Source organism: Escherichia sp. E4385 (assembly GCF_963883145.1).
Lineage (GTDB): Bacteria > Pseudomonadota > Gammaproteobacteria > Enterobacterales > Enterobacteriaceae > Escherichia.
The window spans coordinates 1-57671 of the sequence record NZ_CAWOOJ010000007.1 but is presented as its reverse complement, the minus strand read 5'-3'; the positions used below and the strand labels follow the sequence as shown (position 1 = coordinate 57671).

The 57671-nt window shown below is 49.9% G+C and carries 56 protein-coding genes, 1 rRNA gene and 2 pseudogenes (1 of these 59 running past the window's edge); 26 read left to right on the top strand and 33 right to left on the bottom strand.

The genetic code is table 11. The annotated features are described in order from the left end of the window. Positions 1–373, top strand: the end of a protein-coding gene (gene xylR, locus AACS80_RS07015) for a D-xylose utilization transcriptional activator XylR (RefSeq protein ID WP_130210034.1). 806 nt of this gene lie to the left of the window's left edge; the window shows 373 of its 1179 coding nt (coding positions 807–1179); its start codon lies off the left edge, out of view; it ends in the stop codon at positions 371–373. Positions 374–501: 128 nt separating this feature from the next. On the opposite strand, the gene AACS80_RS07010 is transcribed toward xylR, so the two are convergent. After that, the gene (locus tag AACS80_RS07010; RefSeq protein ID WP_032337158.1) at positions 502–1326 is read right to left on the bottom strand and encodes a protein bax; all 825 of its coding nucleotides are present in this window, start codon (positions 1324–1326) and stop codon (positions 502–504) included. A 320-nt stretch (positions 1327–1646) separates the two neighbouring features. On the opposite strand from AACS80_RS07010, the gene malS reads away from it, so the two are divergent. Together malS and avtA are read left to right on the top strand one after the other, a co-directional pair. Next, positions 1647–3677, top strand: coding sequence for an alpha-amylase (gene malS, locus AACS80_RS07005; RefSeq protein ID WP_138183726.1), 2031 nt, complete (start codon positions 1647–1649; stop codon positions 3675–3677). Between the two features lie 174 nt (positions 3678–3851). Further along, positions 3852–5105 (top strand): valine--pyruvate transaminase, encoded by a 1254-nt coding sequence (gene avtA, locus AACS80_RS07000; protein ID WP_130260106.1) that lies wholly within the window; start codon positions 3852–3854, stop codon positions 5103–5105. A 141-nt stretch (positions 5106–5246) separates the two neighbouring features. Here avtA and AACS80_RS06995 read toward each other — a convergent pair whose 3' ends face one another. Then, positions 5247–5720 (bottom strand): 4Fe-4S binding protein, encoded by a 474-nt coding sequence (locus AACS80_RS06995; RefSeq protein WP_130210026.1) that lies wholly within the window; start codon positions 5718–5720, stop codon positions 5247–5249. Positions 5721–5821: 101 nt separating this feature from the next. Next, entirely contained in the window at positions 5822–6655 is an 834-nt protein-coding gene (gene yiaJ / locus AACS80_RS06990; protein WP_130260105.1) for an IclR family transcriptional regulator YiaJ, read from the bottom strand. A gap of 214 nt (positions 6656–6869) precedes the next feature. Between yiaJ and yiaK the strand changes: the two genes are divergently transcribed. The 9 genes from yiaK (at position 6870) to araD (ending at position 14925) form a co-directional block, all read left to right on the top strand. Further along, positions 6870–7868, top strand: coding sequence for a 3-dehydro-L-gulonate 2-dehydrogenase (gene yiaK / locus AACS80_RS06985; protein WP_130260104.1), 999 nt, complete (start codon positions 6870–6872; stop codon positions 7866–7868). A gap of 11 nt (positions 7869–7879) precedes the next feature. Further along, positions 7880–8347 carry a YhcH/YjgK/YiaL family protein gene (locus AACS80_RS06980; RefSeq protein WP_135410553.1) on the top strand — a complete coding sequence of 156 codons (468 nt, stop codon included), beginning with the start codon at positions 7880–7882 and terminating at the stop codon, positions 8345–8347. 124 nt (positions 8348–8471) lie between these two features. Beyond that, positions 8472–8945: a 2,3-diketo-L-gulonate TRAP transporter small permease YiaM gene (yiaM, locus tag AACS80_RS06975; protein ID WP_135410554.1), complete on the top strand. Its 474-nt coding sequence runs from the start codon at positions 8472–8474 to the stop codon at positions 8943–8945. A gap of 2 nt (positions 8946–8947) precedes the next feature. Further along, on the top strand, positions 8948–10225 hold the full coding sequence (yiaN, locus tag AACS80_RS06970) for a 2,3-diketo-L-gulonate TRAP transporter large permease YiaN (RefSeq protein ID WP_135491264.1): 1278 nt from the start codon (positions 8948–8950) through the stop codon (positions 10223–10225). Positions 10226–10237: 12 nt separating this feature from the next. Next, the gene (yiaO, locus tag AACS80_RS06965; RefSeq protein WP_138183725.1) at positions 10238–11224 is read left to right on the top strand and encodes a 2,3-diketo-L-gulonate TRAP transporter substrate-binding protein YiaO; all 987 of its coding nucleotides are present in this window, start codon (positions 10238–10240) and stop codon (positions 11222–11224) included. A gap of 3 nt (positions 11225–11227) precedes the next feature. Then, on the top strand, positions 11228–12724 hold the full coding sequence (lyxK, locus tag AACS80_RS06960) for an L-xylulokinase (protein ID WP_135410557.1): 1497 nt from the start codon (positions 11228–11230) through the stop codon (positions 12722–12724). Then, positions 12721–13383, top strand: a complete 663-nt coding sequence (ulaD, locus tag AACS80_RS06955; protein ID WP_130260100.1) for a 3-keto-L-gulonate-6-phosphate decarboxylase UlaD — start codon at positions 12721–12723, stop codon at positions 13381–13383. Before lyxK ends, ulaD begins: the two co-directional genes overlap by 4 nt. Beyond that, complete coding sequence (locus tag AACS80_RS06950; RefSeq protein ID WP_130260099.1) at positions 13376–14236, top strand: L-ribulose-5-phosphate 3-epimerase; 861 nt, start codon at positions 13376–13378, stop codon at positions 14234–14236. Before ulaD ends, AACS80_RS06950 begins: the two co-directional genes overlap by 8 nt. Then, the gene (gene araD / locus AACS80_RS06945; protein ID WP_130260098.1) at positions 14230–14925 is read left to right on the top strand and encodes an L-ribulose-5-phosphate 4-epimerase; all 696 of its coding nucleotides are present in this window, start codon (positions 14230–14232) and stop codon (positions 14923–14925) included. The genes AACS80_RS06950 and araD overlap by 7 nt, the downstream gene beginning before the upstream one ends. Before the next feature lie 164 nt (positions 14926–15089). On the opposite strand, the gene AACS80_RS06940 is transcribed toward araD, so the two are convergent. The 4 genes from AACS80_RS06940 to fdhD all read right to left on the bottom strand — a co-directional run bounded on the left by AACS80_RS06940 (position 15090) and on the right by fdhD (position 21652). Beyond that, positions 15090–16145: a YiiG family protein gene (locus AACS80_RS06940; RefSeq protein ID WP_138183724.1), complete on the bottom strand. Its 1056-nt coding sequence runs from the start codon at positions 16143–16145 to the stop codon at positions 15090–15092. A 216-nt stretch (positions 16146–16361) separates the two neighbouring features. Next, complete coding sequence (locus AACS80_RS06935; protein ID WP_135410558.1) at positions 16362–18668, bottom strand: tetratricopeptide repeat protein; 2307 nt, start codon at positions 18666–18668, stop codon at positions 16362–16364. Position 18669: 1 nt separating this feature from the next. Continuing rightward, on the bottom strand, positions 18670–20505 hold the full coding sequence (locus AACS80_RS06930; protein ID WP_131161459.1) for an ATP-binding protein: 1836 nt from the start codon (positions 20503–20505) through the stop codon (positions 18670–18672). A gap of 310 nt (positions 20506–20815) precedes the next feature. Further along, positions 20816–21652 (bottom strand): formate dehydrogenase accessory sulfurtransferase FdhD, encoded by an 837-nt coding sequence (gene fdhD / locus AACS80_RS06925; protein ID WP_135408289.1) that lies wholly within the window; start codon positions 21650–21652, stop codon positions 20816–20818. A gap of 193 nt (positions 21653–21845) precedes the next feature. On the opposite strand from fdhD, the gene fdnG reads away from it, so the two are divergent. The 4 genes from fdnG to fdhE are packed head-to-tail and all read left to right on the top strand — an operon-like array spanning position 21846 to position 27369. Next, positions 21846–24896 (top strand): formate dehydrogenase-N subunit alpha, encoded by a 3051-nt coding sequence (gene fdnG / locus AACS80_RS06920; protein WP_138183723.1) that lies wholly within the window; start codon positions 21846–21848, stop codon positions 24894–24896. Positions 24897–24908: 12 nt separating this feature from the next. After that, on the top strand, positions 24909–25811 hold the full coding sequence (fdoH, locus tag AACS80_RS06915; protein WP_000331381.1) for a formate dehydrogenase O subunit beta: 903 nt from the start codon (positions 24909–24911) through the stop codon (positions 25809–25811). Then, positions 25808–26443, top strand: coding sequence for a formate dehydrogenase cytochrome b556 subunit (gene fdoI, locus AACS80_RS06910; protein WP_130209996.1), 636 nt, complete (start codon positions 25808–25810; stop codon positions 26441–26443). The genes fdoH and fdoI overlap by 4 nt, the downstream gene beginning before the upstream one ends. Beyond that, a complete protein-coding gene (gene fdhE / locus AACS80_RS06905) occupies positions 26440–27369 on the top strand; it encodes a formate dehydrogenase accessory protein FdhE (protein ID WP_000027708.1) in 930 nt (309 codons plus the stop codon). The genes fdoI and fdhE overlap by 4 nt, the downstream gene beginning before the upstream one ends. A 36-nt stretch (positions 27370–27405) precedes the next feature. Here the strand turns inward: fdhE and AACS80_RS06900 are convergent, their stop codons facing one another. From AACS80_RS06900 to AACS80_RS06870, 7 genes are all read right to left on the bottom strand, one after another. After that, on the bottom strand, positions 27406–27780 hold the full coding sequence (locus AACS80_RS06900; RefSeq protein WP_001129490.1) for a type II toxin-antitoxin system VapC family toxin: 375 nt from the start codon (positions 27778–27780) through the stop codon (positions 27406–27408). Beyond that, positions 27780–28022 carry a ribbon-helix-helix domain-containing protein gene (locus AACS80_RS06895; protein ID WP_130216196.1) on the bottom strand — a complete coding sequence of 81 codons (243 nt, stop codon included), beginning with the start codon at positions 28020–28022 and terminating at the stop codon, positions 27780–27782. Before AACS80_RS06895 ends, AACS80_RS06900 begins: the two co-directional genes overlap by 1 nt. A 227-nt stretch (positions 28023–28249) precedes the next feature. Beyond that, positions 28250–28468 carry a ribbon-helix-helix domain-containing protein gene (locus AACS80_RS06890; protein WP_135410560.1) on the bottom strand — a complete coding sequence of 73 codons (219 nt, stop codon included), beginning with the start codon at positions 28466–28468 and terminating at the stop codon, positions 28250–28252. A 419-nt stretch (positions 28469–28887) separates the two neighbouring features. Then, positions 28888–29166 carry a hypothetical protein gene (locus tag AACS80_RS06885; protein ID WP_135410561.1) on the bottom strand — a complete coding sequence of 93 codons (279 nt, stop codon included), beginning with the start codon at positions 29164–29166 and terminating at the stop codon, positions 28888–28890. A gap of 61 nt (positions 29167–29227) precedes the next feature. After that, positions 29228–29440 carry a hypothetical protein gene (locus tag AACS80_RS06880; RefSeq protein ID WP_138183722.1) on the bottom strand — a complete coding sequence of 71 codons (213 nt, stop codon included), beginning with the start codon at positions 29438–29440 and terminating at the stop codon, positions 29228–29230. A gap of 84 nt (positions 29441–29524) precedes the next feature. Further along, positions 29525–29815 carry a NadS family protein gene (nadS, locus tag AACS80_RS06875; protein WP_135408300.1) on the bottom strand — a complete coding sequence of 97 codons (291 nt, stop codon included), beginning with the start codon at positions 29813–29815 and terminating at the stop codon, positions 29525–29527. Further along, positions 29816–30127, bottom strand: coding sequence for a type II toxin-antitoxin system RelE/ParE family toxin (locus tag AACS80_RS06870; RefSeq protein WP_138183721.1), 312 nt, complete (start codon positions 30125–30127; stop codon positions 29816–29818). A 415-nt stretch (positions 30128–30542) separates the two neighbouring features. Between AACS80_RS06870 and AACS80_RS06865 the strand changes: the two genes are divergently transcribed. Then, a complete protein-coding gene (locus AACS80_RS06865; protein ID WP_130209990.1) occupies positions 30543–30893 on the top strand; it encodes a type II toxin-antitoxin system HigB family toxin in 351 nt (116 codons plus the stop codon). Continuing rightward, complete coding sequence (locus tag AACS80_RS06860) at positions 30850–31305, top strand: helix-turn-helix domain-containing protein (protein WP_135410570.1); 456 nt, start codon at positions 30850–30852, stop codon at positions 31303–31305. The genes AACS80_RS06865 and AACS80_RS06860 overlap by 44 nt, the downstream gene beginning before the upstream one ends. A gap of 6 nt (positions 31306–31311) precedes the next feature. Here AACS80_RS06860 and fabY read toward each other — a convergent pair whose 3' ends face one another. From fabY to typA, 9 genes and pseudogenes are all read right to left on the bottom strand, one after another. Beyond that, entirely contained in the window at positions 31312–32253 is a 942-nt protein-coding gene (gene fabY / locus AACS80_RS06855; protein WP_001517342.1) for a fatty acid biosynthesis protein FabY, read from the bottom strand. 44 nt (positions 32254–32297) lie between these two features. Then, positions 32298–32735, bottom strand: a complete 438-nt coding sequence (gene dtd, locus AACS80_RS06850; RefSeq protein WP_135410562.1) for a D-aminoacyl-tRNA deacylase — start codon at positions 32733–32735, stop codon at positions 32298–32300. Continuing rightward, a complete protein-coding gene (locus AACS80_RS06845; RefSeq protein WP_130209986.1) occupies positions 32732–33604 on the bottom strand; it encodes a virulence factor BrkB family protein in 873 nt (290 codons plus the stop codon). The genes dtd and AACS80_RS06845 overlap by 4 nt, the downstream gene beginning before the upstream one ends. Continuing rightward, positions 33598–34197, bottom strand: a complete 600-nt coding sequence (yihX, locus tag AACS80_RS06840; protein ID WP_135410563.1) for a glucose-1-phosphatase — start codon at positions 34195–34197, stop codon at positions 33598–33600. The genes AACS80_RS06845 and yihX overlap by 7 nt, the downstream gene beginning before the upstream one ends. 140 nt (positions 34198–34337) lie before the next feature. Further along, positions 34338–34572: pseudogene (locus tag AACS80_RS06835) on the bottom strand (aldose 1-epimerase); the annotation flags it as partial. A gap of 103 nt (positions 34573–34675) precedes the next feature. Further along, positions 34676–35941 (bottom strand): MFS transporter, encoded by a 1266-nt coding sequence (locus AACS80_RS06830; protein WP_135410564.1) that lies wholly within the window; start codon positions 35939–35941, stop codon positions 34676–34678. A gap of 101 nt (positions 35942–36042) precedes the next feature. Then, positions 36043–37023 (bottom strand): sugar phosphate isomerase/epimerase family protein, encoded by a 981-nt coding sequence (locus AACS80_RS06825; protein ID WP_135491279.1) that lies wholly within the window; start codon positions 37021–37023, stop codon positions 36043–36045. A gap of 7 nt (positions 37024–37030) precedes the next feature. Then, a complete protein-coding gene (locus AACS80_RS06820; protein WP_138183720.1) occupies positions 37031–37741 on the bottom strand; it encodes a GntR family transcriptional regulator in 711 nt (236 codons plus the stop codon). 217 nt (positions 37742–37958) lie between these two features. Next, the gene (gene typA / locus AACS80_RS06815; protein WP_001514692.1) at positions 37959–39782 is read right to left on the bottom strand and encodes a ribosome-dependent GTPase TypA; all 1824 of its coding nucleotides are present in this window, start codon (positions 39780–39782) and stop codon (positions 37959–37961) included. A 372-nt stretch (positions 39783–40154) separates the two neighbouring features. On the opposite strand from typA, the gene glnA reads away from it, so the two are divergent. The 4 genes from glnA to AACS80_RS06795 all read left to right on the top strand — a co-directional run bounded on the left by glnA (position 40155) and on the right by AACS80_RS06795 (position 44545). Further along, on the top strand, positions 40155–41564 hold the full coding sequence (gene glnA, locus AACS80_RS06810) for a glutamate--ammonia ligase (protein ID WP_001271717.1): 1410 nt from the start codon (positions 40155–40157) through the stop codon (positions 41562–41564). 286 nt (positions 41565–41850) lie between these two features. Further along, on the top strand, positions 41851–42900 hold the full coding sequence (gene glnL, locus AACS80_RS06805; RefSeq protein ID WP_000190577.1) for a nitrogen regulation protein NR(II): 1050 nt from the start codon (positions 41851–41853) through the stop codon (positions 42898–42900). A gap of 11 nt (positions 42901–42911) precedes the next feature. Beyond that, entirely contained in the window at positions 42912–44321 is a 1410-nt protein-coding gene (glnG, locus tag AACS80_RS06800; RefSeq protein WP_088563506.1) for a nitrogen regulation protein NR(I), read from the top strand. A gap of 113 nt (positions 44322–44434) precedes the next feature. Beyond that, positions 44435–44545, top strand: coding sequence for a YshB family small membrane protein (locus AACS80_RS06795; RefSeq protein ID WP_064527982.1), 111 nt, complete (start codon positions 44435–44437; stop codon positions 44543–44545). 189 nt (positions 44546–44734) lie between these two features. On the opposite strand, the gene hemN is transcribed toward AACS80_RS06795, so the two are convergent. From hemN to AACS80_RS06780, 3 genes and pseudogenes are all read right to left on the bottom strand, one after another. Continuing rightward, positions 44735–46108 carry an oxygen-independent coproporphyrinogen III oxidase gene (gene hemN / locus AACS80_RS06790; protein ID WP_135410565.1) on the bottom strand — a complete coding sequence of 458 codons (1374 nt, stop codon included), beginning with the start codon at positions 46106–46108 and terminating at the stop codon, positions 44735–44737. A gap of 188 nt (positions 46109–46296) precedes the next feature. Beyond that, entirely contained in the window at positions 46297–46806 is a 510-nt protein-coding gene (yihI, locus tag AACS80_RS06785; RefSeq protein WP_130209972.1) for a Der GTPase-activating protein YihI, read from the bottom strand. A 118-nt stretch (positions 46807–46924) separates the two neighbouring features. Then, positions 46925–47153: pseudogene (locus tag AACS80_RS06780) on the bottom strand (hypothetical protein). A 234-nt stretch (positions 47154–47387) separates the two neighbouring features. Here AACS80_RS06780 and yihA point away from each other — a divergent pair. Continuing rightward, positions 47388–48020: a ribosome biogenesis GTP-binding protein YihA/YsxC gene (gene yihA, locus AACS80_RS06775; protein WP_130209968.1), complete on the top strand. Its 633-nt coding sequence runs from the start codon at positions 47388–47390 to the stop codon at positions 48018–48020. Positions 48021–48197: 177 nt separating this feature from the next. Here the strand turns inward: yihA and AACS80_RS23930 are convergent, their stop codons facing one another. Both AACS80_RS23930 and polA read right to left on the bottom strand, forming a co-directional pair. After that, on the bottom strand, positions 48198–48245 hold the full coding sequence (locus AACS80_RS23930; RefSeq protein ID WP_071892919.1) for a spot 42 RNA, inhibition of DNA synthesis: 48 nt from the start codon (positions 48243–48245) through the stop codon (positions 48198–48200). A gap of 165 nt (positions 48246–48410) precedes the next feature. Further along, the gene (gene polA / locus AACS80_RS06770; RefSeq protein WP_135410566.1) at positions 48411–51197 is read right to left on the bottom strand and encodes a DNA polymerase I; all 2787 of its coding nucleotides are present in this window, start codon (positions 51195–51197) and stop codon (positions 48411–48413) included. A 363-nt stretch (positions 51198–51560) separates the two neighbouring features. Between polA and AACS80_RS06765 the strand changes: the two genes are divergently transcribed. Beyond that, positions 51561–52493 (top strand): acyltransferase, encoded by a 933-nt coding sequence (locus AACS80_RS06765; RefSeq protein WP_135408313.1) that lies wholly within the window; start codon positions 51561–51563, stop codon positions 52491–52493. Positions 52494–52533: 40 nt separating this feature from the next. On the opposite strand, the gene AACS80_RS06760 is transcribed toward AACS80_RS06765, so the two are convergent. The 4 genes from AACS80_RS06760 to AACS80_RS06745 form a co-directional block, all read right to left on the bottom strand. Beyond that, positions 52534–53964: a DUF945 family protein gene (locus tag AACS80_RS06760; protein ID WP_138183718.1), complete on the bottom strand. Its 1431-nt coding sequence runs from the start codon at positions 53962–53964 to the stop codon at positions 52534–52536. A 154-nt stretch (positions 53965–54118) separates the two neighbouring features. Further along, positions 54119–54745 (bottom strand): thiol:disulfide interchange protein DsbA, encoded by a 627-nt coding sequence (dsbA, locus tag AACS80_RS06755; RefSeq protein WP_138183717.1) that lies wholly within the window; start codon positions 54743–54745, stop codon positions 54119–54121. Positions 54746–54761: 16 nt separating this feature from the next. Beyond that, positions 54762–55748 carry a stress response kinase SrkA gene (srkA, locus tag AACS80_RS06750; protein WP_135491291.1) on the bottom strand — a complete coding sequence of 329 codons (987 nt, stop codon included), beginning with the start codon at positions 55746–55748 and terminating at the stop codon, positions 54762–54764. A 76-nt stretch (positions 55749–55824) separates the two neighbouring features. Then, entirely contained in the window at positions 55825–56094 is a 270-nt protein-coding gene (locus AACS80_RS06745) for a YihD family protein (protein ID WP_001295263.1), read from the bottom strand. 69 nt (positions 56095–56163) lie between these two features. Between AACS80_RS06745 and mobA the strand changes: the two genes are divergently transcribed. Together mobA and mobB are read left to right on the top strand one after the other, a co-directional pair. Then, the gene (mobA, locus tag AACS80_RS06740; protein ID WP_130209952.1) at positions 56164–56748 is read left to right on the top strand and encodes a molybdenum cofactor guanylyltransferase MobA; all 585 of its coding nucleotides are present in this window, start codon (positions 56164–56166) and stop codon (positions 56746–56748) included. Continuing rightward, entirely contained in the window at positions 56730–57257 is a 528-nt protein-coding gene (gene mobB, locus AACS80_RS06735) for a molybdopterin-guanine dinucleotide biosynthesis protein MobB (protein ID WP_135410567.1), read from the top strand. The genes mobA and mobB overlap by 19 nt, the downstream gene beginning before the upstream one ends. 270 nt (positions 57258–57527) lie before the next feature. Here mobB and rrf read toward each other — a convergent pair. Further along, positions 57528–57643, bottom strand: a 5S ribosomal RNA gene (rrf, locus tag AACS80_RS06730). Positions 57644–57671: the final 28 nt, after the last annotated feature.

The window sequence follows — 57671 nt, the reverse complement described above, 5'->3', positions numbered from 1 at the left end:
ACGCGTCATTGAACGACGTTCTACGGATTACCGTTCGTTGACCGACCCGGCTGTTATTCAGGCCATGCATTACATCCGCAATCACGCCTGCAAAGGGATTAAAGTGGATCAGGTACTGGACGCTGTCGGCATATCACGCTCCAATCTTGAGAAGCGTTTTAAAGAAGAGGTGGGCGAAACCATACACGCAATGATTCATGCCGAGAAGCTGGAGAAAGCGCGCAGCCTGCTAATTTCAACAACCTTATCAATAAACGAGATATCGCAAATGTGCGGTTATCCATCGTTGCAATATTTCTACTCTGTATTTAAAAAAGCATATGACACAACGCCGAAAGAGTATCGCGATGTAAACAGCGAGGTCCTGCTGTAGCAGGAGGAGAAAAGCCGCCAGGCATGATAAGACGCGCCAGCGTCGCATCAGGTAACGCAGCACAACCACCTGATGCGAGCAAAAGCCTTATCCGACCAACAAGTCGGATAAGGTTCGAGGGAATGCAATTACATATGCGCAGCGATTAACCGCTGGTTATCCTGGTACATCGCGAACAGGTAGTTGTTATAACTCTGTCCCTTCGTTGAATAACCTTTCAGCTTGTGAATCATCGCTGTGGCGGTGACTTCCTGATCAGCTTTACGCAATTGTGCACGTGATTTACGGAACGAAGCGTACGCCGGGTGCGTATTCAGGTTAGTGACATAGGCGCTCACCGATTCTTTGACAGAACTGAACTGTGAGTAGCCTTTCACTTTACCCGGTGCATTGGTACAACGCCCTTTCATGCACTTCATGCCAAACAGGTTGTTGTTGTTACGCGCCAGCTTCGACGTACCCCAACCACTTTCTGCCGCAGCCATCGTCGCCACCATACTGGTCGGGATAATGTCTACGCGTTCAAGCAGCGTATTCCACGGGATTTTTCGTGTATTACCAGACCACTTCACCTTATAGCGTTTGGCGATGTCTTTCAGACGCGCACGCTCTGCAGGCGACCATTGGCCCTGGTACTGTTTTGAAATCAGCCAGTTACGTTCCGCCGTAATGGCAGCATTTTGGCTGGTAATGTAAGGCATTACGGTCCGGAGAAACGCTTTTTTCCTTGGTGTTCCGGAAGGGTATTTTCGCAAATCAGGAAGTGAACTGCTCTTTGCACTATTGCGAGAATACTCTTGTTTACTGCTTACCTGTTTATTACTAGCTTTGGTTATGTGGGACTTTTGACTCGCTGTTGTCGTGTGCGTTTTCGCTAACACCTCACTCGAAAACATCAGAGTGAGTAACATAAGAATCATCGCCCCATATCGTCGTATGGGAGTCAAAATCATCAGTTCTCCTGGTCGGATTTAATCATTCCAACACCTTATATTTTTCACAAATTTGAGAGTTGAATCTCAAATCATATCAAAAATAGCTGTCAAGAGCACCCCAAGGAATAGTCCAAATCTGAAACTATGTCACGTGTTAACCGTTCAGATTGGCGCTAAATCGCAGAAAATGTGGGGTTTATCGCAAAAAATAAGCTTAAATCTCAGGTGAAATACTCCCCCTTTCGTCTCATCCTGGCGCAATCCTCATCAGGGAGGAGTTTTACCCGTATTATCACTGGCAAACTGGTGAAATTCGCAGCAACAAGGACTCATCCGTTATGAAACTTGCCGCCTGTTTTCTGATACTCCTGCCCAGTGTTGCCATTGCCGCCAACTGGACATCTCAGGGATTTCCCACCTTTGCTGAACAAAGTGCAGGAACATTTGTTAGTCATGCCCAGCTGACCAAAGGTACGCGACCGCTGACGCTAAATTTTAACCAACAATGCTGGCAGCCTGCGGATGCGATAAAACTCAATCAGATGCTTTCTCTCAGACCTTGCGACAGCACGCCCTCTCAGTGGCGATTGTTCAGGAACGGTGAATATACGCTGCAAATAGATACCCGCTCCGGCACACCAACGTTGATGATTTCGGTCCAGAACACCACCGAACCGGTAGCGAACCTGGCTCGTGAATGCCCCAAATGGGATGGAAAACCACTGACGCTTAATGTCAGCGGCACTTTCCCGGAAGGTACGGTAGTCCGGGATTATTACAGCCAGCAAATCGCGACGGTGAAGAACGGCCAAATAACGTTACAACCTGCCGCCACCAGTAACGGCTTGCTACTGCTGGAACGGGCAGAAACTGCCACATCCGCCCCCTTCAACTGGCATAACGCCACGATTTACTTTGTACTAACAGACCGTTTCGAAAACGGCGATCCCAGCAATGACCAGAGCTACGGACGTCATAAAGACGGCATGGAGGAAATTGGCACTTTCCACGGCGGTGATTTACGCGGCCTGGCCAACAAACTGGATTATCTCCAGCAGCTGGGCGTCAATGCTTTATGGATAAGCGCCCCATTTGAGCAAATTCACGGCTGGGTCGGCGGCGGTACAAAAGGCGATTTCCCACATTATGCCTACCACGGATATTACACACAGGACTGGACGAATCTTGATGCCAATATGGGCAACGAAGCCGATCTACGGACGCTGGTTGATAGCGCGCATCAACGCGGTATCCGCATTTTGTTTGATGTAGTGATGAACCACACCGGCTATGCCACGCTGGCGGATATGCAGGAGTTTCAGTTCGGCGCGTTATATCTTTCTGGTGACGAGCTGAAAAAAACGCTGGGCGACCACTGGAGCGACTGGAAACCTACCGCCGGGCAAACCTGGCATAGCTTTAACGATTACATTAATTTCAGCGACAAAACAGGCTGGGATAAATGGTGGGGGAAAAATTGGATCCGTACCGATATCGGCGATTACGACAATCCTGGATTCGACGATCTCACCATGTCGCTAGCCTTTTTGCCGGATATCAAAACCGAATCAACTACCGCTTCTGGTCTGCCGATATTCTATAAAAACAAACCGGATACCCACGCCAAAGCCATTGACGGCTATACGCCGCGCGATTACTTAACCCACTGGTTAAGCCAATGGGTCCGCGACTACGGTATTGATGGTTTTCGGGTCGATACCGCCAAACATGTTGAGTTGCCCGCCTGGCAGCAACTGAAAACTCAGGCCAGCGCCGCACTTCGCGAATGGAAAAAAGCTAACCCCGAGAAAGCATTAGATGACACACCTTTCTGGATGACCGGCGAGGCCTGGGGCCATGGTGTAATGCAAAGCGACTACTATCGCCACGGATTCGACGCGATGATCAATTTTGATTATCAGGAACAGGCGGCGAAAGCGGTCGATTGCCTGGCGCAGATGGATACCACCTGGCAGCAAATGGCCGAGAAATTGCAAGATTTCAATGTGTTGAGCTATCTCTCCTCGCATGATACCCGCTTGTTCCGCGAAGGGGGCGACAAAGCAGCAGAGTTATTGTTACTCGCGCCAGGTGCAGTGCAAATCTTTTACGGTGATGAATCCTTACGTCCGTTCGGTCCCACCGGTTCTGATCCCCTACAAGGCACACGTTCTGATATGAACTGGCAGGATATCAGTGGTAAATCTGCCACCAGCGTCGCGCACTGGCAGCGCATCAGTCAGTTCCGCGCACGGCATCCAGCCATTGGCGCAGGCAAACAAACGGCGCTTTCGCTGAAGCAGGGCTACGGATTTGTCCGTGAACACGGCGACGATAAAGTAATGGTCGTCTGGGCGGGGCAACAGTAACTTTTCCGGCTTCCCGTGCGGCAGTACGTCGGGAAGCCACCCAGACTAAAATACCATCCTAACCGAAAACCACAGCATAAAGTGTCAATCCACCGTCAACAGCGTGATTTGCACCCTGGCAAATGTAGCGTTATTGTTACCTTCCTTGCTACAGAGTTCGACAGATATCCCGCTATGACATTCTCCCTTTTTGGTGACAAATTTACCCGCCACTCCGGCATTACGCTGCTGATGGAAGATCTGAACGACGGTTTACGCACGCCCGGCGCGATTATGCTCGGTGGCGGCAATCCGGCGCAGATCCCGGAAATGCAGGATTACTTCCAGACACTGCTGACCGACATGCTGGAAAGCGGTAAAGCAACGGATGCGCTGTGCAATTACGACGGCCCGCAAGGAAAGACGGAGCTACTGTCGCTACTTGCCGGGATGCTACGTGAGAAACTAGGTTGGGATATCGAACCACAGAATATTGCACTAACAAACGGTAGCCAGAGCGCGTTTTTCTACTTATTTAACCTGTTTGCCGGACGCCGTGCCGATGGCCGGATCAAAAAAGTACTGTTCCCGTTGGCACCGGAATACATTGGCTACGCGGATGCCGGGCTGGAAGAGGATCTGTTTGTTTCTACGCGTCCGAATATCGAACTACTGCCAGAGGGCCAGTTTAAATATCACGTCGATTTCGAACATCTGCGCATTGGCGAAGAGACGGGGATGATTTGCGTCTCGCGACCGACGAACCCAACAGGTAATGTGATAACCGATGAAGAGTTGCTGAAGCTGGATGCGCTGGCGAATCAGCACGGGATCCCGCTGGTGATTGATAACGCCTATGGCGTCCCGTTCCCGGGCATCATCTTTAGCGAAGCGCGCCCGCTGTGGAATCCGAATATCGTGCTATGCATGAGCCTTTCCAAGCTGGGTCTGCCAGGTTCGCGCTGCGGCATTATCATCGCCAATGAAAAAATCATCACCGCCATCACCAATATGAACGGCATTATCAGCCTCGCGCCTGGCGGCATTGGTCCGGCGATAATGTGTGAAATGATTAAGCGTAACGATCTACTGCGCCTGTCAGAAACGGTCATCAAGCCGTTCTATTACCAGCGTGTTCAGGAGACTATCGCTATCATTCGCCGCTATTTACCGGAAGATCGCTGCCTGATTCATAAACCCGAAGGGGCAATATTCCTCTGGTTATGGTTTAAGGATTTGCCGATTACCACCGAGCAGCTCTATCAGCGCCTGAAAGCGCGCGGCGTGCTGATGGTGCCGGGCCACAACTTCTTCCCAGGGCTGGATAAACCGTGGCCGCATACACATCAATGTATGCGCATGAACTACGTACCAGAGCCGGAGAAAATTGAGGCGGGTGTGAAGATTCTGGCGGAAGAGATTGAACGCGCCTGGGCTGAAAGCCATTAAAAATTGCCTGATGCGCTGCGCTTATCAGACCTACATAATTTCTGCAATCAATTGAATTTGTAGGTCGGATAAGGCGTTTACGCCGCATCCGGCATAAACAAAGCGCACAATTCCGGCGTTGAATAACGCCGGAAAAACGTTTCAAACAGGCTGCTGCTGTAGCCGCTGACGCTGGATTTTCTCGACATCCATACATTGCAACGCCTGTGTCGGGCAGGCTTCAACACAGGCCGGTCCCGTCGCCCGATGCCAGCACAGATCGCACTTAATCGCCCTCGCCTTTTTGCGCGCCGAAACCACCTCCATCGCACCAAACGGGCAAGCCAGCATACAGCTTTTACAGCCAATACAACGTGATTGTTCAACAAAGATATGCCCATGTTCGCGGCGAATCGCCTCCACAGGGCAGACATTCGCACACGGAGCATCTTCACACTGATGACAGGCTACTGCAGTGGTCCAGGTATGGTCTTTGATGACTCGAATTCGCGAAATAAACTCGCCCGGCGACAACGCAGAGCAATCCTGATTTTCCTGATGCGACACCGCGCAAGCCACTTCACAGGTACGGCAACCGATACATTTCGTCGCATCCGCAATAATAAACCGGTTCATGATCACTCCTTTGCACTAAAACAGCAGAGTGCCAGAGAGCACCCCTCTACTGCTTTGATCCAACGAAGGAAATGTTAAAGTTTTGTCACCTGTCTAAAGCGTTATGTGATTGCACTCTGGTCGTCTCTGACAGTAAATCCCAGTTCATTAGAGATGGCCTGAGCGGTTTCACGCAGTGGTTTCAGAAGATTCTTCTCCCCTACCTGTTTCAACCGTGATGTCGAAAGCGAAATCGACACGGCATACGGCACCCGTCGATGAATATCAAATACCGGAACAGCAATACAGGAGACACCGAGCTCATTTTCTTCTCTGTCCATCGCTACTCCGCTTTCACGAATGTGCGCCAGTTCGTCGAACATCGCAGGTAACTCGGTAATGGTATTGCGGGTTAACGGCTGGATTTCATTCTGATGGCTTTCCCAGTACGACTTCACGTAGTCCGGGTGACCAAACGCCATGTAGACCTTGCCCATTGCGGAACAGTAGAGCGGCATATGCTGACCAATATAGGCGCGAGTACGCAGCATACCCGTGGTGGGTTCCAGTTTATAAATCAAAATAGCGTGATCATCTTCGCGACTGGAGAAATTAATGGTTTCGCCGGTGGCGATGTTGAGCGTCTCAAGATGCGGGGCTGCGATATGAATGATATTCAGCGAAGACAAAGCCTTTTGACCGACGGCAATAAATTTGGTGGTCAGGCGGTAACTCCCTGCGGCAGGCGCGGTGGTCACATAGCCACAGGACTGTAATCCCTGCAATAAACGATGGACGGTACTTTTGTTTAAACCTGCCAGTTCTGAGAGATGCGCCAGTGGGCAACCGTTTGGATAGTTACTCAAAATCTCAATCAGCATCAACCCACGAAACAGGCTCTGACTTCCGGCTGGACGCTCTTTTTCCTGTGCCATCTCGTTCTCATTTTTTCCCATCGCTTTTTCCCCATTTTGTCGCGTCCTGATGGTAGCGCAAAGTGTGTCGTAGTTCACGATCTCGACAGATAATTTATAACATTTTGATTTATATGATTTTTGAAAATCATGGCGCGGATTGCTTTGTTAAAAAGCGATCGATATATTTGAAATCAAATTTCGCATAGTGGAATTTTAAGCTAAAAAAGCGTTCAAAAAAACAAGGAAGCCAGGGATGAAAGTGACATTTGAGCAGTTAAAAGCGGCCTTTAATCAGGTCTTAATTTCACGTGGCGTTGGCAGCGAAACTGCCGATGCCTGCGCGGAAATGTTCGCCCGCACCACCGAGTCCGGCGTTTATTCCCACGGTGTAAATCGTTTCCCCCGTTTCATTCAACAACTGGATAACGGCGATATCATTCCTGACGCCCAACCCAAACGCGTGACCAGCCTCGGTGCGATTGAGCAGTGGGACGCTCAGCGCTCAATCGGCAACCTGACGGCGAAAAAGATGATGGATCGCGCCATCGAACTGGCTGCCAGTCACGGAATTGGCCTGGTGGCGTTACGTAACGCCAATCACTGGATGCGCGGCGGCAGCTACGGCTGGCAGGCGGCGGAAAAAGGCTATATTGGCATTTGCTGGACCAACTCCATCGCCGTGATGCCGCCGTGGGGCGCAAAAGAGTGTCGCATCGGCACTAACCCGCTGATCGTAGCCATTCCTTCCTCACCCATTACGATGGTCGATATGTCGATGTCGATGTTTTCCTACGGCATGTTAGAAGTTAACCGCCTGGCAGGTCGTCAGCTCCCGGTAGATGGTGGCTTTGATGATGAGGGCAATTTGACCAAAGAACCTGGCGTTATCGAGAAAAATCGCCGCATTTTGCCGATGGGCTACTGGAAAGGTTCGGGCATGTCGATTGTGCTGGATATGATCGCTACTCTCCTTTCTGATGGCGCATCGGTTGCTGAAGTCACCGAGGATAACAGCGACGAATACGGCATTTCGCAAATCTTTATCGCCATTGAAGTAGACAAACTGATCGAAGGCACCACCCGCGACGCCAAGCTGCAACGCATCATGGATTACGTTACCACCGCCGAACGCGCTGACGAAAACCAGGCTATTCGTTTACCCGGACACGAATTTACTACTTTGCTGGCAGAAAACCGCCGTAACGGTATTACCGTTGACGACAGCGTATGGGCAAAAATTCAGGCGTTATAAGGAGATAGACCATGATATCTGGACATATCACGCAGCCTAATCCGTGCCGTTTACCCGCTGCCATTGAAAAGGCGCTCGATTTTCTGCGCGCTACCGACTTTAACGCCCTGGAACCGGGCGTTGTCGAAATCGACGGCAAGAATATTTTTGCGCAAATTATCGACTTAACGACGCGCCAGGTGGAGGAAAATCGCCCAGAAGTACATCGTCGCTATATTGATATTCAATGTCTGGCATGGGGCGAAGAGAAAATCGGCATTGCTATTGATACCGGAAATAATAAAGTCAGCGAATCCCTATTAGAACAGCGCGATATTATTTTTTATCACCATTGTGAAAAAGAATCATTTATTCAAATGACGCCCGGCAGTTACGCTATTTTCTTCCCTCAGGATGTTCATCGACCAGGTTGTATTCTGGAAGCAGCCTCTGAGATACGAAAAGTTGTGGTTAAGGTCGCATTAACGGCGCTGGATTAACCGAAGACTCTTCTACGCCAGAACGACAAGGTAATGTCATTGCGCTAAATATATATACCCTAAATATTTCAAATCGCATCACATGCAATCTGAAGTATGACGGGTATAGCCTAAAGGAATAGCTATGAAGAAAATACTTGAAGCAATACTGGCGATTAATCTCGCCGTGCTCTCCTGTATTGTGTTTGTAAATATTATTTTAAGATATGGTTTTCAGACAAGTATTTTATCTGTAGATGAATTATCGCGTTATTTATTTGTCTGGTTAACATTTATTGGCGCAATTGTGGCTTTTATGGATAACGCCCACGTTCAGGTCACCTTTCTGGTAGAGAAACTCTCTCCCGCATGGCAGCGACGAGTCGCTCTGGTCACCCATTCCTTAATCTTATTTATTTGTGGTGCACTGGCTTGGGGCGCAACGCTAAAAACAATTCAGGACTGGAGCGATTATTCACCGATCCTCTGCTTACCCATCGGCCTGATGTATGCCGCTTGCCTGCCCACCAGCCTTGTTATCGCTTTCTTTGAACTGCGTCATTTATATCAACTCATCTCGCGCAGCGATTCTGTTACGCCGCCACCGCAAGGAGCTTAATCATGGCTGTGCTGATTTTTCTGGGCTGCCTGTTGGGTGGCATTGCTATCGGTTTGCCTATTGCCTGGGCACTTTTGTTATGTGGCGCAGCGTTAATGTTCTGGCTGGAGATGTTTGATGTCCAGATCATGGCACAAACGCTGGTGAACGGAGCCGACAGTTTCTCCCTGCTGGCGATACCATTCTTTGTGCTGGCGGGTGAAATCATGAATGCGGGCGGCTTGTCAAAACGCATTGTTGACCTGCCGATGAAACTGGTTGGGCATAAACCTGGCGGGTTGGGCTACGTGGGTGTTCTGGCGGCAATGATTATGGCAAGTCTTTCCGGTTCTGCCGTTGCGGATACCGCCGCCGTTGCCGCGCTATTAGTGCCGATGATGCGCAGCGCCAACTACCCGGTCAACCGGGCCGCGGGGCTAATTGCCTCAGGCGGGATTATCGCGCCAATTATTCCCCCTTCCATTCCGTTTATTATTTTCGGCGTTTCCAGCGGATTATCCATCAGTAAGCTGTTTATGGCGGGCATTGCTCCCGGCATTATGATGGGCGCAACGCTGATGCTTACCTGGTGGTGGCAGGCCAGTCGTCTTAATTTACCCCGTCAGCAAAAAGCGACGATGCGGGAAATCTGGCACTCTTTTGTCTCCGGTATCTGGGCGCTGTTTCTTCCGGTCATCATTATTGGGGGTTTTCGCTCCGGTCTGTTTACCCCTACCGAAGCCGGGGCCGTTGCTGCTTTCTATGCGTTGTTTGTCGCCACAGTTATTTACCGTGAAATGACCTTCGCCACACTTTGGCATGTGCTAATTGGCGCGGCGAAAACGACCTCTGTGGTCATGTTTCTGGTGGCCTCGGCACAAGTTTCCGCCTGGCTGATTACCATTGCTGAACTGCCGATGATGGTTTCTGATTTACTGCAACCGTTGGTCGATTCACCACGTTTATTGTTTATCGTGATTATGCTGGCAATTTTGATCGTCGGCATGGTTATGGATTTAACACCAACCGTGTTAATTCTCACTCCGGTATTAATGCCTTTAGTTAAAGAGGCTGGCATTGATCCGATTTATTTCGGTGTCATGTTTATCATCAACTGTTCAATCGGCTTAATTACACCCCCCATCGGTAATGTACTTAACGTTATTTCAGGTGTGGCTAGATTAAAATTTGATGATGCAGTCAGAGGCGTTTTCCCTTACGTATTGGTTTTATATTCTTTATTAGCCGCATTTATTTTTATTCCCGATCTCATCATCCTCCCTTCGAAATGGATTAATTAAAAGGAAAATATTATGAAATTACGCTCTGTAACCTACGCATTATTCATTGCTGGCCTGGCTGCATTCAGTACATCTTCACTGGCGGCGCAATCATTACGTTTCGGTTATGAAACCTCACAAACCGATTCACAACATATTGCGGCGAAAAAATTCAATGAATTATTACAGGAGAGAACCAAAGGCGAACTGAAATTAAAACTGTTCCCGGACAGCACTCTCGGTAACGCACAGGCGATGATTAGCGGCGTGCGCGGCGGCACTATTGATATGGAGATGTCCGGCTCGAATAACTTCGCCGGGTTGTCGCCGGTGATGAACCTGCTCGATGTTCCTTTCCTGTTCCGCGACACCGCCCATGCGCATAAAACGCTTGATGGTAAAGTCGGTGATGACCTGAAAGCCTCCCTTGAAGGTAAAGGACTGAAAGTACTGGCCTACTGGGAAAACGGCTGGCGCGATGTCACCAACTCGCGCGCACCGGTTAAAACGCCTGCCGACCTGAAAGGGCTGAAAATCCGCACCAACAATAGCCCGATGAATATCGCAGCATTCAAAGTCTTTGGCGCTAACCCGATCCCGATGCCGTTTGCCGAAGTCTATACCGGGCTGGAAACCCGCACCATCGACGCCCAGGAGCATCCGATCAACGTCGTCTGGTCGGCAAAATTTTATGAAGTGCAGAAGTATCTTTCTCTGACACACCACGCCTATTCACCGCTTCTGGTGGTAATCAACAAAGCGAAGTTTGATGGCTTAAGCCCGGAGTTCCAGCAAGTGCTTATCTCATCCGCGCAAGAAGCGGGTAATTACCAGCGCAAACTGGTCGCCGAAAATCAGCAAAAAATCATCGATGGCATGAAAGCGGCTGGCGTTGAAGTTATTACCGATCTCGATCGCAAAGCCTTTAGCGACGCACTGGGTACTCAGGTCCGCGACATGTTTGTTAAAGATGTTCCGCAGGGTACCGATCTGCTGAAAGCCGTGGATGAGGTGCAATAAACCATGACGCAATACTGGCTGGGGTTAGATTGTGGCGGTAGCTGGCTGAAAGCCGGGCTGTATGACCGCGAAGGCCGGGAGGCAGGCGTGCAGCGCCTGCCGCTATGCGCATTAAGCCCGCAGCCAGGCTGGGCAGAGCGCGATATGGCAGAACTGTGGCAATGCTGCACTGCCGTCATTCGCGCCCTGCTTACCCATTCCGGCGTCAGCGGGGAACAAATTGTCGGCATCGGTATCTCCGCTCAGGGAAAAGGCTTGTTTTTACTGGATAAAAACAACAAGCCGCTCGGTAATGCTATTTTGTCCTCGGATCGCCGGGCGATGGAAATCGTTCGTCGCTGGCAGGAAGATGGCATCCCGGAAAAACTCTACCCATTGACCCGACAGACCTTATGGACCGGGCATCCGGTGTCATTGTTACGCTGGTTGAAAGCGCACGAACCGGAACGCTACACGCAAATTGGCTGCGTGATGATGACGCACGACTACCTGCGCTGGTGTTTAACCGGCGTCAAAGGTTGCGAAGAGAGCAATATTTCCGAATCCAATCTCTACAATATGAGCAGCGGTCAATATGACCCGTGTCTCACCGACTGGCTGGGGATCGGTGAAATCAATCCCGCCCTGCCGCCTGTTGTGGGATCTGCCGAAATCTGCGGGGAAATCACCGCTCAGACAGCCGCACTGACCGGTCTGAAAGCGGGTACGCCCGTTGTCGGCGGCCTGTTTGATGTGGTTTCTACCGCACTCTGCGCCGGGATCGAAGACGAATTTACCCTCAATGCGGTGATGGGCACCTGGGCGGTGACCAGCGGCATAACCAGCGGTCTACGTGACGGTGAAGCGCATCCGTATGTCTATGGTCGCTACGTTAACGATAGTGAATTTATCGTTCACGAAGCCAGCCCTACTTCTTCCGGCAACCTCGAATGGTTTACCGCACAGTGGGGAGAAATCTCGTTCGATGAGATTAATCGGGCGGTTGCCAGCTTGCCGAAAGCCAGTGGCGATCTCTTTTTCCTGCCGTTCCTGTACGGCAGCAACGCCGGACTCGAGATGACCAGCGGTTTCTACGGGATGCAGGCCATTCACACCCGCGCGCATCTGTTGCAGGCCATCTATGAAGGCGTGGTGTTCAGCCATATGACTCACCTCAACCGAATGCGCGAACGTTTTACTGATGTTCACACCCTGCGCGTGACTGGCGGCCCGGCGCACTCCGATGTCTGGATGCAAATGCTGGCGGACGTTAGCGGCTTACGTATCGAGCTGCCGCAGGTGGAAGAAACCGGCTGTTTTGGCGCAGCACTTGCCGCCCGCGTCGGCACCGGGGTTTATCGCAATTTCAGCGAAGCCCAACGTGACTTACAGCACCCGGTACGCACCCTGCTGCCGGATATGACCGCGCATCAACTTTACCAACAAAAATATCAACGCTATCAGCATCTCATTGCCGCACTTCAGGGTTATCACGCCCGCATTAAGGAGCACACATTATGAGCCGACCACTTCTGCAACTGGCCCTCGACCACTCATCACTTGAAGCCGCGCAGCGCGACGTTACGCTGTTAAAAGACAGCGTCGATATTGTTGAAGCGGGTACCATTCTCTGCTTAAACGAAGGGCTTGGCGCGGTGAAAGCCTTGCGCGAACAGTGCCCGGACAAAATCATCGTTGCTGACTGGAAGGTCGCCGACGCTGGTGAAACACTCGCGCAACAGGCTTTTGGCGCAGGCGCTAACTGGATGACCATCATCTGCGCCGCGCCGCTCGCCACGGTAGAAAAAGGCCACGCGATGGCGCAACGCTGCGGCGGTGAAATCCAGATAGAGCTGTTTGGTAACTGGACACTGGACGACGCCCGTGACTGGCATCGTATTGGCGTGCGGCAGGCCATTTATCATCGTGGTCGTGACGCGCAGGCCAGCGGGCAACAGTGGGGCGAGGCCGATCTGGCACGCATGAAAGCGCTTTCCGATATCGGCCTTGAGCTTTCCATTACTGGCGGGATTACCCCTGCTGACCTGCCGCTGTTTAAAGATATCCGCGTGAAGGTGTTTATTGCCGGGCGGGCGCTGGCGGGCGCAGCAAATCCGGCGCAGGTGGCTGGCGATTTCCATGCGCAAATCGATGCTATCTGGGGAGGCGCGCGTGCGTAATCATCCGTTAGGGATTTATGAAAAAGCGCTGGCGAAAGATCTCTCCTGGCCGGAGCGGCTGGTGCTGGCAAAAAGCTGCGGCTTTGATTTTGTCGAAATGTCAGTGGATGAAACCGACGAACGGCTTTCACGTCTTGACTGGAGCGCCGCACAACGTGCCTCACTGGTCACCGCGATGATCGAAACGGGCGTTGCTATTCCGTCAATGTGTCTGTCTGCCCATCGCCGTTTTCCTTTTGGCAGCCGGGACGAGGCGGTGCGCGAACGGGCGCGGGAAATCATGAGTAAAGCGATTCGCCTGGCGCGCGATCTCGGCATTCGCACCATTCAACTGGCTGGTTACGACGTCTATTACGAAGACCATGACGACGGCACGCAGCAACGTTTTGCTGAAGGGCTGGCGTGGGCGGTAGAACAGGCGGCGGCATCACAAGTAATGCTGGCGGTGGAGATTATGGATACCGCGTTTATGAACTCCATCAGCAAATGGAAAAAATGGGACGAGATGCTCGCCTCGCCGTGGTTTACCGTCTACCCGGACGTCGGCAATCTTAGCGCCTGGGGCAATGATGTTCCCGCCGAACTGAAGCTGGGCATTGACCGTATTGCCGCAATCCACCTGAAAGACACTCAACCCGTTACCGAGCAAAGCCCCGGACAGTTCCGCGACGTGCCGTTTGGCGAAGGCTGCGTCGATTTCGTTGGCATCTTCAAAACGCTGCATGAGCTGAACTATCGCGGATCATTTCTGATTGAGATGTGGACCGAAAAAGCCAACGAGCCGGTACTGGAGATTATTCAGGCACGGCGGTGGATTGAAGCGCGTATGCAGGAGGCCGGATTTCTATGTTAGAGCAACTGAAAGCCGACGTGCTGGCGGCGAATCTGGCGCTTCCCGCTCACCATCTGGTGACATTCACCTGGGGCAATGTCAGCGCGGTAGACAACACGCGGCAATGGATGGTAATCAAGCCTTCCGGTGTCGAGTACGACGTGATGACCGCCGATGATATGGTGGTGGTTGAGATAGCCAGCGGCAAGGTGGTGGAAGGCAGCAAAAAGCCCTCGTCCGACACACCAACGCATCTGGCGCTCTACCGTCGATATGCAGAAATCGGTGGCATTGTGCATACCCACTCGCGCCACGCCACCATCTGGTCACAGGCCGGGCTGGATCTCCCCGCCTGGGGCACCACACACGCCGATTATTTCTATGGCGCCATCCCCTGCACGCGCCAGATGACCGTAGAGGAGATCAACGGCGAGTATGAATACCAGACCGGCGAAGTGATCATTGAAACTTTCGAAGAACGTGGCAGGAGTCCGGCACAAATTCCGGCGGTACTGGTGCATTCTCACGGTCCGTTCGCATGGGGTAAAAACGCCGCCGATGCGGTGCATAATGCCGTAGTGCTGGAAGAATGCGCCTATATGGGCCTGTTCTCACGCCAGCTCGCGCCGCAGCTTCCTGCCATGCAAAACGAACTCTTAGATAAGCACTACCTGCGTAAGCATGGGGCCAATGCTTATTACGGGCAATAATCTCTCACGCCGGGGCTTCATCGCCCCGGTACTATGAATTGATATACTCCCGTATCCGCACAACACCGCCACTTCGGTTAGCAGCTCGTCTGTTGCAATAGCTCGGTCAGGCTGATGTCCACTGCCATATCCGACATTACATTGATCAGCAAAAGCAAAAACGTTTAACGCAGACGATTATAATCATCAACCATTTCGTTGTACTCGCGTAATGCTTTCGGGAAAGAATCCTGGACCATCCAGCTTGAATTTGCGTCCTGAAGTTGCTCTTTATCCCAGTCAGAGTACGGGACTTTATCTCTGACGCGGCGAACATATTTTTTAGCCTCAAGCTGATACTGGTCTGCCGAAAGGATGAATGAAAAATTCATGCCGCCTTTATCCGCTTCTTTGGCCTGCGCCACCAGCGTTTCCAGTTCAGTCACTTTCTTCATTGCCGCTTCTGCATCAAATTTCTCTTGCGAAATCAGGTTATTAATTTGTTTCGCTGAAATCATGATAGCCAGAGAATAGTAGTGGAATTTTTTCCCTTCTCTTTGTTCAATATTTTTCAGTTCCACAAGCTGGCGCTTATCATTAATTTCCTGAATCGCCGAGTGATAAGATTCCGCAACCGGTTCAAAGGCTTCGATATTTTTCAATAATGCCTGGTGCAGCGTTTTGGCTTTAGCAAATGCGTCGTCTTTATAATTTTCCTGGGTGTAATATTTATCCATTTCATTAATAGTATTCCCCAGCGAGACTGCGGTATTAATATAATTCAACGCTACGCCATCAATAGGTTGCAGCTCAGGCGTTAACGCCACAACACTTTTCACGCCTTTTTCACACTCAGAAAGACTGGATTCACTAATGCCGTAGATGCCATAAACATGACTCTCTTTACCCGTTGGTCCCTGTTTAAAATCTTTCAGCCAGTCAGCATAACGCGCCAGACTGCGCTGTACAGGGATCTGTAACTTGTTGTAGCACTTGATATAGACATCCATTTTTTCATCGAAAACCGCTTGTTCATCCACCTCCGGTTGCGCAGGCGTTTCAGGTTTAGCTTCTGCTTTTGCAACGGGAGCTTCAGTAGGTTTCGCTTCAGGGGCTGGTGCGGCAGGTTGACTATTGGCGGGCGGGGGAGTTTCTGTTTCGATTTTTTTATCATCACAGCCAGTGATACCGAGGGCCATTATGGCGGCTATAATAGCGGAAGATAATAAATTCCTTTTCATTTAATTGCCTTATAAATATATAGATAAGAGAGTGAATATAATAAAGGAAAAAAGGAAATGTCACTACGCACGTTTTGTTTATCAATAAATCTATAATATCCACAAAGTGAATGAGTCCTGTAATTTAATCTCTAAATCACAGGATTTATTTTAATTAACGGCACAACCCTGTCGAGAGGGAGTGTCATCTCCCCCCCCACCGCCATTAATCACGCACTACATCCCGTAGCGTTCGGCAATAGCGGCATGCTTCTCTTCATTCGCCCCGGCTTCTTTGGCAAGACGCCACCAGCACAACGGATGTTCCCAGTCAGCGGTCAATTCGTGCAAGGTCTTATCGATATCACCTTTAGAAACTGAACGCGGCGCACTGATAACAAAATAGAATGCGGGAAGTGGCTGCGCATCTTCACCCTGATGACTGTCCGTTAACGTATAGTCGTCATTACTGTTGCTCCAGTAGTACCAGTTTCGTTCGCGGAGCGCCTCACGGAAGGCATTAAACTGTTCTTCACCAGGCATGACACCTTCGCAGAACCAGGACTCGCCGTATTCGGTCGGAATAATGGTTTGCAGGCAGGCATAAAGTGGCGTGAAATTCTTCTGCTCTTCTTCGTCTTCAGGCCGGGTATTCAACATTTCTGCATCGAATACCACAACTTCATCAACATGTTGCGGATAATCGGTCCGGTAAGTTGGCTCAATGATCCTTGCTGTTACCGGCCCAATACGTTGAGCATAGTAATAGCGGTATTCATAATTTTCCCGGAAGCGGATGTTTAACAGCCCCCATTTTTCGTCAATAAAACCTTCGCCTTCCGTGAGTTCGATTTCCAGTTCAGCAGCAATAGCACGAACCAAATCCCATTGTTGCAGGATGCTGGCGGTCGCCATGATATCCCACTGGAGATTTCGAATATCTTCTTCACGGCTAATCATCAGTTGCTGCAATTGCTGTAAATAATCCAGTTGTCGATCCCAGGCTTCCTGTTTTTGTGCTGCCCAGGAGCACATGCGATAAACGCCAACCCACTCACGCCCTTTTTCGTGTTGCAGCAACTGTTGCCCAATCGACTCCAGTTCACTCCAGTCTTCCTGTTGGTTGATCACTCGCGCGCGGAACCACAAGGCCATATGTAGCAGCCCCGCCTGTTCATACTGCTTCGCCAGATGCTCGATAGTTTGCAGATCGTCACGGTGGAGCAAGAGATCCAACAGATCGAAGCAAAGTCCATTATCTTCCTGAAGATGGCTTTCAACGTAGCGTTGCAGGAGTTCAATCGATTCATCAATCGCATTGCAGGCGTTTAGCGCATTGACCAGCTTGCCCAGCAATTCCGCATCATCAGGCGTGTTCAGATAAGCGCGGCGGAATGTTTCTACGTCTTTTTCTGGATCTGGTTGCGTTTCTTCATCGCTATTTTCAGGTACTTCTACAACCGGACGAGCCAGCAACTCTGCTTCTTTGGCGGCAATTTTTTCACTCAGTTCGAGAAATTCGCGATCGACGCCCAGTAACGCGCGTAATTTTGGCATGTGTCGCTGGGCCAGTTTCATCGCTATTTTGGCAACCCAGACGGATTCACGCTCCAGCGCCAGGGTAATTTGCAGTTTCGCCAGATCAACCACTTTGCGGTGCGCCCCGGCCTGTGAGCGGTGCTCCAGCATTTTTTGGATGATGCGCGCCAGTTGCCAGTTATTTCTTTGTGGATGGCGAGGCAGTAGCGCAGTGATAATCTTGATCCAAATCCCCCACGAAAAAGGCGTAAGATCAGCCCAGCGCGGCAACTCTGCCCATACTTCTTCGTCCTGTCCACACAACGCCATGATATACAGTTTTTTCAACTGATAACTGATACGGTCGCGCCCCCAGTAATCATTTTCTTCTGCCAGTTCATCAATCAATTTGCGTGCTTCATCGTAGCGCTGTAGTTCAATCAAAATATCGGCACGGGTATTCAATAATGCTTCAATATCATCATCACCGGATGCTTTAACCGCGTCGATTTGCCGATCCAGGTACGCCAATGCCTCTTCTGCCCTTTTGGAATCTATCAGTGCACTGGCATATTCAGTGGACAAACACTGAAAACAGCTCCAGGTCGGATCAATGCGCGCGATAGTTTCTTCACACACCGCCATGCGTTCATTCGCCCAGCCAGGTGCATCAATATTTTCGTAGCAGGCGGATAAATCCTGGGTAACGCAAATAGATTGTGGGCAATCTTTTGCCTCTTCCCGGTGCGCTTTTTCAAACAGCGCCACCACGTCTGGCAGTACTTTTTCGCCTTCTTCGCGGTTAGTGAGACGATGGCGCATTTCCCAGTGACCAATAAAAATCTCCAGCCACGGATTTTTTGCCACCTGGGTAAGCGCTTTTACTTCAGGTAATAGCGAATCGCACTTTTCCATTTGCAGGTGCATAACGCCTTCCGAATAATCATCGATAAGTTGCGGAATATATTCCTGCCCGGCATCGCGCAACTCCTTAGTATATTTGTGGTACCACTCCCATATATCCATTTTATTTTCCTTGATTAATTAAAACGGGAATAACCTGAGTAAAATCTTCCAGTGCCTGATGTAAATCCCACTGCTGTTCTTTATTGCCGCTGGAGCACAAAATCACTTTCAGCGATTTTAATAACCGTAATGCTGCCGCTGGCTGTTGATGGTGTTGTAAGGCAGTCACCAGTTGCATGACACAGGGGTTATTAAGATTGATATACAGACTTGAGGTTTTAGTCTTTTGGATTTGCGAGGTAAATTGCCGCGCCAGCATTAATGCTGCGGTACTGATACGTTTATCTGCGTCATCCTGTTCGAGTATTTGTTTTAATTCTGCTTCGCGGTCTGGCGTGACCACGAGCGGTAAAACCGCTGGTTCGAAGCGAGAGATAATTAATTGCTCGCCATCGCAGAGATGCTCTTCCAGATAAGCCACCTGCTCTTCGGGTAATTCTGCCAGGCTGAACAACTGCTCATTACCTGTTTGTGTACCGACTTCGATAATCCGGCAGTGATATAACAGCGCCCAACGGCGTAAAAATGGCACCACCGCATAGCGATCGCCACGGGCTACAGGCCGTTGCAGAATATGGAACAACATCTCTTCAAAACCGCCGTCGCGACTTAACAGAATATGAATACTGTTATTAACGCGTAAATCCTTCGCCAGCAGCGCCCCTTTTGACGTTGGCACCTGCAAGCGATCTTTGAGCAAATCAAACAGGCGGTCATCACACAATGCCGCACCCAGCAACGCTTCGTTATGGCGCGCTAACACACGCCGCCAGATTTCTGGCTGGTTTTGTGCAAGATCGGACAAACCAGAGATCAGCGCCTCTTTTAACGCCTCCTGCACCGCGACCCAGGTTTCGTCCCGCTGGAGATCTTCCCTGCTCGCCGTCGGCGTCAGTTTCGATGACTCAATCACGCCGCCAATAAATCCGGCCCAGGGCGGTAACAACTCACGCGCTTCGTCATCGAGTAACATGCCGCGCAAAAACAACGACAGGTTGCGGTTATCGCTGGTGCCGTAGGTTGCGCCATCCTGAATCCATAAAATCCCGACCGCGTCGCTCATTCCCGCTGGCACCACCGGAATGGTGCAAATCGGTTCGAAGGAGGATTCAAACTGCGCGGCAAAGGCGAGATTTTTACGCTGTACCAGCGCGCGGTGCATGGTTACGCCTTCGGGAGCAACTTCACGCCACGGTGGTTGAAGTTTATTTACCGGCTCGCTGGCATCGCCGACATAGACCGGTTCGTGCAGCAATATGCAGTAGCGGGAAAGAACGCGGTTCAGCAAATTGTTACTCGCCAGATGGCTGTACTCTTCTTTGAGCGTCAGAATCACCTGCGTACCCGTTTCCGAGGACTGATGCGGCGTAACGGTATATTTTTGCCCGTCAGTAGAGTGGTATTTCCAGCTCTGATCCGGCGTTTGCCAGGATGTGGTCAACACCGTGACCTCTTTTGCAAGTACAAATGCAGACAAGAAACCAAGGCCGAACATACCAATTAAACCGGTGTTGTCATCCTGCTGGCGCAACATTCGGGTATAACCCACGCCCACTGTTGCCAGGAAGCCGTGAATTTCGCTTTCTGTCAGACCCGCGCCGGTATCGGTAATGGTGATGGTGGACTTCGCCACGTCTGCCACCACACGAATCGCGTTATCCTTTGGCGCATCGGGCTGCTCAATCCTGCGGCGCACAATCGCATCATGTCCGTTCTGCACCAGCTCGCGCACGGCGACCACGGGGGTAGAGTAAAGGTGCTTACTGAGCACCTCAATTAAGCCGTTTAAATTAACTTCTGTAGAATATGAACTGCCAGGTAACTGTAATGTACTCATTTTTCAATACTCATAATCCATCACCCACTATTGAAAATACATTGCTGTTTTTACAACCGGTGCAAGGTTTGTTATTTGCATTCATTCATCAGAAACATTTATTTATTGACGCGATGATTAAAACAAAATGTCTTATATAAATAATGATTAATTCTTAAAGGATTAATGCGACTGGAGTATATCGATATGAACCGGAATTAACGAGATAATTTATTGTGGTGAAATTATTATTTAAATGGTGAATAATATATTGAGGATTATTTAATAGAAAAATAAAACCGCAATCCAGAATCAGAATTGCGGTATTTCTTTAATTATGAATCAAACGCTGCGGATGCGTATAAACCGTTGCCCGCCCCGGTTTACAAAAGCCCACCAGCGTCAGATTACAGCGCTCGGCCACTTCCACGGCAAGTGTGGTCGCGGCAGACACCGCAAACAAAATCTCTACGCCACACATCGCCGACTTTTGCACCATTTCATAACTGGCACGACTGGAAACCAGCACCGCACCTTGCTGCCAGCTTTCCCCTTCTTGCGCCCGGCGGCCTAACAGTTTATCCAGCGCCACATGGCGGCCCACGTCTTCATGCCCGCCGACCAGTTCGCCAGATGGCAACATCCAGGCGGCGGCGTGAGTACAACCAGTCAGTTGCCCCACTGGCTGGAAATCATTGAGATGACGTAATGCATCATCCAGTTTATTGAGATCAAACGTCTGGGTGAACGGTAGCGGCTGCACCGGTTTTCCGATGTCATTAAGCTGTTCCACGCCGCATACGCCACAGCCCGTACGTCCCGCCAGCGCCCGGCGGCGCTCCTTCAACCCCATAAAGCGGCGGCTGGAAAGCTCAATTTGTACTTCAAGACCATTACAGGAAGGAACGACATCCATGCCGAAGATATCGCGCGGGCTTTCTATAATCCCCTCGGAAAGCGAAAAACCGAGCGCAAAGTACTCAAGGTCTTTGGGCGACGCCATCATCACCACATGCGAAATACCGTTGTAGACCAGCGCAACGGGAACTTCTTCCGCCACCTCATCTAACCGTGGGTGTTGTAAATCGTCACGCCGCCATAACTCAATTTGACGAACACCTGTGATATTTGTCACATTTTTGGTTTCTTTTTGCTGTGTTTTTTTCACTTTCTCTTAACCAGATAAGAACACACACACCAACATTATGGTATTCTGTTACAAACCCTTCCTGGATGGAGGGAAATTGAGCCAATTCTGGACCTTTGCGGCCCCTTCCGCAAAGAAAAATAACTCCCACTCCCTGCACACTCAGCAAGCGAATGTAAATGGGACGTGACAATGTCGAAACAAGGAGCAATCCATGCAGGTCAGCAGAAGGCAGTTCTTTAAGATCTGCGCTGGCGGTATGGCAGGCACCACGGCAGCGGCACTGGGTTTTGCACCCAGCGTAGCACTCGCGGAAACCCGGCAGTATAAACTGCTGCGCACCCGCGAAACCCGTAATACCTGCACCTATTGTTCCGTAGGCTGTGGGCTGTTGATGTACAGCCTCGGTGACGGAGCAAAAAACGCCAAAGCATCTATCTTCCATATCGAAGGCGATCCGGATCACCCGGTCAACCGCGGTGCACTTTGTCCGAAAGGCGCTGGCCTGGTGGATTTCATCCACTCCGAAAGCCGTCTGAAGTTCCCGGAATACCGTGCGCCAGGTTCTGATAAATGGCAGCAAATCAGTTGGGAAGAGGCGTTTGATCGCATCGCCAAACTGATGAAAGAAGACCGCGATGCTAACTACATTGCGCAAAACGCCGAAGGCGTGACTGTTAACCGCTGGCTCTCCACCGGGATGCTGTGTGCTTCCGCGTCGAGTAACGAAACCGGCTATTTAACGCAAAAATTCTCCCGCGCGCTGGGTATGCTCGCGGTCGACAACCAGGCGCGTGTCTGACACGGACCAACGGTAGCAAGTCTTGCTCCAACATTTGGTCGCGGTGCGATGACCAACCACTGGGTCGACATCAAGAACGCCAACCTCGTCGTGGTGATGGGCGGTAACGCCGCTGAAGCTCACCCGGTAGGGTTCCGCTGGGCGATGGAAGCCAAAATTCACAACGGCGCGAAGCTGATTGTGATCGATCCTCGCTTTACGCGTACGGCGGCGGTGGCTGACTACTATGCCCCTATTCGTTCCGGTACTGACATTGCTTTCCTGTCAGGCGTATTGCTGTACCTGCTGAACAATGAAAAATTCAACCGCGAATACACCGAAGCCTATACCAACGCCAGCCTGATCGTGCGTGAGGATTACGGCTTTGAAGATGGCCTGTTCACCGGCTACGACGCGGAAAAACGCAAGTACGATAAATCCAGCTGGACCTACGAACTGGACGAAAACGGCTTCGCCAAACGCGATACCACGCTGCAACATCCGCGCTGCGTGTGGAACTTGCTGAAACAGCACGTTTCCCGCTACACACCAGATGTGGTTGAAAACATCTGTGGTACGCCAAAAGACGCGTTCCTGAAAGTCTGCGAATATATCGCCGAAACCAGTGCTCACGATAAAACTGCCTCGTTCCTCTACGCGCTCGGCTGGACGCAACACTCCGTTGGTGCGCAAAACATTCGTACGATGGCGATGATCCAGTTGCTACTCGGCAATATGGGCATGGCAGGCGGCGGCGTTAACGCCCTGCGCGGTCACTCCAACATTCAGGGGCTGACGGACCTGGGGCTGCTGTCGCAGAGCCTGCCAGGTTACATGACGCTGCCAAGCGAGAAGCAGACTGATCTGCAAACCTACCTCGCCGCCAGCACGCCGAAACCGCTGCTGGAAGGACAGGTTAACTACTGGAGCAACTACCCGAAATTCTTCGTCTCCATGATGAAGGCCTTCTTTGGTGATAAAGCGACGGTGGAAAATAGCTGGGGCTTTGACTGGTTGCCGAAGTGGGATAAAGGCTACGACGTCCTGCAATACTTCGAGATGATGAAAGAGGGCAAGGTCAATGGCTATATCTGCCAGGGCTTTAACCCGGTTGCCTCATTCCCGAACAAAAACAAAGTGATCGGTTGTCTGTCGAAACTGAAGTTCCTCGTGACCATCGACCCACTGAATACTGAAACCTCCAACTTCTGGCAGAACCACGGTGAGCTGAACGAAGTTGACTCGTCGAAGATCCAGACCGAAGTGTTCCGTCTGCCATCGACCTGCTTCGCGGAAGAGAACGGTTCAATCGTTAACTCCGGTCGCTGGTTGCAGTGGCACTGGAAAGGTGCGGACGCCCCGGGGATTGCGCTGACTGACGGCGAGATCCTCTCCGGTATCTTCCTGCGCTTGCGCAAGATGTATGCCGAACAGGGTGGTGCGAACCCGGACCAGGTGCTGAACATGACCTGGAACTACGCCATTCCGCATGAGCCATCTTCAGAAGAAGTGGCGATGGAGAGTAACGGTAAGGCGCTGGCCGATATTACCGATCCGGCAACCGGTGCGGTTATCGTCAAGAAAGGCCAACAACTTAGCTCGTTCGCCCAACTGCGCGATGACGGTACGACCTCCTGTGGCTGCTGGATTTTCGCCGGTAGCTGGACGCCAGAAGGCAACCAGATGGCGCGTCGTGATAACGCCGATCCGTCTGGCCTCGGTAACACGCTGGGCTGGGCATGGGCATGGCCGCTTAACCGCCGCATTCTGTATAACCGCGCCTCCGCAGACCCGCAGGGTAACCCGTGGGATCCGAAGCGTCAGTTGCTGAAATGGGACGGCACTAAGTGGACCGGCTGGGATATTCCGGACTACAGCGCAGCGCCTCCGGGCAGTGGCGTCGGGCCGTTTATCATGCAGCAGGAAGGCATGGGACGTCTGTTTGCCCTCGATAAGATGGCGGAAGGTCCGTTCCCGGAACACTACGAGCCGTTTGAAACGCCGCTGGGAACTAACCCACTGCATCCAAACGTTATCTCGAACCCGGCTGCGCGTATCTTTAAAGACGACGCCGAAGCTCTGGGTAAAGCCGATAAGTTCCCATATGTCGGAACCACCTATCGTCTGACCGAGCACTTCCACTACTGGACCAAACACGCGCTGTTGAACGCGATTTTGCAGCCAGAGCAGTTTGTGGAAATCGGTGAGTCGCTGGCGAATAAACTTGGCATTGCCCAGGGCGATACCGTGAAAGTCTCCTCCAACCGTGGCTATATCAAAGCCAAAGCGGTGGTGACCAAACGTATTCGCACGCTGAAAGCGAACGGCAAAGATATCGATACCATCGGTATTCCAATTCACTGGGGCTATGAAGGCGTTGCAAAAAAAGGCTTTATTGCCAATACGTTAACGCCATTCGTTGGTGATGCGAACACGCAGACGCCGGAGTTTAAGTCCTTCCTTGTGAATGTGGAAAAGGTATAACGGAGACGACATATGGCTTATCAATCGCAAGACATTATTCGTCGCTCCGCGACTAACGGTCTGACCCCCGCGCCTCAGGCGCGGGACTTCCAGGAAGAAGTGGCGAAACTCATCGACGTCACCACCTGCATCGGCTGTAAAGCCTGTCAGGTGGCGTGTTCAGAGTGGAACGACATTCGCGATACCGTCGGCAATAACATTGGGGTGTACGACAACCCCAATGATTTAAGCGCCAAATCGTGGACGGTAATGCGCTTCTCGGAAGTGGAGCAGAACGACAAACTGGAATGGCTGATCCGCAAAGACGGCTGTATGCACTGTTCCGATCCAGGCTGCCTGAAAGCGTGCCCGGCGGAAGGGGCAATTATTCAGTATGCCAACGGTATCGTCGACTTCCAGTCCGAGCAGTGCATTGGCTGCGGTTATTGCATTGCGGGCTGCCCGTTCGATATTCCGCGCCTCAACCCGGAAGACAACCGCGTCTACAAATGTACGCTGTGCGTTGACCGCGTGGTGGTTGGGCAAGAGCCGGCCTGCGTGAAAACCTGCCCGACGGGTGCGATTCACTTCGGTACGAAAGAGTCGATGAAAACGCTGGCGAGCGAGCGCGTGGCTGAGCTGAAAACCCGTGGTTACGACAATGCGGGTCTGTATGATCCGGCTGGCGTTGGTGGTACACACGTCATGTACGTGCTGCACCATGCTGACAAGCCGAATCTGTATCATGGCTTGCCGGAGAACCCGGAAATCAGCCAAACCGTGAAATTCTGGAAAGGCATCTGGAAACCGCTCGCGGCTGTTGGCTTTGCGGCTACCTTTGCGGCCAGTATCTTCCACTACGTGGGTGTCGGTCCGAACCGTGCGGATGAGGAAGAGAACAATCTGCACGAAGAGAAAGACGAGGAGCGCAAATGAAACGACGTGACACCATCGTGCGCTACACCGCGCCGGAACGTATCAACCACTGGGTCACCGCCTTCTGTTTCATCCTGGCGGCGGTGAGCGGGCTGGGGTTTTTCTTCCCCTCCTTCAACTGGTTGATGCAAATCATGGGCACACCGCAGCTGGCGCGCATTCTGCACCCGTTTGTCGGCGTGGTTATGTTTGCCTCGTTCATCATCATGTTTTTCCGTTACTGGCATCACAACCTAATCAATCGGGATGATATCTTTTGGGCGAAGAATATTCGTAAGATCGTCGTCAACGAGGAAGTAGGTGACACCGGGCGTTATAACTTCGGTCAGAAATGCGTTTTCTGGGCGGCGATTATTTTCCTGGTCCTGCTGCTGGTGAGCGGCGTGATTATCTGGCGTCCTTATTTTGCGCCTGCTTTCTCAATCCCGGTGATCCGATTCGCGTTAATGCTGCATTCATTTGCCGCAGTGGCGTTAATTGTGGTTATCATGGTGCATATCTACGCCGCCCTTTGGGTGAAAGGCACGATTACCGCCATGGTGGAAGGATGGGTTACCAGCGCCTGGGCGAAGAAACATCACCCGCGCTGGTACCGTGAGGTCCGCAAGACAACGGAAAAGAAAGCTGAATGAGTATTCGCATAATCCCGCAAGATGAGCTGGGTTCGAGCGAGAAACGTACGGCGGATATGATTCCGCCGTTATTGTTCCCTCGGCTCAAAAATTTATACAACCGCCGCGCCGAGCGTCTGCGCGAGCTGGCAGAAAATAATCCGCTGGGTGATTACCTGCGCTTTGCTGCGCTTATCGCCCACGCCCAGGAAGTGGTGCTGTACGACCATCCGCTGGAGATGGATCTGACCGCGCGCATTAAAGAAGCCAGCGCACAGGGCAAGCCACCGCTGGATATTCACGTTCTGCCGCGTGATAAGCACTGGCAAAAACTGCTGATGGCGCTGATTGCTGAACTGAAACCTGAAATGAGCGGCCCGGCGCTGGCGGTGATTGAGAATCTGGAGAAGGCATCGACCCAGGAGCTGGAAGATATGGCCAGCGCACTGTTTGCCTCTGATTTCTCGTCCGTCAGCAGCGATAAAGCGCCGTTTATCTGGGCTGCACTGTCGCTCTACTGGGCGCAGATGGCCAATCTGATCCCCGGCAAAGCCCGCGCTGAATACGGCGAACAGCGTCAATATTGCCCGGTTTGTGGTTCTATGCCGGTGTCCAGCATGGTGCAAATTGGCACCACTCAGGGGCTGCGTTACCTGCACTGCAACCTGTGTGAAACCGAATGGCACGTGGTGCGCGTAAAATGCAGCAACTGCGAGCAGAGCGGCAAACTGCACTACTGGTCGCTGGATGACGAACAGGCCGCGATTAAAGCCGAAAGCTGCGATGACTGCGGCACTTACCTGAAGATTCTTTATCAGGAAAAAGAACCGAAAGTTGAAGCCGTGGCAGATGACCTCGCCTCTCTGGTCCTGGACGCACGAATGGAGCAAGAAGGCTACGCGCGTAGCTCCATCAACCCGTTCCTGTTCCCGGGTGAAGGAGAGTAATCTCTGACGTTTTCCGGGTGGCGCTGGTCGCCCGGATTACAGCTCATAAGGTGTGACGACACCTGCTATTCCCGCAAAATCTCTCGTATTTCGCGTTACTAGTTCAAAGCCATAAATCTGTGCTGTTGCCAGAATTATGGCATCTGGAAGTTTCATTCTATACTCCTGCCTTAAAGCAACGCTTCGTTCCGCGATATCCTGCGAAATCCCAATAACGTTAAACGCACTCATTGCAATCCGTGTGCGATGTTCTTGATCATATTTTTTAGCGCCAACTAGCACCTCCATCCAGGTGACCAGACTAATCGCATTCTGTAGGGGCCATGCCTCCAGTGCCTGTTTTGCCTCAATTCGTCCGCTGAACAAATCGATAAGGATATTGGTATCAAAAAGCGCAGTTCTTTTTGCCATTACCATTCCTCGCGCAGCTTACGCTGATATTCGACACCATCTTCATCACACCCTTGCCAGATACCAAGAGCACTGGATATTGTCGTTTTCGATTGATTTTCCAGATATTGATCTACCGCTTCTCGTAACAGCTCTGCGCGAGGAAGATTGCGCTGCACTTTGAGATCATCAAGTCGCTTAATCACCTCATCGGATAAATCGAGTAAAATTCTGCCCATATCCATACCTGCCATAGCGCTCATATATACCTCCAGTATATCATTTTTGAATGCATGATGAGCAAAATACTCTTGCAAAACCTTTAAAGAAAGCTCATTTACGCATCACTTTTTATTTTTGCGAGGCGTTTTCCAGATATGATGTAACAGTTGCAGTTATTATAAGTTCAGGTAAAACAGCCTTGTGTTAATGCCAGAATAAGAGCATCTGGCTTTTTGTTTTTATATTCAAGAATGAAAAAATCTTTTTGTCATTCCTTATGCTGCTTACATAGTTCTTCAACACCAACTGCCTCCCCCCTTTGCCTGCCACCCTTTGCTTTACGCACCGGAAATTGCTGATGCTCCAGATATTGCTCTACCGCTTCGCGTAAAATTGCAGATCGTGAAACCTTACGCCAGCCCCTAAGCTTGTTCAGCCGTTTAATTGCCTCTTCTGATAAATGAAGAAAAACCGTATTCATCGCCATTGTTACCCTCTTACATATATTACTCATTAATGTATGTGCGAAAATTACGCCGGAAAATCATTAAAAAAAAGCGGATTTTTTCATGTTGTTTTGTTTTTGCGAGACGCTTTCCAAAGATAATGTAACAGTTGCAGTTATTTCAGTTGTTAATCAAAAATGGTTTGGTTATAGCCCAGGATGGTTTATTACTTTTAATTAAGCGGGGGCACATCTACAGAAAAGCAACAACAAATAATAAGGATGAATTATGGGTGCTATAAATATTTTATATTCAAGAATATTTTTTTGATTGGGTCTTCATTTACATCATCAGGATGGTGTACCCGAAAAAAGTCAGCATCTTTACCGCACCAGGTTTAAGGTGAAATCTACCATCCATAACTGACCGGTCAGTGCTGCCACCAACCGGTCTTTAGTTGTTAGTAGTAGTAAATTTGTGGATAACAGTCCGGGAACCAGACGATTCCTTCCGGATCATCCCCCTGCATTACCCGATAACATTGGCGTCGATCATCTGCGCGACGGCGAAGCGTGGTATAGAGTCGCTTCCATTCATGATCGCCCGGTGTACTGTAGTTTACCCAACAATCCATTGAAGGGGGACGCCATTTACCTGTCAGTGTTGGGATCCCTGAATGCTTATGCGGCTTCGCTTTACCATTACGATCCCTAACTTTACGCGTATTAAAGGTGGACATTTTTAGTCTCCTGTTGAGAGTTCTAAAAATGTGCTTCCTTAAAATAGTTCATCATTTTCCCTTAATTCGCATAGCGTGCTTTTGCACGAATTTCCGATATGCGGGGACCATTATGATAGCGTCGATGCCCACACATCCAACAAGAACAAATACAGGGAGTACGAAAGCAAACACCTGATGCTTTTTTGCTTTCATCGCCTGCTGTGCGATAACGACGGCGGATTTTTTTTAATCGCGCCATATGATGGCGACGTTCAGCACGATTACGGGTCATAGCAAAACTCCTGAGCAGGCGGCACTATGCCGCTTTCATAGGAGTTCTGAATGCTGGTGCTTTCTGTATGGCATAAACATGCCTCTAACGGTTAAGTGCTTGCAGCACATGTTGCGGATCATTGGCAATCGCTCGCAGCAAAGCCTTTGCAGGCCCGGTCGGTGAACGCCGCCCCTGCTCCCAGTTACGCAACGTGTCTACGCTTACGGAAATAAGATCGGCAAATTTAGATTGTGACAACCCTGAAGCGCGGCGTATTTCTTTGATTTTCATAGCATCAATTTCAAAAGTCCGTGAAGGCTGTCGCGTTCCTTCAATAATTTCATTCATCTGGGTCATGCTGTGAGTCAACCGCTCAAAAAGTGCCTTATCCATTTACCACCTCGTATTTAACAACCGGAGCATTGCTTTTTCCTGGGGAGACAGATCATCTTTAATACCCTTACGATAAATAAGCAGTAATCTGATCTCATAATGTTTAACCTGATGAAAGTAAATAACCCTGACACCAGCACGTTTCCCCCTTCCTCCTGACACCCATCGAACCTTTCTTAACCCACCAGTTTCAGGTATTACCTCACCATAGTCAGGATTCAAGGCCAGGAAAAACTGAAAACGACTAAATTCATCGTCGTTCAGCAGTTTTTGAACATCTTCAGTAAAAATTTCCGTTTCGATGAAGAGCATAACTATACGCCATTGGCTTAGAGTAACAATCCTTTTTGTACGTCATTGACGTACCATTGAAACCACTAGCTTACTGATAGTGCTCCAGCAAAACCATGTCTCTGCCGAGTTTGTCTTTACATTTGCGAGGCGCTTTCCGGATTTTTCACGCCCGTGAATTTCCCTGTTTCCATCCAGCAAAAACGGGCGTATAAGGCTGTGCATTCGTACAGCAAAATGAGTTCTCCAATGACACTGGAAAAAGGAATTGCAGAGTTTATCACCACGGATTTTTTCAGCGAGGCAGCGCTACGGGATGTAGTCTGGAGAGCAGGTAGGTAGCTCCGGATTCAGATAAAAATTATTTTCAACTTGAAAACATCACAGGTCTGCCTTACAGTGTTTTCAGGTTGAAAACTCGTAATGGAATTACACCATGCATGTTATCAGCCACAAGCCTTTTAACGAGGCGATAAAACGTTTTCCACTTTATGAAGATGCCCTTATTGATTTATTAAATCTTCTTGAAAAAACAACGTTTAGCGATCCGGGTGAGATGAAAAGATATATTTCCTCTCTGGATAACTTTAAGTACAGAGATAAATGGTGGGTGATTAATATTGCAGGCAATCATTTACGACTTATAGCCTATATAGATTTCAGGCTCCAAAAATGTTTTGTCAAACATATTGTTACCCACAATGAATACGACCGACTCACCACCTGGTATCGGAGCCATAAAAATGAGAACACATCACACACCAGCAGAAGACTCGGCCAATTTTGAAACGCTCGTCAGTACCTTCGCCCACGCAGTAAAAGGCATCCCATTATGTGGCCCTAAAGCAGATCAAGAGGAATACCATAATGCGCTGAAACTGATCGAGTTTTTAGTCGATCGTGACGATCTGGAAAACCCTTTATTTGAATTGCTCAGCGCGCGGATCCGCAAATATGAAAATAACGCTCCGGAATTTCAGCATTTAAATCAGCGGTTAGCATCGACCCCACGCGGCGTAAGTCTGTTACGGATCCTCATGGATCAACATGGGCTTAAGGCGGCTGATTTGGCACAAGAACTTGGCTCTAAATCCAATGTGAGTAATATTCTTAATGGTCGCCGGGCGCTCACCGTTCGTCATATCAAGGCGTTAAGCGAGCGTTTTAATCTCCCGGCTGAAGCGTTTATTGATAATTAAAACGCCCTACTCTTCTTCGTTCCCGCCCTCTTCATACGGACCAAATGGCTTCGCGGGCAGAACGATATACGTCCCTTCAAACACCGCGCCTGGCGTATCGTCGCCAAAGATTTCGACCTGCATTTGCACCCGCGCTTTGCGCCCGCGTGCCAGACGGTCGAGATCGCCGCTTAAGGCACCAAGATCGGCTACCGCATGGGGTTTACCGCTAATCGGTTTGCTATAGCGGATATGCGCATCCGCAAGAATAATCGTTCCGCCGAGGTGGCGTTCGCGCAGCATCAGCCAGATAAGTCCCCAACCGGTGAGCGTCGCCAGTGAGAATAAACTCCCGGCAAACAACGTATGGTGCGGATTCTGATTACCGGTTTCTGGCATGGTGGTGATAAATTTTTGCCCGGTATATTGCTGAATGCGCACGCCCATTTTTTCGCTTAACGGGATATGTTCGTACCACGCCTGTTGCAGCTGCGCGCACCAGTCGCCGCGATGCAAAATATCATCCAGAGTGGCGACAGGTTTAATCATCAAAAAATGGCGAATCGGCGTGGTGGTTGGTGTGGTGATTTCTCCCTGATTAACAAACCCCAGCTTGGCGAAAAACTCCACCGCGTCTTCGCGGGCGCTACAGGTCACGCGCTTAACGCCTTCCTGACGCGCCACCGACTCCAGGGTCATCGCCATCAACGTCCCCAGCCCTTTGTCCTGCACGTCGGGATGAACGGCCATAAAGCGAATGGACGCTTCGTTATCGGCATTAATATACAGCCGCCCTACTGCCACCAGATTACCCTGCTCGTCGACGACCATCTGGTGATGCGCCATCGCATCCCACGCGTCGCGTTCCGAACCTTTTGGTTGATGCAGGGGTTTACGCAACATCTCCCAGCGGAACTGATAGTAGCGCTCTAATTCTTCTTCTGTTTGTGGAACCCGAAGGTGATACATAGCGATACTCTCTCTTGTTTCCCGTGACACCCCTGGAAGCTGGCTCATACCTGCAACCAGAATGTCACGGGACCATCATTGACCAGCGATACCTGCATATCCGCAGCGAAGCGTCCTGTTTGCGTGTTCATCTCCTTCTGACGGCAGCGTTCGACGAAATAGTCATATAACGCCTCTGCGCGATCCGGTGATGCGCCTTTGGAGAAGCTTGGGCGCATCCCTCGTTCGGTATCTGCGGCAAGAGTAAACTGGGAAACTACCAGCACACTGCCGCCCGCCTGTTGCACGTTGAGATTCATCTTGCCTTCGGCATCGCTAAAAATGCGATAGCCGAGCACACGCTCGCACAGACGGTTTGCTTTCTGTTCGTCGTCATCCTTTTCGACACCCAATAACACCAAAAGTCCCGCGCCAATTTCGCCCGTCACTTCTCCCTCCACGGTGACGCTGGCACGGGTTACGCGTTGAATTAATGCAATCATGGTTCGTCGTCTTCTTCTTGTTCAGCTGCTTGTTTTAGTTTGCGGTATTCCCCGAGAGTGACAGTAATTTCCGCGCCAAGCAAGACGATACACCATGTCCAGTAGACCCAAACAAAGAGAATGGGGATCACCGCCAGCACGCCGTAAATGAGCTGATATGACGGGAACATGGTGATATAAAGCGCGAAACCTTTCTTTCCTGCTTCGAACAGGAGTGCGGCGACAAACGCGCCGACAATCGCGTCGCGATTCGGTACGCGGATGGTGGGAACGATGCTGTAAAGCAACCAGAAGGAGATCCACGACAACAGCAGCGGAAAAATACGCAGCACATTGTCGATGACAGTATTGAGATCGCTCGCCCAGCGCAGGGAGAGCAGATAGGAACTGATCGCCAGACTGGCCCCTGCCAGCAGCGGCCCTAACGTCAGGATCATCCAGTACACAGCAAAAGAGTAAATTTTTGGCCGTACCCGTTTACTTCGCCAGATGGCATTCAATGCACTATCAATGGAATACATCAACAATAACGCCGTGACGATCAGGCCACATGCCCCGACGGCGGTCATCTTGTTGGAATTGGCAACAAACTGTTCAATATATTGCTGGATAACGTCGCCAGTGGCAGGCAGAAAGTTGGCAAAAATAAAGTGACGCAACTGAATGCTGACGTCGGAAAACATGGGAAAAGCGGCGAAAAGCGCAAAAACAACGGCAACCAGCGGCACTAATGAGAGCAACGACACATAGGCAAGATTACCTGCCAGGGTGGTCATGTTGTCCTCATTAATGCGTTGCCAGAGTAGTTTCAGCCAGGCCCATAGCGGACGGGTACGATACCTGGCTTTTTCATGGATGGTTTTTAGCATAACACCTTCGCGAAATAGTCCGGGATGGTGGTTTTATCTTTCACCAGAATACTGGTAATGCCTAGCTGATTTGCTCCTTCTATATTATCGGCGCTATCGTCGAAAAAGACTGTATCGCTGGGTGAAAAACCTTCCACCTGTAAAACATGCTGGTAAATTCGTGCTTCAGGTTTGCGCATGCCCAGATCTTGCGAAAGATAGATATGGTCAGCAGCATCACGGATTTCCGGGTATTCCTCCGGCCAGAAGGTGGTATGCAGGCGGTTGGTATTGGAAAGCACCACCACGCGATGCCCCTGCTCACGCAGTTTATGCATGATGGCGATCACTTCCGGGCGCAGCGCGACAAACACCGCCTGCCAGCCGTGGGAGAACTGCTCGTAGCTTAGCGGTAGAGCCATCTCATGGCACATCGCCTCTGCGAACGCTTCGTCGCTAATTTCCCCGCGCTCATGCTGATGAAACGCCTCCCCCATATGAAAACTCTTCTTAAGCGATGCCAGCGGAATACGCGTTAAATCGCTCCAGGTTCCCAGCACACGGTTAAAGTCGATATCGACAATCACATTACCTAAATCAAAGATATAGAGCATTTTTGCCTCCTTTCTCGCCACAAGAAATTAACTGTAGCGGGAAAGGATGGGTTTGGCTATGCAGCAATAAGGGTAATCTTGTGATGCTGATTGCGAAAAAGCAGAGTAATTTCACTGGCTTTTTCGCAATAGATGAATGGTTAAGATTCAGGCATAAATTGCCAATGGGTTTCAATGAGCAGTGGCTTATCTGGTGCCGCTAATTCCGGCGTTAGTTGCCTGGGTAAGTGGATTAACACAGGTGGCATCAGGCTGTTTATCAAATACCACCAGACTGTTTGCAGAAGAGGTCATGGTCATCGCGAGTTAACCAAGCCACCGTAACTTAACCTTCACCCCGTCATAAAAGCCAAAACAGTCGTCCCAAGGGTCAGCTCAATCAGTCTGGTGCAAAAAATTTTGTTTTGCTGGATACGGCCTACGGTTGATAAGGCTGGTATTGTTTTCAATGGCCGGATTAAACACATCCGGCCATTAATCAAGCTTCAGCCGCCAGCATCTCTTTCTTACGTTGGCTAATACGCTTAACCAGCATTACGGAAACCACCGCACCACAGAATGCGAAGCAAGCCATAATGCCAAACACGATTTTGTAGCCAATAATCCCCGGATTTAAATCCAGAATGTAGCCATACAGACTGAAGCAGAACATCGCCGGGGCGTAACCGATAAAGCTACCCAACGCCATCGCCGCGCCTGTTTTATTTTCAGCAATTTTTGCTTCGCCGATAGGTGCAAAGAATACGGCGCGCTGAGTAAAGACAATCGCACCAAAGCCCAATGTACAGGCCATCCCTAAATAGACCGGCATGCTTTCGTGCGGCAGCATAATCAACAGTACGAGCGCAGCGGTACTGATGATAAAGGTGTAGCATAGATATTTACTCGGTGATTTCAGGATCTTATCTGAAATCATGCCACCAATCGGTCCACCGATCATTTTCAGACAGTATTGGTTAATGATGCCGTAAGCCCCCACCAGCGCAACGGGTAGCAGATAGATGTTTTTCAGGAATGGAATGAAGAATGTCAGGCCACAGTAAACCGCGTAAACGAAGAAGACGTTGAAAGCGATAAGCCAAATGGTTTTGTCTCTCAGCACCGAAGTCATACTGGTGTTTTGCGATGCTTCGTCTTCTTTTTTCACCTCCACGGACGGTGCCTCTTCTTTGTCATTGAGTACAAAGAAAATGATAACGCCCACGGTAATCACAATAAGGGAATAGAACCAGATACCCGCTTTAAAGCCCAACAAGCCACTGCCAAACCAGGTAAATACTGCCAACGCAGAAAATGCCACCACAGTATCGACAATGCCACGCCCTGTTTCGAAGAAGCCAAACAAACGACCTTGTTGTTCGCTATTGCCCAATCGACTTACCGACTTGAGCAAGACAGGCCAGTTCATCATGTCGCAGGTAACGCCAAATAGCGCCCAGACAAAGAGGATGCCCCAATAACCTGGCATTGTCGTCAAATAAACACCCAGTAATCCCGTCGCAATGAGGGAGAATGACATGGTGTATCTGCGCGGTAGTTTATCGGCAAAATAAATAGACAGAAAAAAGCCCACTGTGGTGACAAATGAGTTTACCGACATAGCATTACCAATTTGACCATTAGTCAAATGGAAATATTCCTGCATCGGGATATAAAACGCATCTTTCAGCGACGGTAATTTATAAATTGTACCGCCACACAGTGTTAATAGACTAAATAACGCCCATTTCTTTTTCGTGAGCATAACATCCCCTAAGCGATTTTTAAAATCACTGTTTTAAAGGCAATAAGATATCGACCATTCTTATGGAATGGTTTTATTAACTGCGTATGAGTTAAAACTTATTAGTGGTTCAGAAGATGGCTTGCCTCTTGTTTGATTTGTTGTAGTACGTTACGCACATGATTTATCTGATTAATTGCATCATCTTTTTCTTTACGTAACCGCGCATCCAGTAAATGTTTTTCTGGCAACGGTGTTTCACTCATCTGGCGATAAGGGATCCACGGATTATCATCTTCGTCTTCAAAGCGGAACGCCGGAGCATAATAATCAACCTCTTCTTCCAGGCCATATGCCGTCACCTGCGGCTCATCATCGCCCAGGCAGATAAGGTGCGTTAATAACGCTTTGAAGGGCATATCTCCCTGACCTGAAATACAGGCTTTATGGCCCAGACCACCCTGTTCTTTAACAATCAATGCATCTTTTATATGCACCTGGGTAATATGCGGCGCCATCGTTTTTAAAGCGTCCATGGGATGCTCATTTGCATTGATCATGTTCGCAAAATCAAACAATAAGGAAAGAGACTCCATCTCACTTTCTTTGACCAGCGACACCAGCTCATGGCTTTTTAAATCTTCATGCTGCTCGATCGTAAAAGTCAGGCCGCTGTCCTGATACGTTTCCCGTACATAGGCAATATCGTTAGCGATGATCGATAATACGTCGCGCAAATTACCTTCATAACGTGGATAAAAACGTACGGACGATGCCCCGGTTTTCAACGCGATGGCGACGGCTTCGTCAATAGAGGCCTTATCTGAGGCGCTAGTTTCAATATGAATATCAAGGTTCAGACGGCGGGCTTTATCACCAAAGGCAGAGAGTTCTTTATCGTCCATATTGCCAAGAGAAAAACGCTCGCCATCCAGAACATGAATTTTGACGCCCCGCAGATTATTTTCACTCGCGATATCAAGTAAATCAGCAGGCAACACTCTTTCCAGCCGCATATTTAAATGAAAGGCATAGGCATGTAAATAAAGAGGAAGAGTGTCGACACGTTGTAGAATCTTTCTTGCGTTATTTATTGTCACCATAAAACACCTACAGATTAATGATGAGGTCTACGGCCTCAAATCGCCAATATTCAATATCTATCTGGACAATATTGCCTTGCTGGTCGGCGCGATGCTTTTCAATTAAGATCGCAGGCATACCCGCAGAACCGCCAAGATACTTGCTGATATCGCCCGGCATTCTGACGGGTTTGAAAATCAATTTTTTTACTACCGTCTCTTTTTGGTAGCACTTTTCCCAGACTGCAGAAAATGAGTGGTTTTCAAGTTGCTCAGTAAAACCTGGGGCAACTTCAGGATTAATATACGTTTCGTGATAGAAAACTTTATGTCCTTCCAGCGCCCCCCAACCGGTAATGCGGTAGAGTTCGGTTGACTGCGTCACTGCAATCAGTGGCGCAAGCGTCTGGGGAATGTCGCTGGTACGGCTTTTCTCGGTAAACCCCCAGGAAGGTTCCCGCCCTTGCTCAATTGCGGCCCGCTGAAAGCTCGCCGACAGCTCCGGGCTGTAATTAAATCGCGGCTGAGTCACGAACCACCCTTTACGATCCTTACGGAAGATTTTGGATTCTGCCTCGAGGTTCAGCAACGCCTGGCGCAGCGTCATACGTTTAATGCCCAGCAGCTCTCCCAGCTCTCTTTCTGAAGGGAGTTTTCCACCTGGCGTGGTGATGCCATCTTTTAACCACCGATCCAGTTTCTCTTTTGCATTTTCTACGGTGGATTGATTTCCCGTCATTGTTTAATCCTTTTGGTTTAAACCAGATGAGGCATCTTACGCTTACGCCAAAAAAGAAAGCAATTAACGGCGCATGACTTTGCAGATAATTGTGACAAAGCTCTCTATTGACGTAACCACAGACTTATAAGGGAGATACTCGCATTGGTGAGCGCTCACGACAGGCAAAAAAAAAACCTGCCATCGCTGGCAGGTTTTTTATGACTGAAAAGCGAAATTAATCGTCTTTCGGTGCGCGGTTAGCGCGACGACGATCGTTTTCCGTCAGGTGACGTTTACGAATACGGATAGAGGTCGGAGTCACTTCTACCAGTTCGTCATCATCGATGAACTCCAGAGCTTGTTCCAGAGTCATGCGGATAGGCGGAACCAGAACAACGGCTTCGTCAGTACCGGAAGCACGCATGTTGGTCAGTTTCTTACCGGTCAGGCAGTTTACAGTCAGGTCGTTAGAGCGGCTGTGAATACCGATAATCTGACCTTCGTAAACTTCTGCACCGTGACCGAGGAACAGCTTACCGCGATCCTGCAGACCGAACAGCGCGAACGCAACCGCTTTACCCTGACCGTTAGAGATCAGTACGCCGTTCTGACGCTGACCTACTTCACCCGGACGAACGTCGTCGTAGTGGCTGAAGGTGGAGTACAGCAGACCTGTACCGGAAGTCATGGTCATGAACTCAGAACGGAAGCCGATCAGACCACGGCTTGGGATCACGTAGTCGAGACGTACGCGGCCTTTACCGTCTGGATTCATGTTTTTCAGGTCGCCTTTACGTTCGCCCAGCGCCTGCATTACAGAACCCTGATGCTGTTCTTCAACGTCCAGAGTCACGTTTTCATACGGCTCTTGTTTACGACCGTCGATTTCACGGAAGATAACTTTCGGACGGGATACCGCCAGTTCGAAACCTTCACGACGCATGTTTTCGATCAGAACAGACAGGTGCAGTTCGCCACGACCAGAAACGCGGAACGCATCGGCATCTTCGGTTTCTTCTACGCGCAGCGCAACGTTGTGTACCAGTTCTTTGTTCAGACGGTCCAGGATCTGACGAGACGTTACGAACTTACCTTCTTTACCACAGAACGGCGAGGTGTTAACGCAGAAGAACATAGAAACGGTCGGCTCATCAACGGAGAGTGCCGGCAGCGCTTCAACGTTTTGCGTGTCGCAAACGGTGTCAGAAATGTTCAGTTCGCCAAGGCCCGTGATCGCCACGATATCGCCAGCTTCCGCCAGATCGGTTTCGATACGTTCCAGACCGAGGTGGCCCAGCACTTTACCGACTTTCGCGTTGCGGGTTTTGCCTTCGCTATCGATGATAGTGACCTGCTGGTTCGGCTTCACTTTACCGCGCTTGATGCGGCCAATGCCGATAACACCAACATAGCTGTTGTAATCGAGCTGAGAAATCTGCATCTGGAACGGACCGTCAAGGTCTACGTCCGGCGCAGGAACGTGGTCAATAATCGCCTGATACAGCGGGGTCATGTCTTCCGCCATATCTTCGTGGTCCAGACCCGCGATACCGTTCAGCGCAGAAGCGTAAACGATCGGGAAGTCCAGCTGCTCGTCGGTCGCGTCGAGGTTTACGAACAGGTCGAATACCTGATCCACAACCCAGTCAGGACGCGCGCCAGGGCGGTCAACTTTGTTGATAACAACAATCGGCTTCAGGCCGTAAGCAAACGCTTTTTTGGTTACGAAGCGCGTTTGCGGCATCGGGCCGTCAAATGCGTCAACCACCAGCAGCACTGAGTCTACCATGGACATTACACGTTCAACTTCACCACCGAAGTCGGCGTGCCCTGGGGTATCAACGATATTGATACGGTAATCATTCCATTTGATAGCGGTGTTTTTCGCGAGGATGGTAATCCCACGCTCTTTCTCCAAATCGTTGGAGTCCATCACGCGCTCTTGGGTTTCGGCACGAGAGTCGAACGTACCGGATTGTTGGAGCAGCTTGTCTACCAGGGTGGTTTTACCATGGTCGACGTGCGCGATGATGGCGATATTACGCAATTTTTCGATCACAACTTTGCCTCAGGCATTAGAAATAGCGCGTTATTGTACACGGATTAATCGCACTACAAAACAGGATCACAAACATCCTCCGCAAACAAGTATTGCAGAGTCCCTTTGTGATCGCTTTCACGGAGCATAAAAAGGGTTATCCAAAGGTCATTGCACCAACATGGTGCTTAATGTTTCCATTGAAGCACTATATTGGTGCAACATTCACATCATGGTGCAGCCCTTTTGCACGATGTTAAGCATGATAACGCCTTTTAGGGGCAATTTAAAAGTTGGCACAGATTTCGCTTTATCTTTTTTACGGCGACACGGCCAAAATAATTGCAGATTTCGTTACCACGACGACAATGACCAATCCAGGAGAGTTAAAGTATGTCCGCTGAACACGTACTGACGATGCTGAACGAGCACGAAGTGAAGTTTGTTGATTTGCGCTTCACCGATACCAAAGGTAAAGAACAGCACGTCACTATCCCTGCTCATCAGGTGAATGCTGAATTCTTCGAAGAAGGCAAAATGTTTGACGGCTCCTCGATTGGTGGCTGGAAAGGCATTAACGAATCCGACATGGTGCTGATGCCAGACGCATCCACCGCAGTGATTGACCCGTTCTTCGCCGACTCTACCCTGATTATCCGTTGCGACATCCTTGAACCTGGCACCCTGCAAGGCTATGACCGTGACCCGCGCTCTATTGCGAAGCGCGCCGAAGATTACCTGCGTTCTACTGGCATTGCCGACACCGTACTGTTCGGGCCAGAACCTGAATTCTTCCTGTTCGATGACATCCGTTTCGGATCATCTATCTCCGGTTCTCACGTTGCTATCGACGATATCGAAGGTGCATGGAACTCCTCCACCCAATACGAAGGTGGTAACAAAGGTCACCGTCCGGCAGTGAAAGGCGGTTACTTCCCGGTGCCTCCGGTAGACTCGGCTCAGGATATCCGTTCTGAAATGTGTCTGGTGATGGAACAGATGGGTCTGGTGGTTGAAGCCCATCACCACGAAGTAGCGACTGCTGGTCAGAACGAAGTGGCTACCCGCTTCAATACCATGACCAAAAAAGCCGACGAAATTCAGATCTACAAATATGTCGTGCACAACGTAGCGCACCGCTTCGGCAAAACCGCGACCTTTATGCCAAAACCGATGTTCGGTGATAACGGCTCCGGTATGCACTGCCACATGTCGCTGTCTAAAAACGGCGTTAACCTGTTCGCGGGCGACAAATACGCAGGTCTGTCTGAACAGGCGCTGTACTACATTGGCGGCGTAATCAAACACGCTAAAGCGATTAACGCCCTGGCAAACCCGACCACCAACTCTTATAAGCGTCTGGTCCCGGGCTACGAAGCACCGGTCATGCTGGCTTACTCTGCGCGTAACCGTTCTGCGTCTATCCGTATTCCGGTGGTTTCTTCTCCGAAAGCACGTCGTATCGAAGTCCGTTTCCCGGACCCGGCGGCTAACCCGTACCTGTGCTTTGCTGCCCTGCTGATGGCCGGTCTTGATGGCATCAAAAACAAGATCCATCCGGGCGAAGCCATGGACAAAAACCTGTATGACCTGCCGCCAGAAGAAGCGAAAGAGATCCCACAGGTTGCAGGCTCTCTGGAAGAAGCACTGAACGAACTGGATCTGGACCGCGAGTTCCTGAAAGCCGGTGGCGTGTTCACTGATGAAGCGATCGATGCGTACATCGCTCTGCGTCGCGAAGAAGATGACCGCGTGCGTATGACTCCGCATCCGGTAGAGTTTGAGCTGTACTACAGCGTCTAAGTGTTTTAGTTGCCGTGGAAACTTTTCGCCTGTCTCTGGCAGGCTTGGGATCGATGGCAAGCACATCACGCCGGATGCGACGCAAATGCGTCTTATCCGGCCTACACGGTGATGATGTAGTAGGCCGGAGCAGGTGAAGTCGCTCTTCAACGTGAAGTTTGTCAGCTATCTGTAGCCCATCTCTGCATGGGCTTTTTTCTCCGTAACTTCTGTGATGCTTCGCGCTTTTTATCCGTAAAAAGCTATAATGCACTAAAATGGTGCAACCTGTTCAGGAGACTGCTTTATGGCAACAGGCACGCAGCCCGATGCTGGGCAGATCCTCAACTCGCTGATTAACAGTATTTTGTTAATTGATGACAATCTGGCGATCCATTACGCCAACCCCGCCGCGCAACAACTGCTCGCCCAAAGCTCCCGCAAATTGTTTGGTACACCGTTACCGGAACTGTTGAGCTACTTCTCATTAAATATCGAGCTGATGCAAGAAAGTCTGGAGGCGGGGCAAGGTTTTACCGATAACGAAGTGACGCTGGTCATCGACGGTCGCTCGCATATCCTTTCTGTGACGGCTCAGCGCATGCCAGACGGCATGATCCTGCTGGAGATGGCACCGATGGATAACCAGCGCCGCTTAAGTCAGGAACAGCTACAACACGCCCAGCAGGTTGCTGCCCGTGATTTAGTGCGCGGCCTTGCGCATGAGATTAAAAATCCGCTTGGCGGTTTACGTGGCGCGGCGCAGCTGCTCAGCAAAGCATTACCTGACCCGTCACTGCTGGAATATACCAAAGTGATTATCGAACAAGCGGACCGGCTGCGAAATCTGGTCGACCGTCTGTTGGGGCCGCAGCTGCCCGGTACGCGCGTTACCGAAAGTATTCACAAAGTGGCTGAACGCGTGGTGACGCTGGTGTCGATGGAACTGCCTGACAACGTGCGGTTGATTCGTGATTACGACCCCAGCCTGCCGGAACTGGCGCACGACCCGGATCAAATTGAGCAAGTGCTGCTGAATATTGTGCGCAATGCGCTACAGGCGCTGGGGCCGGAAGGCGGTGAAATCATTCTGCGTACCCGCACCGCGTTTCAACTGACCTTACACGGCGAGCGCTATCGGCTGGCGGCGCGGATTGATGTGGAAGATAACGGGCCGGGCATTCCGCCTCATTTGCAGGATACGCTGTTTTACCCGATGGTCAGCGGCCGCGAAGGTGGCACCGGGCTTGGCTTATCCATCGCCCGTAATTTGATTGATCAGCATTCAGGCAAAATTGAATTTACCAGTTGGCCAGGCCATACCGAGTTCTCGGTTTACCTGCCTATCAGGAAATAAAGGTGACGTTTATGCAACGAGGGATAGTCTGGGTAGTCGATGACGATAGTTCCATCCGTTGGGTGCTTGAACGTGCGCTCGCTGGGGCAGGTTTAACCTGTACGACGTTTGAGAACGGCGCGGAGGTGCTGGAAGCACTGGCGAGCAAAACGCCGGATGTGCTGCTGTCGGATATCCGTATGCCGGGAATGGACGGGCTGGCGCTGCTCAAGCAGATTAAACAGCGCCATCCGATGCTTCCGGTCATCATTATGACCGCACATTCAGATCTGGATGCCGCCGTTAGCGCCTATCAGCAAGGGGCGTTTGATTATCTGCCTAAACCGTTTGATATCGACGAAGCCGTGGCGCTGGTTGAGCGCGCCATCAGTCATTACCAGGAGCAGCAGCAGCCGCGTAATGTTCAGCTTAACGGCCCAACGACCGATATCATCGGCGAAGCGCCAGCCATGCAGGACGTGTTCCGGATTATCGGTCGGCTTTCGCGTTCTTCGATTAGCGTGCTGATTAATGGCGAATCCGGCACCGGTAAAGAACTGGTCGCTCATGCCCTGCATCGCCACAGCCCACGCGCCAAAGCGCCGTTTATCGCGCTCAATATGGCGGCTATCCCGAAGGATTTGATCGAATCAGAACTGTTCGGTCACGAAAAAGGCGCGTTTACCGGCGCGAATACCATTCGTCAGGGGCGTTTTGAACAGGCCGATGGCGGCACATTATTCCTCGATGAAATTGGCGATATGCCGCTGGATGTGCAGACGCGTTTGCTGCGCGTGCTGGCAGACGGTCAGTTTTATCGCGTTGGCGGCTATGCGCCGGTGAAAGTGGATGTGCGGATTATTGCTGCCACTCACCAGAATCTCGAACAGCGGGTGCAGGAAGGCAAGTTCCGTGAGGATTTGTTCCACCGCCTGAACGTTATCCGTGTTCATCTGCCGCCGCTGCGTGAGCGTCGGGAAGATATTCCCCGTCTGGCACGCCATTTTTTACAAGTTGCCGCTCGCGAGCTGGGCGTAGAAGCAAAGTTGCTGCATCCGGAAACTGAAGCCGCTCTGACGCGTCTGGCGTGGCCAGGCAACGTGCGCCAGCTGGAAAACACCTGCCGATGGCTAACGGTAATGGCTGCCGGACAGGAAGTGTTGATTCAGGATTTGCCTGGCGAACTGTTTGAATCAACCGTACCGGAAAGCACTTCACAAATGCAGCCGGACAGTTGGGCAACGCTGTTAGCACAGTGGGCAGATCGGGCGCTACGTTCCGGTCATCAAAACTTGCTGTCTGAAGCGCAACCAGAGTTGGAGCGGACGTTACTGACTACCGCGTTGCGACATACGCAGGGGCATAAACAGGAAGCAGCGCGCTTACTTGGCTGGGGGCGTAACACCCTGACGCGTAAGTTAAAAGAGCTGGGAATGGAGTGATTCAGGCTCGCCATGTAAAGATTGATTATTGAGCGCAAATTGCTGTTATTTTGCGCTTTACTGTTCCGGTAAGTTCAGTATGATCATGCCCGAAAAACGGGGGGAGTGTCATTATGCTGGAATCAATAATTAATCTGCTATCAAGTGGCGCAGTTAACAGTCACACGCCGCAAACTGCCGTTGCTGCTGTGCTGTGTGCCGCAATGATTGGGCTGTTTAGCTGAGTTTCAGATTGCTGATGAAGTGCTCTTTGTTCATGCCGGGTGCGGCGTGAACGCCTTATTCGGCCTACAAAAGCAATAATTTCAACAGGTTTTGCAGGCCAGATAAGCGTAGCGCATCAGGCAATCTTGTTCTCAGCACATTGATGGCGCTTTCGTTTTCTACTTTGTAAACGAAGCGCCATTCACTATTTAAATCACCCGTGAGAACTGCTGCATTCGCGCTTTCTGGCGCAGATAAGTATCAAAGCACATGCAAATGTTGCGGATCAGCAAGCGACCTTTAGCCGTCACCTGAATCCTCTTCTCATCCACATCCACCAGCCCGTCTTCTGCTAATGGGGCGAGCAGCTTGAGATCTTCCGCAAAGTAATCAGCGAAGTGCAAATCCCACTGTTGCTCAATGGGGGCGTAATCCAGACGGAAGTTGCAGATGAGCGACTTAATCACATCGCGGCGAATACAGTCATCGCGCGTTAGCGCAATACCACGCCACAGCGCATTGCCTTGTTCATCCACTTGCTGATAGTACTGCTTCAACTCTTTCTGGTTCTGCGCGTAGCAGTCACCAATCATGCTGATGGCGGAAACGCCCATCCCAAGCAGATCGGTATCGCCCTGGGTGGTGTAGCCCTGGAAGTTACGATGCAGCACGCCTTCACGTTGGGCCACCGCCAGCTCGTCATCCGGGCGGGCAAAGTGATCCATACCGATAAACTGATAGCCCGATTGTGTCAGGAAGGCGATGGTTTCCTGCAGAATATCGAGTTTTTGTTGCGGACTCGGCAAGTCAGCATCTTTGATTTTGCGCTGGGCGGCAAAAATAGTTGGCAGATGCGCGTAGTTAAAGACGCTCAGACGGTCAGGGTTCAGTTCCGCCACGCGTTTCAGGGTAAAGGCGAAACTCTCCGGCGTCTGTTTCGGCAGGCCGTAAATCAGGTCAATGTTGGTGGAGGTAAAGCCAATCTCACGCGCATGGTTAAGCAGCGCAAAGATGAACTCTTCATCCTGCTCGCGGTTAACCAGACGCTGTACTTCTTTGTTGAAGTCCTGCACGCCCATGCTCAGGCGGTTAAAGCCTTCCGCGCGTAAATGATCCAGTACATCCAGTTCGATTTCGCGCGGATCGACTTCGATCGAGATTTCCGCATCGGCATTGAACTGGAAGTTTTCGCGCAACAGCTTCATCAGGCGGCTGATTTGCGCTTTATTCAGGTATGTTGGCGTTCCACCGCCCCAGTGCAGCTGGCTCACCTTGCGCCCGGCAAAAAGCGGTGCACGATGGACGATTTCTTGCTCAAGCACGTCCAGATACTGGTCGGCCTTGTGCTGCTGACGAGTCACAATCTTGTTGCAACCGCAGAAGTAGCAAAGTTTATGGCAGAACGGAATATGTACGTAGAGAGATAAGGGACGCTCAGGGTAGCGCGCCACGGCTTGTAAAAACGCCTGTTCGCCGAAGTCTTCTGAAAACTCCAGCGCAGTCGGGTACGAGGTGTATCGTGGCCCGGAATAGTTATATTTCTGGATCAGGGCCAGGTCCCAGTCGATTTGCTGTACTGACATGCTCACTCCTTCCGATGGCGTCTCTGGCGGCTACGGCGTACCGGCGGATGCCCGTTTCGGGTCATCAGCCGGTTGCGCAGCCACTTTTGTCGCCGCGACAACCGCTGTAGTTTAACGAATAACCACACCAGATAACATATAACCGGAAGGGTTATCAGCAGAACGGGAAGGCCCACGCAGGCAATCCGTTAGTTGCCCCGCAGCAGACGCATCATGTCTTCTTGCTTCTCGTCTTCTTCCTCTTCTTCGTCGTCGTCATAAGAGAGGCCAAGTTTCTGCATCAGCTCATCAATACGATCCAGCTTGGCATCTACCCAGGATTGCTCTTCGGCACTCAGGGTTTCGCCTGCTTCCAGACGTTCCAGCAGCGCATCCAGACGCTCATCTGTCTCCAGTAACTCCAACTCCGCCTGCGGTGAAAGCATAGGTTTCTCACTCTTCGGTTTGTGCTGTTTGGTGACTTTTTCAGTCACGCCCAATGGAATAGGGGTTTTACTGCCAATACGTGGATCTTTCGGTGCATTCTGGCCCTTGCTACCCGAAGTAGCGCTACCGCCCGCTGCGCGGCTGCCTGGTGCATGACCACGGCGTTTTTTCTGGCGCTTGCGGTCACGAGCTTCCTGATTCAGCTCTTCGCGGGTTTTACGACGCGCTTTTGCATGACCCTTGCTGCGTGAGTTTGAAGATGATGGTTTCATATCAATTCGTCTTTTAGCCGTTTTATTTAGTATAGATTTGCGGCGGAATCTAACAGAAAGCAAGCAAAGAAAAAAGGCGACAGATTACTCTGTCGCCTTTTTTCCTGACTCACAACCCTTAACGGGTCTTACAATCCTTGCAGGCCGCCAACACACCCTGTTTTTCCATTAGCCGGAACATTCCGTGTTGATTCCATTTCCCTTTAGTGACGTCTCCGGACGTTTGTCTTCCTGACAATCCTCTGTCTTCGCCTCCTGGCGCTCCTGACCCTCATCCTGAGTCATTGTTCCTGTTAGCGTCCTCGCTCTATGGGTACTACTTTACGCTTCTGTGTTAAACAAACAATAAACTATCATCAGTATTTACTCATTTTCAGATTATTGTATAAAACTAATCACATGATTTATTTAGCCTATTTGACATGTGTCGCAGAAATTTCTCTTCGATTTCGCATAAAAACAATCGGCAATGTCTCACAAAGTACATGGTATTTACTTACACCGTTCACGCCGAAAAATCCGTCTTTTATTGTGGTTCAGGTATAATCGCCACAAAGCTTTGACTGACGGAGACGACCGCTTTGACTAATTTGAATTATCAACAGACGCATTTTGTGATGAGTGCGCCTGATATTCGCCACTTACCTTCCGATACCGGGATCGAAGTGGCTTTTGCAGGCCGTTCCAACGCAGGTAAATCCAGCGCGCTGAACACGCTGACTAACCAGAAAAGCCTGGCGCGTACCTCGAAAACACCAGGACGTACCCAGCTTATCAACCTGTTTGAAGTGGCTGAGGGCAAACGTCTGGTCGACTTGCCTGGCTATGGCTACGCGGAAGTTCCTGAAGAGATGAAGCGCAAATGGCAGCGCGCGCTCGGTGAGTACCTCGAAAAACGTCAGAGTCTACAAGGCCTGGTCGTGCTGATGGATATTCGCCATCCGCTGAAAGATCTCGACCAGCAGATGATTGAGTGGGCGGTGGACAGCAATATCGCCGTACTGGTGTTGCTGACCAAAGCGGACAAACTGGCGAGCGGTGCACGTAAAGCGCAATTGAATATGGTGCGTGAAGCAGTGCTGGCGTTTAACGGTGATGTGCAGGTAGAGACATTCTCTTCTCTGAAGAAGCAAGGCGTGGATAAGCTTCGCCAGAAACTGGATACCTGGTTCAGCGAGATGCAGCCTGTAGAAGAAACGCAGGACGGCGAATAATTTTCTAGCCCTTATGCATGTGCCGGATATCGCGTATCTGGCACATAAAATCATGCAAATTCAATGAGCTATTTTCTACCGTAGGCCTGTTAAGCACAATGTATCCGGCAATACGGATCTTTTCTTTCGCACAATAAAAAACGCCCCAGTCATTACTGACTGGGGCGGCTAAAAAATTCAGCCAAATCCGATTACGTGAAGTAAAAGGTCTGAAAGATAGAACATCTTACCTCTGTACCCTACGCGACTAACTTTACTCTTTTTTGTTCAGTTCAGAAAGCACTTTTTGTAATTTTTTTTCAGTTGTTGCATAGGAATTTCTAATACCCATCACAAATCGTGGCTGGTTATGTTGCTTAGTTACGAAAAAAAGGCTTGTTAAGGCAAATCTTAGTGCGCCTGATCCCAGTTTTCGCCACTACCCACTTCCACCAGCAACGGCACATCCAGGCGGGTACAGTTTTCCATCAACTGATGGATCTTCTTCGCTACCGCATCGACATCATCTTTATGAACTTCAAACACCAGTTCATCGTGTACCTGCATGATCATGCGCACGCGCGGTTGCTCTTCCTGTAGCCAGGCATCAACGGCAATCATCGCCCGTTTGATGATATCCGCAGCGGTTCCCTGCATTGGTGCGTTAATGGCTGCACGTTCAGCCGCGGCACGACGCGCACCGTTGCTGGATTTGATATCCGGCAGATAAAGGCGACGTCCGTCCAGGGTTTCAACGTATCCCTGCTCTTTCGCCTGAGCACGAGTGCGTTCCATATACTCCAGTACGCCTGGGTAGCGTTCGAAGTAAAGGTCCATGTACTTCTGTGCTTCTTTACGTGGAATGTTCAATTGCCGTGCCAGACCGAAAGCACTCATGCCATAAATCAGACCAAAGTTAATCGCTTTCGCGCTACGGCGTTGTTCGCTGGTGACGGTTTCCAGTGGCAAACCAAACACTTCTGCCGCCGTTGCCCGGTGGATATCTTTTCCTTCTGCAAATGCGGTCAGCAAGCCTTTGTCTCGTGAAAGATGCGCCATAATGCGCAGTTCAATCTGCGAGTAGTCCGCCGAGACAATCACATAATCCTGTGGCGCAATAAACGCCTGGCGGATACGGCGGCCTTCTTCGTTACGCACCGGAATGTTTTGCAGGTTAGGATCGGTTGAGGATAAACGCCCCGTCGCAGTTACTGCCTGGTGATAGGAAGTATGCACGCGCCCGGTTTTCGGGTTGATCATCAGCGGCAGCTTGTCGGTGTAGGTCGATTTCAGCTTCGCCAGACCACGATACTCCAGAATTACTTTTGGCAACGGATAGTCCAGTGCCAGCTCTTCCAGTACCTCTTCCGACGTTGACGGCGCACCACCCGGCGTTTTCTTCAGCGGCTTAATACCCTGTTTTTCAAAAAGAATAGTTTGCAGTTGCTTGGTGGAAGAAAGGTTAAATTCTTCACCTGCAATTTCATGCGCTTTCTTTTCCAGTTCTGCTAAACGCAGGGTGAGTTCTTCAGAATGATTGTGCAGCACTTTCGGGTCGATCTTCACACCGTTGCGTTCGATGCGCGAAAGCACCGGCACCAGCGGCATTTCGATGTTTTCGAAGACGTTCAGTGGCCCTTTGTGTTTTTGCAGATCCGGCCACATTTTCAGATGCAGCTGCAAGGTGACATCTGCATCTTCAGCGGCGTAACGTCCGGCCTCTTCCAGGGCAATCTGGTTAAAGGTCAGTTGATTTTTGCCTTTACCAGCAATCTCTTCAAAAGTGATGGTTTTGTGCTTCAACCAACGTTCCGCGAGGCTGTCCATATCGTGACGACCGGCAACGCTGTTGAGAATGTAGGACTCGAGCATGGTATCAAACGCAATCCCCCGCAGCTCAATACCGTAATTCGCCAGAATGCCGCGATCGTATTTCAGGTTTTGCCCGACCTTCAGCGCCTTTTCATCTTCCAGCAGCGGTTTTAGCAGCTCGAGTGCGCGCTCGCGGGAGATCTGATCGGGCGCATCAAGATAATCATGAGCAACCGGAATATAGGCCGCTACGCCAGGTTCGATAGCAAAAGAAAGCCCTACCAGGTTGGCGGAGATGTTATCGAGGCTGTCGGTTTCGGTATCAAACGCAAATACAGGCGCTTTTTTCAGCTTCGTAATCCATGCTTTTAGAGTTTCTTCGTCCAGAATAGTGACGTAGTTATCGTAAGAAATCGCTGTTGCAGTCACTTCGGGTGTTTCGTCGACAACAATGGTTTCCTGCGGCTTCGCGGCTGGTTTTGCCCCTTTGGCCTGTAACCATTTGCCCGCTTCGACATCAGCAGTCCAACGCTTGAACTCATACTTTTTGAACAGCCCCAACAACTCTTCAGCCGCCGGTTGTTGTACTTCCAGTTGTTCGCAGGTCAGTTCCAGTTCAACGTCGGTTTTAATCGTCGCCAGCTGGTAAGAGAGATAGGCCACCTCTTTATTTTGCTCAAGCTTCGCCGCCATTGTTTTCGCGCCGCGGAAGCTCAATCCAGCAATTTTTTCCGGCTCGGCATACAGCGTATCCAGGCCTCCAAGACCTTGTAGCAGTGCCTGCGCAGTTTTTTCGCCGACGCCCGGTACGCCAGGAATGTTATCAGAGGAGTCGCCCATCAGCGCGAGGAAGTCGATGATCAGTTCTGGCGGTACGCCGTACTTATTCACCACCTCTTCCGGGCCGAGGATGGTATTCGTCATGGTATTGATAAGCGTAATATTTGGCGTCACCAGCTGCGCCATATCTTTATCACCGGTGCTGATCAATACCGGACGCCCAGCTTTTTCTGCTTCGCGCGCCAGAGTACCGATAACGTCGTCTGCTTCTACGCCAGAAACGGCCAGCAGAGGTAGCCCCATCGCTTTTACCATTGTGTGCAGGGGTTCGATCTGCGCGCGCAAATCGTCCGGCATTGGCGGGCGATGTGATTTGTAATGTTCAAACAGTTCATCACGAAAGGTTTTTCCCTTGGCGTCAAAGACCACCGCTGCATGCGTCGGTTGGTATTGCATGATCAGACTACGCAGCATGTTGAGGACACCGTACATCGCACCGGTTGGCTCGCCTGCGCTGTTAGTCAGCGGCGGAAACGCGTGATATGCGCGATAAAGATAAGATGAACCATCTACAAGGATAAGTGGGTTTTGGGGGATCTGAACCATAATGTCCGTGCCTGTTTATCAGATTATGGGTAAAGGATGCCACAGACAGGATGAAAACATGAGTTTTTCACCGCTTTTCGTGAAAATCTTTTGTAGATCTTGTGGATCGCTCGCAAATCGTTATGTGGATAACTTTGTGTATAAATTATTTACATCACTTTTAATTTATTATCATGCTTGTTACAGCATTAGGTTTGTTGTTGTTTTTCATAAAGTTAAAAATAAAAGCATTGCTGGTGATTGAGTAATAGGGATTTTTTCTAATGTGGATAGATATGAATTATTTTTCTATTTAAGGATCATCCGTTATTTGGGCCGTTTTCTGCTAAAATCTGCGCCTTGCGCTTCTTTAGCGCACTGTCTATGGCTAACCTTTTGAATAATTTAATTATGACGAGAATACTCGCTGCGATAACACTTTTGGTGAGTATCGTATTGACCATTTTGGTCACCATTTTTTGTTCTGTCCCGATCATCATTGCCGGGATCGTAAAACTATTGTTACCAGTGCCAGTGATTTGGCGAAAGGTATCGCTTTTTTGTGATTTTATGATGTATTGCTGGTGTGAAGGATTAGCGCTATTACTGCACCTTAACCCACACCTGCAATGGGAAGTTCGCGGACTGGAAGGGCTAAGTAAGAAGAACTGGTATCTGCTTATTTGTAACCACCGCAGTTGGGCTGATATTGTTGTACTATGCGTGTTGTTTCGTAAGCATATTCCAATGAACAAATATTTTCTCAAGCAGCAACTGGCCTGGGTGCCTTTCCTGGGCCTGGCGTGCTGGGCGCTGGATATGCCGTTTATGAAGCGCTATTCCCGCGCTTATTTGATACGTCATCCGGAACGGCGCGGTAAAGATGTTGAAACCACTCGTCGGTCTTGCGAAAAGTTTCGCCTGCATCCCACCACAATTGTGAATTTTGTTGAAGGCTCCCGTTTTACTGAACAGAAACACCAGCAAACCCACTCGACATTTAAAAATCTCCTGCCTCCCAAAGCCGCCGGTATCGCGATGACGCTGAATGTGCTGGGTAAACAATTCGATAAACTACTCAATGTTACGCTGTGTTATCCGGACAATAACCGCCAGCCATTCTTCGATATGTTAAGTGGCAAACTGACGCGGATTGTCGTGCATGTGGATTTACAACCTATTGCTGAAGAGTTGCATGGCGACTATATCAATGACAAAAGCTTCAAACGTCATTTTCAGCAGTGGCTGAACACACTGTGGCAGGAAAAAGACCGACTTCTGACTTCACTGATGTCATCACGGCATCAGGATAAGTAGTTATAACTCGCCTCCGTAATAGCAGAGGCGAGTTATCATTTTAATGCACTAAACGTCCGGCACGAGACATAAACTCTTCTTCGCTCATCTCCTGCCCGTTAAAAACAACTTTACCTGGCAAATAATGCAGTTGCAGCGAGGCGATATTGTTGTCAATTGTGATTAACTGAAACATCTTACCTAATGTTGCCATTCCGCCGATTTGTTTATCAGCCAGCTTTTGAGCTTTTTCAGCATCCATTCCTTCAGATAAATTAAGCTGTTTAGCTATTTCAGTGACGACATTAATCGGTACATTCATATCCAGATTGAAAGATTTAATATCTTTGTTTGTGGATGATGACGATTGGGCTGGTTCGGCAATACTAATATCCAGATTAGCATTTAGTTCACCGACAGCGTTCTTCCAGCTTACAGGTAGTTTAATGATCGGCTCACTTTTTTGTAATAACGGTAAATACTCTTTGAACAATGCCGTATTCATTGCTTCCAGTGCATCTTCATCATTTGCTAACTCAGGGTGTGCTGCAAGTTGCTTCTGCGTCGCAATGTTGTACTGGATGATAAACTGGCGAACTGCTAAGGGATCAATAGATTCAGCAATCAATGACCATTGACCGCTACCGAGTTGCTGATTCCCTTTTGTTAACTTATCAATTTCGTAACTCAGATTGACATTGATATGATCTTTATCTTTTACGCGCTCTAGTGTGGTTTTCGCGACGAAAGCGTCGAGTTTGGCAACTTCGTTACCGTGATTGACAATGCTAATCTGATTAAATTTCGACTCGGTTTCACCAACCGGAAATTTCTTTTCTTCTAATCGCGTCAGAGAATTAATGGTAAAACTTTTCGCCGTGACTTTATTCATTGGCGATAATTCCAGAACAATATCTTCGACTTTGCCTTCAACATCGAGATTAGACAATGAACTGTCATCACCATTAAAAGTAAACTGACCTTCACCAAAGGAGAGTTTTCCATACGCTGCTGGGGCAACGTCCAGAGTTGTAGAGAAAGAACCGCCAAAGGCGAATCGCAATGTTGCTTCGACGGGCGCTCTATCTTTTGCGGCAATAAATAGCGGTTGTGTCAGTTCATTATTGACTAATTTAACTTTTGCTGCCGCCATAGCAGGTAAGATATTGCCACTTTTTAACATTGATAGGGGCAAGGGGCCATGATCGACATCCACATCAAATGCAATACCTTGTCCTGGCTTGATATTGAGATCTGGCGCACCTTTATCAAAGGTAATAAGCATTTGAAAATGAGAGCTAAAAAAACCTTTGTCAAAGTTTTTATAGCTGGCGGTCATATCATAGGCATGCTCTCCCTTCTTTTTACTGTCGTTAAAATCTTTAATAAATTTTTCGACGCCAGACTGGATTTGAGTCCCTTCATACCATGTTCCACCGCCCCAGATAATGACTAATGCAACAATAACACCTGTGGCTGACTTACGTATCATATCTATTATTCCCTGATAAAACAGCAAAACTTTTAATATCCGCGCTTGATATTAAAATGTCCAGAAACGAGGTGAATTATCAGAAAGTATTTATATTGATTAAACAATAAAAAAGCCCGTGAATATTCACGGGCTTTATGTAAGTTACAATAAATTATTTTTTCTCAGACAGATATTTTACTGTATCGGCATACTGCTGAACAAAAATATCCATATTGCTGGTATCCATACCCTGCGGATTCAGCTGATATTTACCGTTAACAAACATCGCTGGAACGCCACGCAATTGTACATCTGCAGCCGCTTTTTCTTGCTGTGCGACCAGAGATTTAACAACAAAGCTGTTCCATGCTGCATCATACTCTTCGCCTTTAATACCTGCGTTGATGAAGACATCACGAATGTCGGCCGTAGAGCGAATGGTCTGTGTTTTCTGTACGCCTTCAAACAGTGGTACAGTCACTTTATCTTCTACGCCCAGCGCCATCGCCACAGCCCACGCTTGTGTCAGAGATTGCCCCAGCTCCCCGCCCATGAAGTTGACGTGGTATTTAGTCATCTTCACACCTTCCGGCAGTTTTTTCTTCACATTCTCAGAAATATGCAGAACTTCTTCAAACTGATAGCAGTGTGGGCAGAAGAAAGAGAAAAACTCCAGCACTTGCGGCGCGCCAGCAACCGGCTTTTCCAGCGTGGTGTATTGTTTACCATCTTCATACTGCGCCGCCGATGCGCTAAACGCTAAAACCAAACCAGCCAGCGCCAGCCAAATCTTTTTCATGATCTACTCTCTCCGATTAATACATAGGTGTTAATTGCAAAGGGGGTTCTTGTAGAACTTTTGCCTGTTCTATAAAAGTCGCCGTCTGTCGCAACCAGTAATCTTCCCCGGTTAACCACGGGAAATTTTTCGGGAACGCGGGATCAGCCCAACGCCGCATTAGCCAGGCAAGATAATAAACCAAACGCATGGCGCGTAAAGGTTCAATCAGTCCGATTTCAGCGGTGTCGAACTCGCTAAATTCTTCATAAGCTTCAATAATAGTTTCTAACTGCATCCGCTGCTCAGCTTTATCGCCATTCAGCAACATCCACAGGTCCTGAATTGCAGGGCCATTACGCGCATCATCCAGATCGACAAACATTGGGCCATCGCGCCAGAGAATATTTCCGGCATGGCAGTCACCATGTAATCGCAGAACGGTGAAGTCCTCCCGCCAGTGTCCTGTAACGGCGGTAATAAGCTCATCCGTTGCCTTAAGGAAGGCCGCTTTCAGCCCAGAAGGTATCAGCGTAGCATTTTCAAACAGCTTGCGTGGTTCAATGAGATATTCATTCAGACCGATGGTCGGGCGATGGATAAAAAGCTGTTTGCGCCCCGTCTGGTGCATGCGCCCTAAATAACGCCCAACCGCTTCCATCTGATCAATATTATCGGCTTCGAACTGACGACCACCGACGCTTGGGAAAACGGCAAAATAAAATCCCTGATGAATCAATAAGGTCTGGCCGTTAAAAGCCAAAGGGGCCGCGACAGGAACTTCGTCGTTTACCAGTTGCAGCGCAAATTGATGCTCTTCGAGGATTTGATCTGCTGTCCAACGTTCAGGGCGATAAAATTTGACGACAAAACGCCGACGATCTTCGTCCTGAAATTGATAGACTCGGTTTTCATAGCTGTTAAGCGGGGTAAGACCGGAATCCACCCGGATCCCTTGCTCAAACAGAGCGTCCATGATGGTATCCGGGTGTAGTGTCTGGAAAGTAAAAGCGCTGTTGTTCATCCCATCATCCGGAAAACATTACGAATGATGAAGGATATCATTTCACAATGATTTTGTTGGTAGCGCTTACAAGCTTTTACTCTTTAATTACGCCACGCGCACGTAATAGCGCCGTTTTGAAATCTTCTTCATAATCTTTCTGCAGCCCTGGGATCACCGCATCTTTCGCGGAATCGCGCATTTTCAGGTGATAGATCAGAATGTCATCCGTCAAATCCGCCAGTTCGCCGTCAAAACCTGACTCTTTCGCCAGTTTCTGCAAAAATTGCAGCAGGTTAAGGTCTGGCTCTTTTTGCCAGGCTGGCTGGAGGAGTTCAATAACTTCATTCAGACGTTTACATTTCATAGTAATGCTCCTTACTCTTGAGACAGACACGTTAGCAGGGTCAATCCCACAATAAAAGAGGCGATATCGGTGAATCTGATGACGACGATAACAGGCGTTATACTGGCGGGCGGTAAAGCCAGACGAATGGGCGGCGTAGATAAAGGATTGCTTGAATTAAACGGCAAACCATTATGGCAACATGTCGCTGACGCGCTTATGACGCAGCTGTCTCACGTCGTGGTTAATGCCAATCGTCATCAGGAAATCTATCAGGCAAGTGGTCTGAAAGTAATAGCGGATTCACTGGCGGATTATCCTGGCCCGCTGGCGGGAATGCTTTCGGTAATGCAGCAGGAAGCAGGTGAGTGGTTTCTGTTTTGTCCGTGCGATACGCCTTATATTCCCCAGGATTTAGTCTCCCGGCTTAATCATCAGCGCAAAGATGCACCTGTTGTGTGGGTCCATGACGGTGAACGCGATCATCCAACTATTGCTCTGGTAAATCGCGCTATTGAGCCGTTGTTGCAGGAATATCTGCAAGCAGGAGAACGCCGGGTAATGGCATTTATGAATCTTGCTGGCGGTCACGCGGTTGATTTTAGCGACCGTAAAGAAGCATTTGTGAACGTGAATACGCCAGAGGAGCTTGCCCGATGGCAGGAAAAACAATGATACCGCTACTCGCCTTTGCCGCGTGGAGCGGCACCGGAAAAACGACGCTGTTGAAAAAACTTATCCCGGTATTATGCGCCAGAGGGATCCGCCCGGGGCTGATTAAACATACGCATCATGATATGGATGTCGATAAACCGGGCAAAGATAGCTATGAGCTGCGCAAGGCTGGCGCGGCGCAAACCATCGTTGCCAGCCAGCAGCGTTGGGCGCTAATAACGGAGACGCCAGACGAAGAAGCGTTGGATCTGAATTTTCTTGCAAGTCGCATGGATACCTCAAAGCTGGATCTGATTCTGGTTGAAGGGTTCAAGCATGAAGAGATCGCGAAGATTGTGCTGTTTCGCGATGGTGCCGGACATCGACCAGAAGAATTAGTGATAGACAGACATGTTATTGCTGTAGCCAGTGATGTGCCGCTTAATCTTGATGTCGCGTTACTGGATATTAATGATATTGAGGGGCTGGCTGATTTTGTGGTGGAGTGGATGCAAAAGCAGGCCGGATAAGCAAGAGTAGGCTGGAGAAGACGCGCCAGCGTCGCATCCGGCATTTTTTCTGCATCAACGCAAAAAGGCCATCCTGACGGATGGCCTTTCGCTTTATTTGATGCCTGGCAGTTTATGGCGGGCGTCCTGCCCGCCACCCTCCGGGCCGTTGCTTCGCAACGTTCAAATCCGCTCCCGGCGGATTTGTCCTGGTCAGGAGAGCGTTCACCGACAAACAACAGACAAAACAAAAGGCCCAGTCTTTCGACTGAGCCTTTTGTTTTATTTGATGCCTGGCAGTTCCCTACTCTCGCATGGGGAGACCCCACACTACCATCGGCGCTACGGCGTTTCACTTCTGAGTTCGGCATGGGGTCAGGTGGGACCACCGCGCTACGGCCGCCAGGCAAATTCTGTTTTATTAACCCGCTTATC

Bases quoted from the DNA above. Each gene is read 5' to 3' on its own strand.
- AACS80_RS07010 (WP_032337158.1), bottom strand. From the start codon at position 1,326: ATGATTTTGACTCCCATACGACGATATGGGGCGATGATTCTTATGTTA.
- malS (WP_138183726.1), top strand. From the start codon at position 1,647: ATGAAACTTGCCGCCTGTTTTCTGATACTCCTGCCCAGTGTTGCCATT.
- avtA (WP_130260106.1), top strand. From the start codon at position 3,852: ATGACATTCTCCCTTTTTGGTGACAAATTTACCCGCCACTCCGGCATT.
- AACS80_RS06995 (WP_130210026.1), bottom strand. From the start codon at position 5,720: ATGAACCGGTTTATTATTGCGGATGCGACGAAATGTATCGGTTGCCGT.
- yiaJ (WP_130260105.1), bottom strand. From the start codon at position 6,655: ATGGGAAAAAATGAGAACGAGATGGCACAGGAAAAAGAGCGTCCAGCC.
- yiaK (WP_130260104.1), top strand. From the start codon at position 6,870: ATGAAAGTGACATTTGAGCAGTTAAAAGCGGCCTTTAATCAGGTCTTA.
- AACS80_RS06980 (WP_135410553.1), top strand. From the start codon at position 7,880: ATGATATCTGGACATATCACGCAGCCTAATCCGTGCCGTTTACCCGCT.
- yiaM (WP_135410554.1), top strand. From the start codon at position 8,472: ATGAAGAAAATACTTGAAGCAATACTGGCGATTAATCTCGCCGTGCTC.
- yiaN (WP_135491264.1), top strand. From the start codon at position 8,948: ATGGCTGTGCTGATTTTTCTGGGCTGCCTGTTGGGTGGCATTGCTATC.
- yiaO (WP_138183725.1), top strand. From the start codon at position 10,238: ATGAAATTACGCTCTGTAACCTACGCATTATTCATTGCTGGCCTGGCT.
- lyxK (WP_135410557.1), top strand. From the start codon at position 11,228: ATGACGCAATACTGGCTGGGGTTAGATTGTGGCGGTAGCTGGCTGAAA.
- ulaD (WP_130260100.1), top strand. From the start codon at position 12,721: ATGAGCCGACCACTTCTGCAACTGGCCCTCGACCACTCATCACTTGAA.
- araD (WP_130260098.1), top strand. From the start codon at position 14,230: ATGTTAGAGCAACTGAAAGCCGACGTGCTGGCGGCGAATCTGGCGCTT.
- AACS80_RS06940 (WP_138183724.1), bottom strand. From the start codon at position 16,145: ATGAAAAGGAATTTATTATCTTCCGCTATTATAGCCGCCATAATGGCC.
- AACS80_RS06935 (WP_135410558.1), bottom strand. From the start codon at position 18,668: ATGGATATATGGGAGTGGTACCACAAATATACTAAGGAGTTGCGCGAT.
- AACS80_RS06930 (WP_131161459.1), bottom strand. From the start codon at position 20,505: ATGAGTACATTACAGTTACCTGGCAGTTCATATTCTACAGAAGTTAAT.
- fdoH (WP_000331381.1), top strand. From the start codon at position 24,909: ATGGCTTATCAATCGCAAGACATTATTCGTCGCTCCGCGACTAACGGT.
- fdoI (WP_130209996.1), top strand. From the start codon at position 25,808: ATGAAACGACGTGACACCATCGTGCGCTACACCGCGCCGGAACGTATC.
- fdhE (WP_000027708.1), top strand. From the start codon at position 26,440: ATGAGTATTCGCATAATCCCGCAAGATGAGCTGGGTTCGAGCGAGAAA.
- AACS80_RS06900 (WP_001129490.1), bottom strand. From the start codon at position 27,780: ATGGCAAAAAGAACTGCGCTTTTTGATACCAATATCCTTATCGATTTG.
- AACS80_RS06895 (WP_130216196.1), bottom strand. From the start codon at position 28,022: ATGAGCGCTATGGCAGGTATGGATATGGGCAGAATTTTACTCGATTTA.
- AACS80_RS06890 (WP_135410560.1), bottom strand. From the start codon at position 28,468: ATGGCGATGAATACGGTTTTTCTTCATTTATCAGAAGAGGCAATTAAA.
- AACS80_RS06885 (WP_135410561.1), bottom strand. From the start codon at position 29,166: ATGTCCACCTTTAATACGCGTAAAGTTAGGGATCGTAATGGTAAAGCG.
- AACS80_RS06880 (WP_138183722.1), bottom strand. From the start codon at position 29,440: ATGACCCGTAATCGTGCTGAACGTCGCCATCATATGGCGCGATTAAAA.
- nadS (WP_135408300.1), bottom strand. From the start codon at position 29,815: ATGGATAAGGCACTTTTTGAGCGGTTGACTCACAGCATGACCCAGATG.
- AACS80_RS06870 (WP_138183721.1), bottom strand. From the start codon at position 30,127: ATGCTCTTCATCGAAACGGAAATTTTTACTGAAGATGTTCAAAAACTG.
- AACS80_RS06865 (WP_130209990.1), top strand. From the start codon at position 30,543: ATGCATGTTATCAGCCACAAGCCTTTTAACGAGGCGATAAAACGTTTT.
- AACS80_RS06860 (WP_135410570.1), top strand. From the start codon at position 30,850: ATGAGAACACATCACACACCAGCAGAAGACTCGGCCAATTTTGAAACG.
- fabY (WP_001517342.1), bottom strand. From the start codon at position 32,253: ATGTATCACCTTCGGGTTCCACAAACAGAAGAAGAATTAGAGCGCTAC.
- dtd (WP_135410562.1), bottom strand. From the start codon at position 32,735: ATGATTGCATTAATTCAACGCGTAACCCGTGCCAGCGTCACCGTGGAG.
- AACS80_RS06845 (WP_130209986.1), bottom strand. From the start codon at position 33,604: ATGCTAAAAACCATCCATGAAAAAGCCAGGTATCGTACCCGTCCGCTA.
- yihX (WP_135410563.1), bottom strand. From the start codon at position 34,197: ATGCTCTATATCTTTGATTTAGGTAATGTGATTGTCGATATCGACTTT.
- AACS80_RS06830 (WP_135410564.1), bottom strand. From the start codon at position 35,941: ATGCTCACGAAAAAGAAATGGGCGTTATTTAGTCTATTAACACTGTGT.
- AACS80_RS06825 (WP_135491279.1), bottom strand. From the start codon at position 37,023: ATGGTGACAATAAATAACGCAAGAAAGATTCTACAACGTGTCGACACT.
- AACS80_RS06820 (WP_138183720.1), bottom strand. From the start codon at position 37,741: ATGACGGGAAATCAATCCACCGTAGAAAATGCAAAAGAGAAACTGGAT.
- glnA (WP_001271717.1), top strand. From the start codon at position 40,155: ATGTCCGCTGAACACGTACTGACGATGCTGAACGAGCACGAAGTGAAG.
- glnL (WP_000190577.1), top strand. From the start codon at position 41,851: ATGGCAACAGGCACGCAGCCCGATGCTGGGCAGATCCTCAACTCGCTG.
- glnG (WP_088563506.1), top strand. From the start codon at position 42,912: ATGCAACGAGGGATAGTCTGGGTAGTCGATGACGATAGTTCCATCCGT.
- AACS80_RS06795 (WP_064527982.1), top strand. From the start codon at position 44,435: ATGCTGGAATCAATAATTAATCTGCTATCAAGTGGCGCAGTTAACAGT.
- hemN (WP_135410565.1), bottom strand. From the start codon at position 46,108: ATGTCAGTACAGCAAATCGACTGGGACCTGGCCCTGATCCAGAAATAT.
- yihI (WP_130209972.1), bottom strand. From the start codon at position 46,806: ATGAAACCATCATCTTCAAACTCACGCAGCAAGGGTCATGCAAAAGCG.
- polA (WP_135410566.1), bottom strand. From the start codon at position 51,197: ATGGTTCAGATCCCCCAAAACCCACTTATCCTTGTAGATGGTTCATCT.
- AACS80_RS06765 (WP_135408313.1), top strand. From the start codon at position 51,561: ATGGCTAACCTTTTGAATAATTTAATTATGACGAGAATACTCGCTGCG.
- AACS80_RS06760 (WP_138183718.1), bottom strand. From the start codon at position 53,964: ATGATACGTAAGTCAGCCACAGGTGTTATTGTTGCATTAGTCATTATC.
- dsbA (WP_138183717.1), bottom strand. From the start codon at position 54,745: ATGAAAAAGATTTGGCTGGCGCTGGCTGGTTTGGTTTTAGCGTTTAGC.
- srkA (WP_135491291.1), bottom strand. From the start codon at position 55,748: ATGAACAACAGCGCTTTTACTTTCCAGACACTACACCCGGATACCATC.
- AACS80_RS06745 (WP_001295263.1), bottom strand. From the start codon at position 56,094: ATGAAATGTAAACGTCTGAATGAAGTTATTGAACTCCTCCAGCCAGCC.
- mobB (WP_135410567.1), top strand. From the start codon at position 56,730: ATGGCAGGAAAAACAATGATACCGCTACTCGCCTTTGCCGCGTGGAGC.